Below are 54,999 nucleotides of genomic sequence, written 5' to 3'. Positions count from 1 at the left end.
AAGGCCTGACCGGGGGCGCCTTCGACCTGGTGATCCTGTATGAACACGAGTTGGACGGCACCATCGAAACCGAGCCGCTGATGCCCGCGCAACGCCCCTATGTGCTGCTGCCGGCCGATCATCGCTACGCCCAGCAAGCCCAGGTTTCACTGCGCGATCTGAGCCTGGAGCCGATGATCCTGCTGGATGTGCAACCCAGCCGGACCTACTTTGTCAGCCTGTTCGAAGAGTTGGGGCTGACCCCGCAGATCGCCTTCAGCTCGCCCTCCATCGAGATGGTGCGGGGCATGGTCGGCCAGGGCTTCGGCTTTTCGATCCTGGTGACTCGCCCCCACTCCCAGTGCTCCTACGACGGCAAGCCGGTGGTGTGCGTGGATATCGTCGAGGAGGTGACCGGCTCAGGCCTGGTCGCCGCCTGGCTCAAGCGTGGCCAGTTGACCAAGCCGGCGCGCCTGTTTGCCGACTACTGCAAGGAACACCTGGCCCGTTGAACGCACATTGCCGCCGACTCGCCCCACACCCGGGCGCCTAGCCCAGCAGCCCCAATTCCTGGGCCCGGGCCACTGCCTGGGTACGGCGTTCCACTCCCAGTTTGCTGTTGATATGGCTGGCATGGGTCTTGACCGTATGCAGGGAGATGAACAGCCGCTCACTGATCTCCTGATTGGAACAGCCCTGAGCGATCAGTTGCAGCACCGATAACTCCCTGGAGCTCAAGGTTTCGCTGGGGGCCGCCGCTTCGTGAAGTTCCCGGGGAGTGGCGGGCAAGCGTTCCAGCAGCGCCTGGGTCAAGGCGGTCGGCAAGCCCTGCTGCAACTGCTCGCGCATCCAGCCGGGATGTTGCGCGATCAGTCCCTCGAAAGGCTGCAACGCGCCCCCCACCGCGGCTTCCAGGGCCTGGAGCAAATCCTGGCGGGCCTCGGGGCCTCGCCCGAGCGCCAGCAATAACTGAGCCTTCTGGGTCAGGGCCATCACGCTCAACAGTTGCCGGCCGCTCTGCCGGCCATGCTCGTCCAACCGCCGCAAACGCTGCTCGGCCCTGGCAGCGTCGCCCTTGATGGTGTCCAGCCGGGCCTGCTGCAGCTCGATATGCAACGGCAGTTGCGGATGGAACTCCGGCGGTGCCGCCGCCTGCTCGCCGGTGTAGGTCTGGCCCAGGCGGCCAAGCCAGGCCTCGGCCAGGTCGGTGCGCCCCTGAGCCAGCCACAGCTCGCATTTCACCAGGGTGATCATTGCCAGGTAGTAGATCGGCGGCACGTCCCAGATGTGCATCAGGCGCTCGGCTTCGGCGAGTTCGGCAAAGGCCCGGGCAAACTCGCCTCGCAGGCCCTCCTGCTTGGCGATCACGCAGTGGCCGATCAACACGCTGATATCGCGACAGGCCCGGGCCTCCACCAGCCCGGCCTGCAGACGCAGCAGACCGGTTTCAGACTGGGCCCGCAGCGTCAGCAGATAGCCTTCATACAGAGTCAGCCGGGCCCGCACCGCGTACAGCCGTTGAGCCGACAGCCCCTGCAGCCGTCGCAACCCCTGGTACACCTCCTCCAGCGCTCTGAACACCTCGCCCCGCGCCTGCAGGACCCGGGCCCGATCGTAATGGGCCAGGGCCTCGAACAGCGGATTGCCAACTCGCTGCGCCAGCTCCAGGGATTCGCGATTGAGACTGCGGGCGCGCCACAGGTCGGCATCGGTAATCGCCAGGTTGGACAGGGTCGACAGGCACATCAGGCGCTGGCCGTAGCGCTTGTGCGGCAGGCTTTCCAGGGCTTCGCTGCAATAGGCCAGGGTTCTTTCGCGCTGCCCGCGACCACGGGCGATGATTCCGCTCAGGGCCAGCCATTGCGCCAGCATCGACTTCTGCGCGGTGGCCGAGGGCGCCGGCAAGAAACGACTCAAGTGCTCGGCCAACTCTTGCGCGGCATCCAGCTGGCAGGCCAGGCCCAGGGCCCAGCTGTAAAGCACGATCAGGCGCGGAGTGCTGATCAACAGGCTGTCGGGCAGGTCCATCTTCCAGCGCAGCAGCATGCCGACATTCTGCTCCGCCAGCAGTTGCTCCTCCGACAGGTTCTGCACCAGGTTGGCCGCCACATCCAGGTGCCCGGCACGCAAAGCCTGTTCCACCGCCTCATCCAGCAACCCTTGGGCATTGAACCAGCGACAGGCGCGCAGATGCAGACTGGCGGCCGGCACCAGGGCATTGGCCGTGGGTCGGGTGCGCAACAGATCGGAAAACAGGTGGTGATAGCGATACCAGTGCCCGTGTTCGTCCAGCGGCACCAGGAACACCTGATGGGCCTGCAGAAACCCGAGGATTTCGGCACTGTCATGGGCCTCGCGCAGGGCATCGCAGAGCTCGGCGCAAAAACGCTCCTGGGGCGCCGTGTCATAGAGGAACGCCTGGACTTCGGCGGGCAGACAGTCGAGGACCTCCTCCAGCAGGTAGTCGCGGATCAGCCCTTCGCCCCCATGCAGCCCCTGGGGCAAGCTGCCCGGCGCCCCCGCCTCGGAGGCCGCCAGCATCCAGAAACGCAACCCCGCTACCCAGCCCTCGCTGCGCTGAATCAGGCTTTCCAGAGCCTCGCCACGCAAGGCGCTGCAGTGGCGATCCAGCAGACTCAGGGACTCGTCATGGGTCAGGCGCAGGTCCTGTTCATTGAGTTCCAGCAACTGTCGCGACAACCGCAGCCGCGCCAGATGCCAGTCCGGGCGCTGGCGACTGGTGACCAGCACCACCAGGCCATCGGGCAGGTGATTGAGGAAGAACTGCAGGCAGCGATCCAGCACCGGGCCCTGGGCCAGGTGATAGTCATCCAGCACCAGCAGCAGCGGTGTACTGCCGGACAGGTGCTGCGCCAACTCGTCCAGCAGGCCGTCGAGCCACTCTTCAAAGGCGAAGGGTTGATGGCGCTGGCGCATTTTCAACAGCCCGAGAGACTGCCGGCCCAGTTGGGGAAAGTACTGCTGCAAGCCTGCCAGCAGACGCTCGAGGAAGCGTCCGGGATCGCTGTCCCGACGGCTCAACCCCAGCCACAGGCTCTGCCAGTTTCCCGGCAAGCCCTGGCAGAACTCCACCGCCAGCGAGCTCTTGCCGAATCCGGCCGGCGCGCTGACCAGCAACAGCCTGCCCTTCAACCCGGCGCTCAAGCGTTCGCAAAGACGCGGCCGCTGCACGTATCCGTCGGGCAGAGGGGGCCGATAGAAACGCCCTTCCAACGCGGGAATCACCGCGCTGGCAGACCGTTGAAGGGAGGACAGCTCAGTCATGGCCAACTCTTATTGATGTAGGGTTGTCGGCGTAGCAGATGCCCGCAGACTAGCGGTAAAAAGCGACCTGTTGAAGATTTTTGCGACCATTCGGGTAAAAAAGACTATGTCCAAATGGGTCAGATATATCTGACTGATCAGTCGATATTTCAGATGCTTATTAAGCAACTTGCTCATTCTCTTGAAGAAAACCAGCCTAGCCCACCTGGATTGTTGTGCACTTCCCCGAGCGCATGGTTTTTCAGGCAAAAAAAAGCCCCGAACCAGTCGGGGCAATTTCAGAGGATGCGGCCTCTATTTGCAGCGGCTCAGCGAACCCCGTCCTGACGCAGGGCGGCTGGGGTGAAATCGCTGGTGGTAGCGGTGAAGCCGAAGTCGTATGCCTGCTTCTCTTCGTTCTTCATGCCCAGCGCCAGGTAGCGACCGGACTGCAAGTCGTAGAGGGTTTCCAGGGCGTACCACGGCACTTGCTTGTCGTAGTAGTTCTCGGCATGGGCCTCGGCCACGCGCCACAGTTGGCCACGACCGTCGTAATGGTCGATCACCGCCGCCTGCCAGGTGTCCTCGTCGATATAGAAGTCACGCTTGGCGTAGATGTGGCGCTGGCCTTCCTTCAGGGTCGCGACCACATGCCAGACCCGACGCAGCTCGTAGCGGGCCAGATCCTGGTTGATGTGCCCGGCCTTGATGATGTCGGCGTACTTCAGGCTCGGCGAATCGAGCTTGTAGCTGTCGGAGGCGATGTACATCTCCTTCTTGCCTTCCAGTTTCCAGTCGTAGCGATCCGGAGCGCCGTTGTACATGTCCAGGTTGTCGGAGGTACGCAGGCCGTCGGCCGCGGTACCCGGGCCGTCATAGGAGACTTGCGGAGCACGGCGCACACGCCGCTGGCCGGCGTTGTAGACCCAGGCCGAACGCGGTTCCTTCACCTGGTCGAGGGTTTCGTGAACCAGCAGCACACCACCGGCCAGACGCGCCGGGGCGGTCACTTTCTGCTTGAAGTAGAACAGGATGTTGCCCGGGTTCTTCGGGTCGTAGTCCTTCATCTTGTCGCGGAACACGAACTGGTCCTGGAAGTACACCAGGCTGTAGGAGCCGTTGGCCTGCGGCGTGGCCTGGGTCACCAGGCGGGTCACGCTGCCACCGCGATAGCGGGTGATGTGGTTCCAGATCACTTCCACACCGCTTTTCGGGATCGGGAACGGGATCGCGGTTTCGAAGTTCTCCAGGCCGTTGCCGCCGGACACCAGGTTGGTTTTGGTGGCGTTGCGCTTGATCGCGGCGAACACGTCAGCCGGCACCGTGGCCCCGCGATGGGATGGATAGACCGGCATCTTGAAGGTTTCCGGGTAGCGTTTGAACATCGCGTACTGCCCCGGCGCCAGCTTGTCCTTGTACTGCTCGACGTTCTGCGCGGTGATGGTGAACAGCGGTTGCTCGCTGCCGAAGGGGTTGGACAGGAAACCCTTGCTGTCCACCGCGCCGGCGTTGGTCGCCAGCGGCTTCCAGGCCGGAATGGTGCCGGCGGCGTTGCCGGCCATTTCCGCGCCCATCGGCGTCAGGCTGGTGCCCAGCTTGGCCGCTTCATCGGCCGAAACCGCGGCCATGACCCCGGTGGCCAGCAGTGACAGTCCCAGCACACCGACGTGCAACAGACTCTTGGTGATTTTCATCATGTTGTTCTTCCTGAAAATGCAGTGTGCTTAGAAGTTCACGCCAACGCTCAAGGCGAGGAAGTCCCGGTCATCCACGGTACTGAAGTCGCCACCAAAGAAGTTGGTGTAGGCCAGGCTCGCGGTGTAGGTGTTCTGGTACTCGGCATCCAGCCCCAGGCTGATGGCCTTGCGGCCTTCCTCGAAGTTGCCGCCAGGACCTGGCGAGTAACCCTTGACGTCATGGGACCAGGCCACGTTGGGCTTGAGGTTCACACCGGCGAACACATCCGGGTATTCCCAGATGGCACGACCGCGGTAGCCCCAGGAAGTGGCGGTGGTGAAACCGTCGTTGTTGCAGTTGGTGGTGCGGTTGCTGGCATCAGTGCCCGCCCCGGCTCCGGCGATGGTGCTGCTGTTGAGGGTGGCGCAGAAACCGTTCGGCAAGGTGCCAGGCCCGAAGACCGGATCGCGGCCATAACGCGCTTTAGTCTTGCTTTCCAGGCCTCCGACATAAGTCATGCCGACTTCACCCACCAGCGTGAGCCGGCTGGCGCCCATGACCTGATCGAAGAAGTGCGTGAAGGTGGTCTGCAGCTGGGTAATTTCCTTGCGGTTATAGCCGTGCAGGTCCTGCCCGGGAGTGCCTTTCAAGACGGATGCGTTGCCAAAGCCGGCAATGGGTGTCACGCCGGCAAACAGGATGTCGGTGGAGTTCAGCTGTACCGGTGCATTGGGGCGATAGCTCAATTCGCCGCTCCAGGCCGTGCCGGTAGGCAAGGTGGTGGAGAAACTCAGACCGTATAGACGGATATCTTCCGGATACTCGACGAAGTAGTTGGAGTTGCCTGCCACGATCAGCGGCCTGGCGCTAGCCAACGGCCCCAACGGCATCGTGTAGTAGCGCGACGCAGCGCCCTGGGCACTGAAGATCGGCGCGCGACTGTGGTAATTCATGAAGTAGGCGCCGAACTCGGTATCCAGCGGCTCGTAGTTGTAGCGAAAGGCCACGCCGAACTGGCCACTGTCGCGGGCATCACGGTCTGCGCCACGACGCACCAGAACACCTTCGTTGTTAACGTCCACCCCTAGGGCGTTCAGGGTCGGGAACGCTGCCGGGTTGATGGTCGAGCGCTTGTTCAGCACCCGCAGATTGTTGTCGCAACCATCGGAAATGATGTCCGGCTGCGAAAAGAAGGTGCCGCAGTTATCGGTAACGGTCTGGTCCCACTCCAGCTGGTAGAAGGCTTCGGCCGAGAGGTTCTCGGTAAGGGCCTGGGAGATGTAGAACATGTTGACCGGAATCAGGCCTTCCTTGATCTCGGCACCTGGGCGACGGAACGCCGATACGTCGATGGGGTTGATCGAGTTGATACCGCCACCGATGAAGGTGCTTTCACCCCAGCTCACCACTTGCTTGCCGAAACGCACGGAGCCCGGCTCATCGGCGATGGAATAGTTGTGGTAGATGAAGGCATCGAGGATCTGCCCGCCGGAGGACTTGGCGCCTTCCTTGCGGTTGTTGTCGCTGATGTTCTTGAAGTCCAGGTCTTCGTCTTTGAGCTTGAAGTCATACCAGTACTTGCCACGGACAAACACACCGGTATCGCCGTACTTCAATTCCAGGTCATGGATGCCCTTGAAGATCTTCGAGAAGGTCTGGCCCTTGTTGAAGTTCAAGTGGCCGTCATCGGAGGTCTGGGACAGGCCCTTGCCACCATTGTTGACCCCGATCAGGTCCTTGTTGCGCCCGGCGGTGGACCAACTGGCTCCCAGGGAAAGGGACGAATCGAAGCTGCCTTCGATTTCACCGATGTTGAAACTGACGCCGAATGCCGGCCCGGCGAGCGTGGAGGCGAGACCGACGGCCAGGGGCAGTTTTGCCCGGCGCCAGAACTGGTTTGCTGATGTCATCGACGCTACTCCATGTGCATTATTGTTATGGCAGTACGCTCTTCTGAAGACGCTGCGGATACCGGGTCGATCAACACTGCCCCAGGCCCGAAGTTGCGTGGCGCGAGCACCCCACAATGCTCCGTCCTTCAGAAAAATCCGTGAACGGACTATATCCAGCGGGGATTACTGCTTGATCCCTCTAAAGTGTGATTTGCAACCACCCACCGCGCTGGAACAACCCTTTGCCACAGCCGTTGAATGACGGCGCGGTAAGGATGGCTGAAAATCTCGCGAGCACAAGACAAAGGCTTGCCGGATGGGCATGCCGTGCCCCGGCGGGCACGGCAGAGGACGCTCAAAGCGTGGAGAGGAAGGTGCTGTTACTGGCTTGCCATTCGCTGATGTCAACGCGGATGCGCTTCTTGTCGAGCTTGCCAACGCTGGTCTTGGGAATTTCAGTAACAAGGGCAATCTGACTGGGAATCGCCCACTTGCTCAAGTGACCCAATTCCACGAATGGCTTGAGATGCTCCTTGAGCTCGCGGGCACCAATGGCATGACCCTCGCGGATCACCAGCAGGGCGAACGGGCGCTCGCCCCACTGCGGATCGGCAATGCCCACCACAGCTACTTCGCGTACCGCCGCGTGGCGACTGATGAGGTCTTCCAGGTCCAGGGACGAGATCCACTCACCCCCGGTCTTGATCACGTCCTTGATCCGGTCACGGATGTCGATCACCCCCATGCTGTCCAGGGTCGCCACATCGCCGGTGTGCAACCAGCCGCCTTCCCACAGCTCGGCGCCCTTCTGCGGCTCGTTGAAATAGCCTTCGGTCAGCCAGGGCGACCGCAGCACCAGTTCACCCTGAGCATCACCGTCCGCCGGCAGGAAGTTGCCTTCGGCATCGATGATCGCCGCTTCCACCAGTGGCACCGGCACCCCGGCCTTGATCCGGTAGGTGGTGCGTTCTTCTTCACTGCCGGCCATCAACTCATCATTGAGGTGGGCACAGGACACCAGCGGACCGGTTTCCGACATGCCGTAGGCAGCAGTCAGTTGAATGCCCCGGGCCTTGGCCGCCTCATACAGGGCACGGTTCAGCGAGCTGCCGCCGATGACGATCTTCCAACCGCCGAAATCGGTGCCTTGGGCCGCCTTGGCATTGAGCACCATCTGCAGGATGGTCGGCACGCAGTGGGAGAAGGTGACCTTTTCCCGACGCCACAGCTCCACCAGGTACTCCGGATCGTAGCGCCCCGGGTAGACCTGCTTGAGCCCGAGCATGGTGGCCACATAGGGCAGGCCCCAGGCATGCACGTGGAACATCGGGGTGATGGGCATGTACACATCGTTGGTGCCCAGCAGCCGCACGCTGTCGATGGCGCCCATGACAGTGGACACGCCCAGGGTGTGCAGCACCAGTTGCCGATGGGTGAAATACACCCCCTTGGGATTGCCGGTGGTGCCGGTGGTGTAGAAGGTGGTGGCCACCGAATTCTCGTCGAAATCCTCGAACTGATAGTGCGGGCTGGCAGCAGCCAGCAATGTCTCGTATTCCCCTACCAGGTTCGGCAGCTCGGCGGTTTTCTCCGGCGCATCGGTGAGCAGCAGGGTTTTCTCCACCGTGGTCAGGTGCCCGGCGATGGCCTGGTACAGACCGACGAATTCACTGTTGACCAGCACGAAACGGTCTTCGGCGTGGTTCATGGTGTAGAGGATCTGCTCCGGCGACAGGCGCACGTTGATGGTGTGGATCACCGCGCCAATCATCGGGATGGCGAACATGCACTCCAGGTAGCGATGGCTGTCCCAGTCCATGACGGCCACGGTGTCGCCGGCCTTGACCCCGGCGGCGGTCAATACGTTGGCCAGGCGCGCCACACGTTCGATCAGGGTCGGATAGGTGTAGCGCAACTGATCGCGGTAGATGATCTCGCGGGTTTTCTCGTAACGACTGCCGGACATCAGCAGCCGCTTGATCAGGAGCGGGTATTGATAGGCGCCTTCGGCGGGGGGGATAACACGAGTCTGCAACATAAGAATCCCTTTTCTGACGGCTCGGTCGTAGCTGGAGAATACTCACTCTAGAGTGCCTGTGCGCCTGCTAAATCAGCCAAAGGGATGATTTGCAGAGCCGTACAAATACTAGCTCCAAGCCAGCATTGGTGCGGCTCTGCCTCAGATCAAGCGCTCTGTCCCACCGCCGCTTCGGCCGGAGTCCGGGGAAACGCCAGCGCAGCGGCAAAGGTCAGCGCGGCAAACCCGGCGAGGATCAGATACAGGCCACTCAAACCCTGGCGCGGCTCCACCAGGGCAATCAACGGAATGGCCGTGGCGCTGGCCCCGAACGACAGGCAGTAACGCAGGGCGAAGACCCGCGACTGCCACTGCGGCGCGACGAAGTTGGCGACCATGGCGTCATTCACCGTGACCTGGCCAAACACCACGAACATGAAGGCCGCCCCCAGCAGGATCACGCTCCAGCCCTCGCTGTGGGCCATGGCCAGCAGCAGCGGCGCCTGAAACAGGGTCAAGACGATAAAAGGCCACTTCAGGCTGAAACGATGCAAGACCCGGCCAATGGTCAACTGCGCCACCGCACCGAAGGCATAGGCCAGGCTGACCACCAGGCCCAGGGTCTGCGGCGAGGTGAACAGCTCGTGCAGGCGTTCCTGAAACAGCTTGGGGTAGGTCATGGTAGTGGCGTTGAACACCACCCCGCCGGTGGCCGTGGCCAGGGCCAAGACACCGAACACCAGGAACATGGAGATCTGCTGCCCGCCCTTGCCCTTCAAGCCGACGTGGGGCCGTACCGGCACCGGTTCGTCACGCACCTGCCAGGCAAAGCCGATTCCCAGCAGGATCGCCACCGCTCCCGGCAGGATAAAAGCCGAACGCCAGCCGAACCGGGCCACCAGAAAACCGCTGATCAGCGCCGAAAAAGCCACGCCGAGATTGCCCCACATGCCGTTGATGCCGATCTCCCGTCCACGATTCTGTGCATAGGCCACCAGCATGGCCGTGCCCACCGGGTGGTAGATCGCAGCGAACACCCCCATCAGGGTCAGGCCGATCACCAACAGGGTCGGGCTGTTGCTCAGGCCGGTAAGGATCGACGCCGCGCCGATGCCGAAGAAGAACAGCAACATCATCTGTCGTCGGCTCCAGTGATCCCCCAGCCAGCCAGCGGGTAGCGAACAGGCGCCAAAAGCGATGAAACCGCCCAGGGACAGACCGATCAGCGCGGCATAGTCCAGGGCAAAGGCCTGGGTCATGCCCAGCACGGCGGCGGGAAAGATCAGCATGAACATGTGATCGATGACATGGGCGGCGTTGACGTAGCGGATAACGTTTCGAGCTTGATTCATGGCGGCACACAAGGTTGGTGGTTGTGCCGCCTATGCTAAGTTGGCTGTTTACAGCATTCCTGACAACAAAGTCATTGGATCGGACATGTTAATCAGCCACTTCCACCACGGCCCGGTGAGCGCCTATCCCCGCGACTATCCCGATGCCGCCCACCAGCCCTCCCATCGCCATCGCGAAGCGCAGTTTCTCTACGCCGCCTGCGGCACCATGCGCGTGGTCACCGCCCAAGGCGCCTGGGTGATTCCGCCAACCCGCGCGGTGTGGATCCCCCCTCTGGTGGAACATGAAATCTTCATGGTCGGCGAGGTCCGCATGCGCTCCTTGTTCATTGCCGCGCACCTGTCTCCGCCGTCCTTGCAACAGTGCTGTGTGCTGGCGGTGACACCCCTGCTGCGGGAGCTGATCCTGCGGGCGGTGCAAGGGCCGGAGCAGGCGGAAAACCCGCTGATCCAACAATTGATGCTGGAAGAGATCGCTGGCTTGGAGAACCTGCCCCTGCACATTCCCATGCCCCAGGACCGGCGCCTGCAGAGCATCTGCCGAACCCTGCTGCAGACCCCGGACCATCCCCACACCCTGGAAGACTGGGCACAGCAGGTCGGTGCCAGTTCGCGCACCCTGGCGCGGCTGTTTCAACAGCAGGTGCAGATGAATTTCAATGCCTGGCGCCAGCAACTGCGCCTGATGGAAGCCCTGCCCCGCCTGCTCGCCGGGGAAAGCGTGCACAGCGTGGCGGACTCATTGGGATATGGCAGCGCCCGGGCCTTCAGCGCGATGTTCTGCCGCCTGCTGGGGGACACGCCACGGCATTACGTGGCGACCCTGAACCAGCTCAGCGCACTCAATGCATCTCGGTGAAGGCCAGTTTCACACCGATGGCGATCAGCACCGCGCCCATGGTGCGGTCGAACCAATGGCCCATGCGGGCGAAGCCGGCACGAACCCGCTGCTGGCTGAACAGCATCGCCACCAGGCAGAACCAGAGCGCGGTCGCCGCCGCCAGGTAGACCCCGTAACCGGCCTGGATCGCCAGGGGCGTGTGCGGATTGATCACCACGGTGAACAGCGAGAGGAAGAACAGGGTCGCCTTGGGGTTCAGGCCATTGGTGACAAAACCCGAGGTGAAGGCTCCGCGGGCGGTCCGCGCCCCGGCTTCCTTATGCAGATCGTCCACCGCCGGCTTGGCCGGCTGGGCGCGCAGGGCCTTGAAGCCGATGTACAGCAAGTAGGCGGCCGCCAGCCACTTCAGGGCGTTGAACAGCACGATGGATTGGGAAACGATCAGGCCGATCCCCAGCAGTGAATAACCCACGTGCAGGAAGATTGCGCAGCCCACGCCCAGGGCGGTCCAGGTGCCGGCGCGACGGCCGTGGGTCACGCTTTCGCGCACCACCACGGCGAAATCCGGGCCGGGGCTGGCCACCGCCAGCAAGTGGATCAGGGCAACGGTCAAGAACTCGGTGAGGTACATGCAGGCTCCTGTGTATGTCTAATTATTTCATCTGTTAGGCTCGGCAGATTACGCCTTAGATCTCCCGTGCAAAAGGTACAGTTCATGACCAACAATCGCCGCGCCGTCTTCCTCGATCACAGCTCGCTGGACCTGGGCGACCTGGACCTGAGTGCGCTGCACGACTGCTTCAGCCCCCTGCAAGTGCATGCCCAGACCCCCGCGGAGCAGGTGATCGAGCGCCTGCAAGGCGCTCAGGTGGTCATCAGCAACAAGGTCGTCCTGAGCGCCGAAACCCTGGCGGCCTGCCCCGATCTGCAACTGATCCTGGTGGCCGCCACCGGCACCAACAATGTCGATCTGAACGCGGCCCGCCAGCAAGGCATCTGTGTCAGCAACTGCCAGGGCTATGGCACGCCATCGGTGGCCCAGCACACCCTGATGCTGCTGCTCAATCTCGCCACTCGGGTTGCCGACTACCAAAAGGCGGTGGCCTCCGGTCGCTGGCAGCAGGCCAAGCAGTTCTGCCTACTGGACTTCCCCATCATCGAACTCGCGGGCAAGACCCTCGGCCTGCTGGGCAATGGCGAACTGGGCAGCGCCGTGGCGCGCCTGGCCGAAGCCTTTGGCATGCGCGTGGTATTGGGTCAGATCCCCGGACGCCCGGCGCGAGCGGATCGCCTGCCGCTGGAGGAACTGCTGCCACAAGTGGATGCCCTGACCCTGCACTGCCCACTCAACGAACACACCCGGAACTTCATCGGTGCCCGGGAGCTGGCCCTGCTCAAGCCCGGCGCCCTGGTGATCAACACCGCCCGCGGCGGCCTGATCGACGAACAGGCCCTGGCCGATGCCCTGCGCAGCGGCCATCTGGGCGGCGCGGCCACCGACGTGCTGAGCGTCGAACCGCCGGTGGCCGGCAATCCCCTGCTGGCCGGTGATATCCCGCGTCTGATCGTTACCCCGCACAACGCCTGGGGCAGCCGCGAGGCCCGCCAGCGGATCGTCGGTCAGCTGACGGAAAATGCCCGGGCCTTCTTCAGTGGCGCCCCGCTGCGGGTCGTGAGTTGATAAACTTCGCCACTTTTTTGGGGGCGGATCATGGATACACGCAGCGAAGTACTGTTACGCCAGGCTGAGTTGTTTCAAGGCTCACTGCTGCTGGCCGGCCTGGCCGCGGACGATCTGCTGGGCCGCCTGCCCAACGCCCGGGGCTGGAGCTGGCACGCCGGTGACCACGCGGCCCTGGAGGCACGCTTTCCGGGGCGCTGCCACTTCGGCGTAGCCGCGCCGGCCGAGGCCTTCGACAGCGCCGTGCTGTTTCTGCCCAAATCCAAGGACCTGACCGACTACCTGCTCAATGCCCTGGCCTCGCGCCTGGCCGGGCGCGAGCTGTACCTGGTGGGCGAGAAGCGCAGCGGCGTGGAAAGCGCCGCCAGGCAACTCAACCCCTTCGGCAAACCGCGCAAGCTCGACAGCGCGCGCCACTGCCAACTGTGGCAGGTCACGGTTGCCAACGCTCCCGCAGCGCTGGCGCTGGAGAGCCTGGCCCAGGAATACCAACTGCCCCTGGCCGAAGGTCCGTTGACGGTCGTCAGCCTGCCGGGCGTGTTCAGCCATGGGCGCCTGGATCGCGGCACCGCGTTGCTGCTGGAGCACCTGGATCACCTGCCCGCCGGTCATCTGCTGGACTTTGGCTGCGGCGCCGGGGTCCTGGGCGCCACGGTGAAACGCCGTTACCCGGACAACCGCGTGACCCTGCTGGATGTGGACGCCTTTGCCGCCGCCAGCAGTCGCCTGACCCTGGCCGCCAACGGTCTGCAAGCCGAGGTGCTGACCGGTGATGGCATCGACGCCGCGCCCATGGAATTGAACGGCATCCTGACCAATCCACCCTTCCATACCGGGGTTCACACCGACTACCAGGCAACGGAAAACCTGCTGCGAAAAGCAAGCCAACATCTACAAAAAGGCGGCGAACTACGGGTAGTCGCCAACAGCTTCCTGCGCTACCAACCGCTGATCGAAGAGCACTTGGGGCCGTGCGCGATCAAAGCCGAAGGCCAGGGTTTCCGGATTTACCGGGCCAAGCGCGGCTGAGAAGGTTTTTCGCAGACAAGGCTTGCCGAATGGATTTTGCCTAGGCAGAATCCGCTCCGTCCTAGGGGAGTAGTCTCCCACGAGCGCCACGCTCGTCCGGCATGCGTCAACATACTTGGTCCTCAGACCATGGCGCATGCGACCCAAGAGTCCGCACAGACGGACCGCAGGGTTTGACAAGACCTATGACACGCACACCTTACCCGGGGCGGGAAGGCTGTACGTGTCATAGCCGTGTCGACCCGCCCCTTAGGAAAACCCTGATGATGCTGGATTCTCTCCTCGTTCCCACCGCAATCGTTGCCTTGGCCGAAATCGGCGACAAGACGCAACTGCTCGCCCTGATTCTTGCCGCGCGCTTTCGCAAGCCCTGGCCGATCATCGCCGGTATCGTCGCCGCGACCCTGGCCAACCATGCGGCCGCCGGTGCGGTAGGTGCCTGGTTCGGCAGCTTCTTCTCGGATTCGACCCTGCACTGGATCCTTGCCGCCAGCTTCACCGCCACCGCGCTGTGGACCCTGGTACCGGACAAGATGGATGACGATGAAGCCACGACCGCCCGCAAGTTCGGACCGTTCCTGACCACCCTGATCGCCTTCTTCCTGGCGGAAATCGGTGACAAGACCCAGGTCGCCACCGTCATGCTGGCGGCGCAATACCCGGACCTGTGGCTGGTGATCATCGGCACCACCCTGGGCATGCTGATTGCCAACGTACCGGTGGTACTGGCGGGCAACTTCGCCGCGGACAAACTGCCCCTGACCCTGATTCGTCGCCTGGCGGCGTCGGCCTTCTTCATCCTCGCCGTGGTGGCGGTGTACAAGGCCATGCAGATCAGCGGCTGGCTGTAAACGAAATCGCCGGCAAACCGACTCCCACACAACCTGTAGGAGCCGGCTTGCCGGCGAAAGCGTCAGCGAAAGTGCAGCGTTGGATCAGGACTTCTTGGCCTGCTGATACAACGGCATCACCTTGGGAATCGCCGCCTGCAAAGACGCGATACGGCTGCTGGAAGCCGGGTGAGTGCTCATGAACTCAGGCGGCGCCGAACCACCAGCCGCCTGGCCCATCTTGTTCCACAGGCTGATGGCGGCATTCGGGTTGTAGCCGGCACGCGCGGCCAGCTCCAGGCCGATCAGGTCCGCCTCGTTTTCGTTCTCGCGGCTGTTGGGCAGGGTCATCAGCAGGTTCACGCCGTTATCGCCCAGGGCAACGGTTTCCTGCGACACACCGAACAGGGTAGCGATCTGCTTGCCGGCACCGACCGCGTACTGCTTGGACATCGCCTCGCGACCATGCTCGCGCAGGGCGTGGGCAATCTCGTGGCCCATGACCGCGGCGATTTCATCGTCGGTCAGGTTGAGTTTTTCGATCAGGCCGGAGTAGAAAATGATCTTGCCGCCAGGACCGCAGTTGGCGTTGAGCTCATCGCTCTTGATCAGATTGACTTCCCACTTCCACTGCGCGCAGTCGGGGCGAAAGGTTGGCGCCTGAGCGATCAGACGGTTGGCAATCACCTGCAGGCGCTTGGCGTTGGCACTGGTCTTGTCCAGCACGCCCTGGCTGCTGGCCTCACCCAGGGTCTCCTGGTAGGACTGGGCGTAGGACTGATTGACCTCGGCACTGGACACCATGCTGAACATGGACTGCTTGCGATCCACACCCACCACGCCACCGCTGGTGGTATTGACCGTTTCACAACCGGTCAGGAGAACAGCAGCACTCAGAGCGCACACCAGTAACGACTTCTTCATCATGAAACCTCCCTGAAAACGTGGCGCGTATCCTAAGGGCGGAACTGTATCCGCGCCAGATGTAAAACACCCATTGAGTCGCATTTCAGATACCGCTCGGTCGCTGAAGGAAAAAATTCACAGTTCGCTCCAGGCCGCCAGCGGCCCGCGCGCGCCCCCTCCAATAACGACATGCATCACTCTGAAACAGTCATTTGTGCACTCAAGGCTAATGACCCGCGAGGCTGCGGCCGATACAGCACAGCAGACCTCAATTCCTGCGCCCGGAGCCTCTATGAAGTTCAAGTCGATCCAGTTTTCCGTGGCCGCCCTGGCCGGAGCCATCGTTCTCAGCGTGGTCGCAGCCCTGGTGCTGTATGCCCTGTTCTCCGGAGCCAGGACCCAGCACATGGTGCAAGAACGCACCCAGGCCCAGTTCGAGCAGGTGATCGAGCAGCGCCTGAGCGGCCTGGCCCAGACCCAGGTCAGCCAGATCCAGCGCGAACTCGAAGCGCCGCTGCTGATTGCCGGCGGCCTGGTGCGGGTCAACGCCCTGCTCGGCACCGCGGATGCGCAAGGCCACGCCGGCCTCAGCCTGAGCCGGGAACAGCTGATCGCGCTGGTCAAGGAAAACGTCACCCAGAACCCGAAGATCCTCGGCGCCTACATCGCCTGGGAGCCCAATGCCATCGACCACAACGACGCGGCCTATGTCGGCACCTCGGTGGTGGGCATCGACACCACCAACGGGCGCTTCCTACCTTGGTGGTTCCGCAACGAAGACGGCAGCCTGGGCCTGGACAAACTGGCCGACGTCAACGACAGAACCCTGCTCTCCACCGGCGTGCGCACCAGCGAGTACTACCTGTGCTCACAGGACAGTCTCAAGTCCTGCGTCATCGACCCCGCTCCGTACAAGGTCGGCGACAAGGTGGTGATGCTCGCCTCCTTTATTCAACCCATTCTGCTCAACGGCAAGTTCCAGGGCATCGTCGGCGCCGACCTGTCGGTGAACTTCATCCAGGACATGCTGGTGGGCGCCAATCAGAAGCTCTACGGCGGAGCCGGTGAGATGGCGCTGATTGGCGGCAACGGTCGCCTGGTGGCCTACACCAAGGATTCGAGCAAGTTCGGCGAGAAAGTCAGCGATGTGCTGCCCCCGGACGCGGTGGCCAGGCTGTCCGGCCTCAAGCGCGGCGAAGTGACCTACAACGTCGACCAGGCCAACGGCAAGATTGCCCTGTACCTGCCGTTCGGCATCGGCCAGACCGACGCCAACTGGACCCTGATGCTGCAACTGCCCCTTGGGGCGGTGATGGCTGATCTGAACACCCTGCAGAATGATCTGGCCGAACAGCGCAAGGCCGACACGTTCGGCATGGCCATGGTCGGCCTGCTCATAGCCGGCCTCGGCCTGCTGGTGATCTGGCTGGTGGGCCATGGCATCGCCCGGCCACTGCGGCAGATGGTGGCCATGCTCGACGACATCGCCCAGGGCGAAGGCGACCTGACCCGGCGCCTGACCAGCGACCGCGCCGACGAGCTGGGCTCCATTGCCAAGGGTTTCAATACCTTCCTGGCCAAGCTGCAGGCGATGATCAGCCAGGTGGTGACCTCGGTGCAGAGCGTCAGCGACTCCTCGGAACACACCGCCGACATCGCCATTCGCACCAACCAGGGCGTGCATAAACAGATGGTGGAAATCGATCAGGTGGCCACCGCGGTGCACGAGATGACCGCCACCGCCCAGGATGTGGCGCGCAACGCGACCCAGGCCGCACAAGCCGCCAGCCATGCCGACCAGGCCGCCAGCCAGGGCATGCAGATCGTACGCGACACCTCCAGCGCCATTGGCGCCCTGGCCGAGGAAATCGGCCGCGCGGTAGGCGTGGTGCAAACCCTGGCCAAGGACAGCGAGAACATCAACGCCATCCTGATCGCCATTCGCGGCATCGCCGAACAGACCAACCTGCTGGCCCTCAACGCGGCGATCGAGGCCGCCCGGGCCGGCGAACAGGGTCGCGGCTTCGCCGTGGTCGCCGACGAGGTGCGCAACCTGGCGCAGAAGACCCAGCAGGCCACGGAAGAAATCCAGTCGATGATCCAGCAACTGCAGCAGGGCACCCGGGAAGTGGTACGGGTCATGGAAGACAGCCAGCACAAGACCGACCAGAGCGTGGAGCATGCGGCCAAGGCCGCCCAGGCCCTGGAAACCATCACTCAGGCCGTGTCGGTGATCAACGACATGAACACCCAGATCGCCAGCGCCGCCGAGGAGCAGAGCGCCGTGGCCGAAGACATCAACCGCAACGTGATCAACATCGGCCAGGTGGCCAACGAAGTGGCCGGCGGCGCCGACGAGTCCAGCGCAGCCAGCGCCGGGCTGACCAAGCTGGCGGAGCAACAACGGCGCCTGATCAATCAGTTCAAGGTGTAACCCACGAACCTGTAGGAGCCGGCTTGCCGGCGAAAGCGATCTGGGTTTGGACAGGAACCAGGAGATCTCTTCGCGGGCAAGTCTGCTCCTACGCGGGGGTCAGGCACTCGGGGCCGTTGAGCTTGGGGTCGTTGACCAGATTGGCCAGCACCCGCTCGCGCAAGGCGGCGGGCGGGCTGGCAAGCAAGGCCTGCAGCACATGCAGAGGAGTCTGCGGATCGAGCCAGGCGTCCTGGCCGGCGGCGTCGAGGATCAGCGGGCGGCGCAGATTGGCTGCGGCCTGCGTCACCACCGCCGTACTCAACCAGACCTGCTCCTGCACCGGATAGGCCTCCCAGATCGCGGCAAAGAAGATCGACGAACCCTCCCCCGGCGTCAGCCAATAAGGCCGCTTGCGACTGCCGCCACGCCACTCATAGAAACCGTTGGCCGGCAGCAGGCAACGCCGCTCGCGAAACGCCTGGCGAAACATCGGCTGCTCGGCCAGGGTTTCCGCCCGGGCATGGGCCGGGGTACGCGACAGATCGGTGAGCCACGCCGGCGTCAGCCCCCAACGGGCCCGGGCCAGGGTGCGCTGGCCGTTTTCAGCGCGCTGGATCAGCACCGAATCATTGGGCGAGATATTCCACTGCGCGCGCTGATCCTCGGGAAATCCCGGCAAGGCGGCAAAGGCGGGGTTCCAGCGAAACAGGGCATAACGTCCACACATGGGGCAATACAACTCTCGGCAAATCGGCGCTCAGCCTAACAGACCAGCACCCCGGCGAAGCTGTCCGGTTCGTCAAAGGGCAATGGCAGGGCCGCATTGTACGCAGCGATCAGCGCGCGTGCCTGCTGCGCCTGATGGTCGTGCACCGACAGCCCCAGCAACCCGAACAACGGCAGTTCCCCGGCCCCGCCGAGCAGATCGCGCCCCTGGAGGTGGGACTCGATGCCCTCGCTGGCCAGCATGCCCTGGAGCAACTCGCCTTCCATCAGGTTTTCCGGCTCGTAGATGCGCTGCATGAGAGCCTCTCCCCGTCAGTCGTTTTCACTGTGGACGTCGAGCATCCATTCCCGGCCATCGGTCTGCAGCGTGAAGACTATCGGCCGGCAGCATACCGGGCAGTCTTCAATGTAGGTCTGGTCGCCAGCGGACAGGTCCAGGACCGCTTCCGCCTGTTCGCCACAGTAAGGGCACTGATAATGGTCGGTTTCCAGCATCGCCGTCTCCAGAGTGACTTATGCGTATAATCGCCGGTCTATTTGCAGGGCTTTTTTGTCTGATCCGCATTTTCAGACCGCGCCCGGCTTTTTTTCGATCCGAACCTTTACTTACCCTAGCCGTTTCTAACAAGAGAGCATGATGGGCGAATTCGATGCCATCCGACCTTACCACGACAGCGAAGTACCAGCGGTGCTGGCCCGGCTGCTCAGCGACAAGGCGTTTCTAGATATCCTCACCCACTTTCGCTTCCCGCGTTTTGCCAACACGTTCGGCTGGCTGCTAAAACCCCTGATCGCCCATCGCCTGCGCCGCGAGTTCGCCGGAGTCACTTCGGTGGCGACCTTGCAGGACAAGGTCGAGTTCTATGTCGACCACACCATCGAGCGCGCCACCGACGGCGTGACCTACACCGGCGTCGAGCAGCTCAAATCGGGCACCGCCTATGTGTTCCTGGCCAACCATCGCGACATCGTCATGGACCCGGCCTTCGTCAACTACGCGGTGTATCACGCCGGCCTGCCGACGCCACGCATCGCCATTGGCGACAACCTGCTGCAGAAGCCGTTTGTCAGCGACCTGATGCGCCTGAACAAGAGTTTCATCGTGCACCGCTCCATCAGCGGGCGCCGGGAAAAACTCGCGGCCTACCAGTTGCTTTCGGCCTATATCAACCACTCGATCCGCAACGACGGCCAGTCGATCTGGATCGCCCAGGCTGAAGGCCGGGCCAAGGATGGCGACGACCGCACCGAGTCGGCGATCCTCAAGATGTTCCACATGAGCCGCAAGGACGAGCCGTTTGGCGAGGTGATCCGCTCGCTGAACCTGACCCCGGTGTCCATCAGCTACGAATACGACCCTTGCGACCAGGCCAAGGCTCGCGAGCTGTTTATCCGCGCCACCACCGGCAGCTACACCAAGGCCCCGGGCGAGGACGACGTGAGCATTGCCAAGGGCATCACCGGCTACAAGGGCCGGGTCCACGTGAACTTCGCCGCTCCCGTCAGCGCCCTGTTCGAAGACACCAAGCAACTGGCGATGGAAATGGACCGGCAGATTCTCGGCGGCTACCGCCTGTTCCCGGTGCACTACCTGGCCTACGCCCAGTGGAGCGACGCCGACCCGCAACTGCAGGTTCCGGCCGCCGCCGAGGTGTTCCCGGCGCAGGAACTGGCCAAGGCCAAGGAAGAATGGCAGCGCCGACTGGATGCCTGTCCGCCGGAGCACCGCCCTTATCTGGTGCTGCAGTACGCCAACCCGGTACGCAACCAGTATCGGGTCAAGGCCGGCCTGCCGCTGTAAGCGCGGCCCCGCAACGCACAACGGCGCCCATGGGCGCCGTTGTCGTCTCTGCAGTGCAGGCTGGATCAGAAACGCGTACTGATCCAGGACACCAGCAGCGCCAGCCCCAGGCAGGCGAAACCGAAACGATAGAAGAAACGATTGATGCGCAAAGTGGCGGGATCCAGCATCAGCAGCGGCTGATCCACGGCCCGGTCTTCACTCTGGGTGGCGAGGTTGGCCAGGGCCCGCTGCTCGCGGCGGCGGGTGGCATGCAGCAACCAGCTGCCCGGGCAGGCGAACAACAGGGCCAGCAGGTTGATCAATTTGGCGGGGTGGGCGTTGAACATCGACCAGATCAGTTGCAGCGACATCATGAACCTCGAAGGAAAACCGCATTCGGGTCGTCGAGTGAACCCGCGCGCGGATTCTACTCAATCCCCGTCGAATCGCGGGGGCCTTTCCGACCAGTAACGAGGCACGGGGCAATTAATTTAAAGCGTCATCTTTTCGTCATCCAAACAAGCCAGTCTGGCGCCCCTCGAAACCCACGGAGCTTGTCATGCTGCACGCAGAAAACCAGGATCGCCTCTACCTGATCACCCCCAGCGAAGAACAGCAGGCGCTGGTGGGCGCCCTGGCCTTCAATGTTCAGGACCGGCACTGGCTGGTGTATTGCGCACTGGGTGGGCATCAGCACGCGGATCTCCCGGAAACCGACCTGCTGACGGGCATCAGCATGCTGGACCTATACGTCGAGGCAGCCTGAAACACGACCAGCAAAAAGCCCGGTTCCCTGAAGGGCAACCGGGCTTCTGTCGACTGGGTCGGCAACGGCCCCAGGTCCGTTGCAGCGCCTTATTCGCCGAGGATCTGACCGATGGTCGGGTCCTTGAACAGGCGGGTCAGCGCATCGCTCAACACATCACCCACCAGCTTGGTGTTGGTGTCCTGGTTCGGCGCCATGCCGAAACGCTGGTCCAGGGACGCGCCATAGCGACCGCTGTAGCGGCGGTTGGCGTTTTGCACATCGGAACGGAAGGTCGCGCCGATGGTGGCCTCGGTCACGTACAGGCCTTCTTTAGGCGACTGGTACTTGAGCTCGGCCAGGGTCACGGTCAATTGCGGAGCGTTGCTGCCGCCAGCCGTCGGGGTGAAGCCCAGCAGGCGCACCGCCGCTTCGGCCTGGGCCTGCAGCTTCGGCAGGATCTGCGCGCTCTGCACGGTAATGGCGCTGGTTTCCGGATACAGGCCGCCACGGGTGCCCAGGGTCGGCGAAGGACGTCCATCCACCACCTTCACCACCACCGGCTGACCATGGCCGACGGGCGCCAGCTGAGTGGTGAGCTTCGGCTCCGGGCTCAGTTGTTGCGGGCTGTGGGCGCAACCCACCAGCGACAGGCTGGTCACAGTGATCAAACCGAACAACAGGCGTTGCAACATGCTCATCTCTCCAGGAATCAGGCACAAACAGGCCCGCAGTATAGCGGTGCACAACCGCGACGAACCAGCGTCGGGCACGAGTTAGTCAAGACTCAGACAGGTGCTGTAAAAACGGGTTCCTGTAACCTGCCTTTCACCCGCGATACATCAGGATGCAACGACTCAAGGACATTCTTATCGTCAATGACACAATCAGGTGCCTGGTCATGAACTTCCTTCGCTCACTGTTCGCCCCGCGTCAGTCATTTCGCAGCTTCGCCTTGCTCGACAGCCAGGGACGCTGCCAGGCCTTCAAGCATTGTCTCGCCGTCCCGGTGGGCGACGGCTGGGTGGAAATCCAGGAAGTTCGCCTGAACTGGTTGCACCAGCCATTGCCCGCCAGTGCCCGGATCAGCCCACACAGCACCGGCCCTGTGGTGCAACCGATACTGGCCACCTGACCAACAACCTAATAAAAGTCACGAAACAGGATCATTTCTGCGCATTTCTTCGTTACAATCTCCCCCCGATTATAAGGACGTCTCCTGATCGGGCCTCGCAGTACCGCCAACGCCACTGCATTGGCACCCCGCACCGCCCACAGAGAGCCGCCCACACAGATCGAGTGAAGCTGGCGTGCTTGCTGTACCACCTTGCAAACCTCCACTTTTCGCGAATCTGCAGAGCTGCCATTGCTCGGCCACTGAAATTTGCCCGTTGTGCCCGCGTGCCTTGCATGCCGGCAACACCGCTCGGGCCAGGTGCCAGGCCGAGGCAGCCCTTTTTTGAGGTTCACGTCTTCAAAAGAGCGTGAAAAAACGGGTTTTCACAACTTCACAAGAGTGTGGCGAGCAAATGAATAGTTTTGCGTCTGAACTGGCACCATTGGCCTCTACAACAGCCCGATTACACAGGACCGAGCACTCCTCAAGAACTGGTGCTTGAAGCCTGTCCGCTGACGGATTTGGTTGCACGAGCGGATGTATCGACCATAAGTCGAATTGCCCGAGGCGCCCCGAGATGCGTTCATATGCACCTTGAGGCCCGGTTGGCAGCGTCCGCAGTAGTTGCAAAGAATTGCGAAGATTCGGACATGGCGATCCTGGCCATGGGTAACCTGGGGCATAACGTGAACCGCCCCGTCACTCCTGGCAGCCATGCCGTCAATTTGGTGCTGCAGATTTTGGAGACGCGTTAATGGCGCATAACGAAGCAGTAGACGTCGTATTGGTCGGGGCCGGCATCATGAGTGCCACCCTTGCTGTACTGCTCAAAGAGCTCGACCCCGCAATCAAGCTGGAAGTCGTCGAGCTGATGGATTCGGGTGCCGCGGAGAGTTCCAACCCGTGGAACAACGCCGGTACCGGCCACGCAGGCCTCTGTGAGCTGAACTACACGCCACAGGCCGCCGATGGCAGCATCGACATCAAGAAAGCCGTGCACATCAATACCCAGTTCGAAGTGTCGAAACAGTTCTGGTCCTACCTGACCAAGAAAGGCACCTTCGGCTCGTCCAAGTCCTTCATCAGCCCGGTGCCGCACCTGAGCTTCGTGCAGGGCGACAAAGGTGTGTCCTTCCTCAAGAAGCGCTTTGAAGTGCTGAGCCAGCACCACGCCTTCGCCGACATGGAATACACCGAAGACAAAGCCAAGATGGCCGAGTGGATGCCGCTGATGATGCCGGGCCGCCCGGCGGACGAAACCATCGCCGCCACGCGCGTGATCAATGGCACCGACGTCAACTTCGGCGCCCTGACCAACCAGTTGCTCAAGCACCTGACCAGCGCCCCCGATGCCCAGGTCAAGTACTGCAAGCGCGTGACCGGCCTCAAGCGCAACAAGGACAACGGCTGGACCGTGAGCATCAAGGACGTCAACAGCGGCAACAGCCGCGAAGTCGACGCCAAGTTCGTGTTCCTCGGCGCCGGTGGCGCGGCCCTGCCGCTGCTGCAGGCTTCCGGCATTGAAGAAAGCAAGGGCTTTGGCGGCTTCCCGGTGAGCGGCCAGTGGCTGCGTTGCGACAACCCGGAAGTGGTCAAGCAGCACCAGGCCAAGGTCTACAGCCAGGCCGCCGTGGGTTCGCCACCGATGTCGGTGCCGCACCTGGACACCCGCGTGGTCGACGGCAAGAAGTCCCTGCTGTTCGGACCTTATGCCGGCTTCACCACCAAGTTCCTCAAGCACGGCTCGTTCCTCGACCTGCCGATGTCGGTTCGCGCCGGCAACATCGGCCCGATGCTGGCCGTGGCCCGGGACAACATGGACCTGACCAAGTACCTGGTCAGCGAAGTCATGCAGTCCATGGAACAACGCCTGGAATCCCTGCGCCGCTTCTACCCCGAGGCCAAGGCCGAGGACTGGCGCCTGGAAGTGGCCGGGCAACGGGTACAGATCATCAAGAAAGACCCGAAGAAAGGCGGCATCCTGCAGTTCGGCACCGAACTGGTAGCAGCCAAGGACGGTTCCCTGGCCGCCCTGCTCGGCGCATCTCCGGGCGCTTCGGTGACCGTGTCGATCATGCTGGAACTGATCGAACGCTGCTTCCCGACCAAGGCCAGCGGCGAATGGGCCGCCAAGCTCAAGGAAATTTTCCCGGCGCGGGAGAAGGCCCTGGAAACCGACGCGGCGCTGTATCACAAGATCAACAGCGAAAATAACCTGAGCCTGGAGCTGGTCGAGCCAAGCAAGGAAACCGAAAGCTGCGCCTGATCTGCCGCCCATAAAAAACGCCCCGGCCTGCAAAGGACGGGGCGTTTTTTTTCGCCTGCTGAACGACTCAACCGCGAGCGTTGTTGATCAGCTCGATGTAGTCGGCGGCGTTGCGCTGATCCTTGATCAGGTCAACGAAGGTCTGGCCGTGCTCATCCTTGCCGTCCAGATCCAGGCCGGCGGCGAGGAAGAAGACCAGGAAACGCTCGAAATCGTCGATGCGCAGGCCACGATAGGCCTTGATCAGCTTGTGCAGGGACGGCGAAGTGGCGTCGACCGGCTCGAAATCGAGGAACAACTTGATCTGCTCGTCGCTGATCTCGTCACCAATCACTTGTTTCTTATCTTTACGCATTGCCGACTCCAGCTCGCAGACATTACACGGGGCCGGCAGTTTACCCTCAGCCTGCCTCGGGCCTCAACGCGGACGCACACTGCCGGTATGCAAGTCGGCCCAGATATGGCCATTGGCGTAGCTGAGGAACTGGCAATACACAGTGTCGTTACGCAACAGGTCCATCACCGCCCGATACTGAGCCAGGGGGTAATAGAGGGTCAGGGTCCTGGTCTTGGCGTCGTACTGGGGCTTTTTCAGGCTTTTGCTCTCACCGTCGAAATTCACCAGCACTTGGCTGATGGTGGCGCCCTTGTTCAGCGGCTTGCCCTTGAGCCGCACCCACACCGGCGATGTCACCGGAATCGGCTGCTGATTGGATTGACGCTGGCTGCCGATTACCACCGAATACTCGGTGACCTGCAACAGCTGCTGCTGTTCAGGAACCGAGTCGCGAAGAGTCAGGTCATCAGGCGGCAGAAACTGCCCGTGCAGAGGCGCCGGGGCAGCTGCCAGGGGCAGGCTCAAGCTCAGAAGAAGGGCCGCGCTAGTGCGAATCAACAGGCTCATGACAGGCTCCAATCAAGGGCTGAGCACTCTAGCACGGGTTTTCGCTGCAAATCCTCACGACCTGTGATCGCAACGCAGGCTGCGCAGACACCCTCAGTCGAACTGAGCGCGCATCCAGGCCTGGTATTCGGCGACCCCGGGATCACCTTCCCGGGGCGCCCAAGCGGCCTGTTCGCCTTCACCGACCGGACGATAAGGACCGGCCTTGCATTCGAACATCAGGCTGTCGGCTTCAAGCGCCACCAGGCCATGGAAGACTCCGGCCGGCAGATCGACCCCGACACAGTCACCACCAGCCTGCAAGACGCGCTTGCCCATTACCTGGCCCGCCTCATCGAAAATCAGCACGCCCAGCCGCCCCTTGAGCACCAGCAGTGTCTCGGCCTTGTCGGCACTCAGGTGCCGGTGCGGTGGAACATAGGTCGAGGGTTGCAGCGCCACCGCCATGCGATGGCAAGGCTCTTCCATGGCGTGGAAGTTGTGATGCTGGCGCCCACGGGGATTGGCCGCGGCCTTCTCAGCCAGGTCGCTGAACAACGCTTGATCGAGAAAGCTTGGCCCGGTCATGTCTTACATCCCTTTCACGGCATAGATGCCGGCGGCGTTGCGCCAGTAGCCCTTGTAGTCCATACCGTAGCCGAAGACGTAACGGTCGACGCAAGGCAGGCCCATGTAGTCGGCCTTGAGGTCCGGACGGGCCTTGCGATCGTGTTCCTTGTCGATCAGCACCGCCGTGTGCACGGCGCGGGCACCGGCGTGTTTGCAGAAGTCGATGATCGCGCCCAGGGTGTGACCTTCATCGAGGATGTCATCGATGATCAGCACGTCGCGGTCAATAAAGGAGACTTCCGGCTTGGACTTCCAGAACAGCTCGCCACCGCTGGTTTCGTTGCGATAACGGGTGGCGTGCAGGTAGGAGGCTTCCAGGGGGAACTGCAGGTGAGTCAGCAGTTTGCCTGCGAAGATCAGGCCACCATTCATGACGCAGAACACCACCGGATTGCGCTCAGCCAGTTCTTCAGTGATTTGTGCACCGACACGGGCGATGGCCGCCTCGACTTCAGCTTCGGTGTACAGGCAGTCAGCCTCGCGCATGATTTGACGGATATGCTCGAGATCAGCGGACATGGCGCTCTCCAAGGGGGTGGCAGTTTCGGAAAAGCGGGCAAAGGTACGCATCCGGCCCGATCAGATCAAGCGTTTCTGGACTAACGTACTTTATGTCTATAGGACAACCACCCCGGATAGATTAATCTAGGCCGTTTTTTTTGCCCGCCGCCGGAGCCTTTCCCTATGCCCATCCGTGAGATCCGCCATCCGCTGATCCGACACAAACTTGGCCTTATGCGCCGCGCAGACATTAGCACGAAGAACTTTCGCGAGCTCGCTCAGGAAGTCGGTGCCCTGTTGACGTACGAAGCCACCAAAGACCTGCCCCTGGAAAGCTATGAAATCCCGGGCTGGTGCGGCCCGGTCCAGGTCGAAAAGATCGCCGGCAAGAAGATTACCGTGGTGCCGATCCTGCGCGCCGGTATCGGCATGCTCGAAGGCGTGCTGAGCCTGATCCCGGGCGCCAAGGTCAGCGCCGTGGGCGTGGCCCGCAACGAGGAAACCCTGCAGGCCCATACCTACCTGGAAAAACTGGTACCGGAGATCGACGAGCGCCTGGCGATGATCATCGACCCGATGCTGGCCACCGGCAGCTCCATGGTCGCCACCATCGACCTGCTGAAAAAAGCCGGCTGCCGCGACATCCGCGCCATGGTCCTGGTGGCCGCTCCCGAAGGCATCGCCGCCGTGGAACAGGCGCACCCTGACGTGACCATCTACACCGCGTCCATCGATCAGAAGCTCAACGAACATGGCTACATCATTCCTGGCCTGGGTGATGCCGGTGACAAGATCTTCGGCACCAAGCAGAAGGACTCCTGATCATGCAGGATGAGTTCAACGATCCGCTCTGGCGCCAGGTGCTGTCTGGTGCGCAGATGCTTTTCGTGGCCTTTGGCGCCCTGGTGTTGATGCCGCTGATTACCGGTCTTGACCCGAACGTGGCGCTGTTCACGGCGGGTCTCGGAACTCTGTTGTTCCAACTGGTAACCGGGCGCCAGGTGCCGGTATTCCTGGCGTCGAGCTTTGCCTTCATCACCCCGATCATTCTTGCCAAGGGCCAGTTCGGCCTGGCGGCGACCATGGGCGGCGTGATGGCGGCCGGCTTCGTCTACACCTTTCTCGGCCTGGCAGTGAAGATCAAGGGCACAGGTTTCATCGATCGCCTGCTGCCACCGGTGGTCATTGGTCCGGTGATCATCTCCATCGGCCTGGCCATGGCCCCCATCGCCGCCAACATGGCCATGGGCAAGGCCGGTGACGGTAGCGAGCTGATCCATTACCAGACGGCCATGATGATCTCCATGCCGGCGCTGCTCACCACGCTGATCGTGGCGGTGTTCGGCAAGGGCATCTTCCGTCTGGTGCCGATCATTTCCGGGGTATTGGTGGGCTTTGCCCTGTCCTTCTACTTCGGCGTGGTGGACACCGCGAAGATCGCCGCCGCGCCCTGGCTGGCACTGCCACACTTCACCGCACCGGAGTTCAACTGGCAGGCGATCCTGTTCATTGTTCCTGTGGCCCTGGCTCCGGCCATCGAACACATCGGCGGGGTGATTGCCGTGGGCAGTGTCACCGGTCGCGACTACCTGAAGAAGCCCGGCCTGCATCGCACCCTGTTCGGTGACGGCATCGCCACCACCGCAGCCGGCCTGTTCGGCGGCCCGCCCAACACCACCTACGCCGAAGTCACTGGCGCAGTGATGCTGACCAAGAACTACAACCCGAAAATCATGACCTGGGCGGCGGTCTTCGCCATCTCCCTGGCCTTTATCGGCAAGTTCGGCGCCCTGCTGCAAAGCATTCCAGTGCCCGTGATGGGCGGGATTCTCTGCCTGCTGTTCGGGTCGATTGCCGCGGTGGGCATGAACACCCTGATCCGCCACAAGATCGATCTGGGCGAAGCCCGCAACCTGGTGATCGTCTCGGTGACCCTGGTGTTCGGGATTGGCGGCGTGCTGGTGGGAACCGGCACCGGTCCGGACGACTTCGGCCTCAAGGGCATCGCCCTGTGCGCCATCGTCGCCATCGCGCTGAACCTGGTACTGCCGGGTAATGACAGCTGGAAGAACAAGAAGGCCGACGAGCCTTTGATCTAAAGCACCTTCGCCGGCAAGCCGTCGCCTCGCAGGAGTCGACTTGCCGGCGAAGCCGCTTACAACGCCAACGGCGCCCGCGCGCACAAGGTGTTCAAGGCCTGCGCCCATTGCGGGTCGTCATTCAGGCACGGGATCAACAGCAGATCCTCGCCCCCCGCCTCACGGAACTGCTCGCGCCCGCGATCACCGATCTCCTCCAGAGTCTCGATGCAATCGGCGACAAACGCAGGACACATGACCATGAGCTTCTTCACGCCCTGCTTGGCCAGTTCATCAAGGCGCGTCTCGGTGTAGGGCTCGATCCACTTGGCCCGGCCCAAGCGCGACTGGAACGACACCGACCATGTGCCATCCGCCAGCCCCAGGTGCTCGGCCAGGGCCGATGCCGTTCGCAGGCACTGGGCGCGGTAACAGGTGGCCAGCACCGCGGGAGAAGCGTTGCGACAACAGTCGGCATCCTTGAAGCAATGCTGACCGGTAGGGTCGAGCTTGGTCAGGTGCCGCTCCGGCAGACCGTGGAAGCTCAGCAGCAGATGATCATGCTCCTGGGCCAGGTAAGGTCTGGCACTGGCCGCCAGGGCCTCGATGTACTCGGGCTGATCGTAGAACGGCTGCAGCACGCTGAACTGCACATCCAGCTTGCGCTCGCGCACCACGCGCCGGGCCTCTTCGATCACCGTGGTCACGGTGCTGTCGGCGAACTGTGGATAAAGCGGGGCCAGGGTGATTTTCTTCTGTCCCTGGGCCACCAGCTTGAGCAGCGCCGACTCGATCGAAGGTTCGCCGTAACGCATCGCCAGCTCTACCGGACCCTGCTTCCACTGCTCGCTCATCACCTGCTGCAAGCGGCGACTGAGCACCACCAGCGGCGAACCGTCTTCCCACCAGATCGAGGCGTAGGCATGGGCCGACTGCTCCGGGCGCTTGATCAGGATCAGCGACACCAATAACCGCCGCACCGGCCAGGGCAGGTCGATGACATAGGGGTCCATGAGGAACTGGTTGAGGTAGCGGCGCACATCTGCCACCGAAGTGGAGGCCGGCGAACCGAGATTGACCAGGAGCAACGCGTGATCGGTCATGCAACGTCCTATTTCAAAGGCGGCTGGCAATATCGTCCAGGGCCGCGGACAAATCAGTGAACTGGAAAGTGAATCCCGCCTCCAGCAAACGCGCGGGAACGGCACGCTGGCCGCCCAGCAACAGCAACGACAACTCACCCAGGGCCAGGCGCAAGACAAAGCCCGGCAGCGGCATCAGCGCCGGCCGGTGCAGCACCCGCCCCAGGCTCTTGGCGAATTCGCGGTTGCGCACCGGCTTCGGCGCGCAGGCATTATAAGGACCCCGTGCCTCATCCTGATGCACAAGAAAATCAATCAGGGCAATTTGGTCGTCGATATGAATCCACGGCATCCACTGCCGACCGCTACCGATAGGGCCGCCTAGTCCCAGCTTGAATGGCAGCAGCAAGCGCGACAAAAAGCCGCCCTCGGCAGACAGCACCAAACCGGTGCGCACCAGCACCACACGCACCCCCATGGCTTCGGCACGCTGGGCCGTTTCTTCCCAGGCGATGCACAGCTGGCTGGCAAAGTCTTCATTGACCGGTGGCGAATCCTCACTCAGTTCCCGCTCCCCTGCGTCGCCGTACCAGCCAACCGCCGACCCCGAAACCAGAACCTTGGGCTTGCTCTGGCGACTTTCGAGCCAGGCCAGCAGGGTTTCGGTGAGGGCAATACGGCTGCCCCACAGCAGCGCCTTGCGCTTGTGGGTCCAGGGCCGATCGGCGATCGGGGCTCCGGCCAGGTTGATCACCGCATCCAGCGGCGCCTGGTCCAGCTCTTGCAAAGTTCTGATGGCCCGCACTTGGGGGCCGCACAAAGCGGCCACTTTTTCGGGATGGCGCGTCCATACACTCAATTGGTGACCCTGGGCCTGCCAGTAACGACACAGCGCACGCCCGATCAAACCAGTACCGCCGGTCAGCAATATATGCATGACATCTTCCTCGCGTGGCGTTTTACCCGAATCACTAGTCTATTTTTATAAGCAGGGATCTTTTCAATCGGACAGGCTGTGATTTAACGATAGACAACCTGCACAACCGATGACGCCGAAAGCTATACCAAAAAACAATATTGTACAGGTTTTAGTAGCGGCGTAATCTGTACAGACTGGTAAACGAGGCCCCTATGACAGTACCCATCGCAATCATTGGTACCGGCATCGCCGGACTCTCTGCCGCCCAGGCACTGCGAGATGCCGGGCACAGCATCCAACTCTTCGACAAAAGCCGCGGCAGCGGTGGGCGCATGTCGAGCAAACGCAGCGATGCCGGCAGCCTGGATCTGGGAGCCCAGTACTTTACCGCCCGCGACCGTCGTTTCGTCACCGAAGTCCAGCGCTGGCAAGCCAAGGGCTGGGTCGCCGAATGGGCACCGCAACTCTACAACTCCCACGGCGGCCAGCTCAGCCCCTCCCCCGACGAGCAGACCCGCTGGGTGGGCACACCACGCATGAGCGCCATCACCCGCGCCCTGATCGGCGATGTCGAAGTGCACTTCGCCTGCCGCATCACCGAGGTCTTCCGTGGCGAACAACACTGGCACCTGCAAGACGCCGAAGGCTTTACCCATGGCCCCTTCAGCCATGTGGTGATTGCCACGCCGGCGCCGCAAGCCACCGCTTTGCTGGCTGCCGCGCCGAAGCTCGCCGGGGTGGCCGCCGGGGTGAAAATGGACCCGACCTGGGCCGTGGCCCTGGCTTTCGATACCCCCCTGGAAACCCCGATGGAAGGCTGCTTCGTCCAGGACAGCCCGCTGGACTGGCTGGCCCGCAACCGCAGCAAGCCTGGACGCGATAGCCACCTCGACACCTGGATCCTGCATGCCACCAGCACCTGGAGCCGGCAGCACATCGACCTCTCCAAGGAGGCCGTGACCGAACAATTGCACGGGGCCTTCGCCGAGCTGCTGCACAGCGTCATGCCCGCCCCGACCTTCAGCCTGGCCCATCGCTGGCTCTATGCCCGCCCGGCCACCAGCCATGAATGGGGCGCCCTGGCCGACGCCGACCTGGGGCTGTATGCCTGCGGCGACTGGTGCCTATCCGGTCGGGTCGAAGGCGCCTGGCTCAGTGGCCAGGAGGCCGCGCGCCGGCTGCACGAGAGCCTGCAGTGAATCGACTCAACCCCCGCAAACTGCTGCTGTCGAAGTGGACGGCAGCCCACCCGCAACGCCGCGAGAAGCATTTTCTGGTCACCGAACTTTTCTGCGATGAAGAAGGCACCGTGCTGGACATCGAACTGCAAGCGGTGCTCACCCGACGCTGCCAGCGATTGAGCTGGCAAGTCCTGCAGAACGATAGCGAGTGGCGAATGGGCTGGCGGTAACCGGCCCGACTGCAGGGCAATACCTATACAAACAATTTGACTTGTACAACTTTAATTCTATGATGAAGAAAAGTTGTACAACGTTGCGTTTTTGTACAGGTAAGCCCTGGAGGTTGCAGCATGTCCGCCAAGCCGAAAATTGCCATTAGCGCCTGCCTGATGGGCGTAGAAGTCCGCTACAACGGAGGACACAAAGAGTCCCGCCTGTGCAGTCGAGTCCTCAGCGAACACTTCGATTTCGTGCCCCTGTGCCCGGAAGTCGCCATCGGCATGGGCACCCCCCGCGAACCCATCCGACTGGTCGGCGACCCCGAGCAGCCAAGGGCCGTAGGCACCGTGGACCCCAGCCTGGACGTCACCCAGCCCCTGGTCGAATACGGCCAACGCATGGCCGCCGAGGTCGATGACATCTGCGGCTACATCTTCATGCAGAACTCGCCGTCCTGCGGCCTGGAGCGGGTCAAGGTGTACCAGGCCAACGGCATTCCCCACCGCAACGGCGGTCGCGGTATCTATGCCCAGGCGTTCTGCCAGAAACATCCCGATCTGCCAGTGGAAGAAGCCGGGCGCCTGAACGATCCGGTGCTGCGGGAAAACTTCCTGACTCGGGTCTACGTCTATCGCGACTGGCAGGCGCTGCTCAAGCAAGGCCTGACTCGCCGCGCCCTCACCGACTTCCACTCGCGCTGCAAATACCTGCTGATGGCCCACCATCCGGTGCAGTACAAGACCCTGGGCAATCTGCTGGGCAGCATGGGCAAGAGCGATCCGAATCTGATCGGTCCGCGCTACTTCAGCGAGCTGATGACGGCGCTGAGCAAATGCGCGACCCGCGGCACCCACAGCAATGTGCTGCTGCACCTGAGCGGCTACCTCAAGCAGGCCATCAGCAGCGCGGACAAACAGGAAGTGCAACATGTCATTGGTCAGTATCGTCACGGCATCGTGCCGCTGGTGGTGCCCCTGACCCTGCTCAAGCACCACTTCCGCCAGCACCCCGATCCCTACATTGCCCAGCAGCTGTACCTGCAGCCGCACCCGGAAAACCTCAGCCTGCGCAACGCGATCTGAGCCATGAAAGCACTCGATCAACAGGCCGAAGACAACAGCGCCCACTACCGGCGCGCCCTGGATGAGGGCTGGCTGCCGATTCGCGAAGTGGCGCGCCAGACCGGAGTCAACGCCGTCACCCTGCGCGCCTGGGAGCGCCGTTACGGACTGATCGTGCCCCTGCGCACGCCCAAGGGTCACCGCCTGTACTCCCAGGAACAGGTGCAGGAAATCCTCACCATCCTCACCTGGCTCAATCGCGGGGTGGCGGTCAGCCAGGTCAAGCACCTGCTGGACAGCGCCCCAAGTGCCAGCACACCGGCCGAGAATGACTGGCAGCGCCTGCGCCAGACCCTCGGTCTGGCGATCAGCCAACTGGCCGAGCGCAAGGTCGACGACACCTTCAACCAGGCCATGGCCCTGTACCCGCCGCGCACCCTGTGCGAGCACCTGCTGATGCCCTTGCTGGCAGAGCTGGAGCAGCGCTGGCAGGGACAGTTCGGCAGCCAGATGGAACAGGTGTTCTTCTACTCCTGGCTGCGCAGCAAGCTGGGGGCACGGATCTACCACAACAACAGGCAACTGCAGGCCCCACCGCTGCTGCTGGTCAACCAGTCGGACCTGGCGCTGGAGCCCCACCTGTGGCTGACCGCCTGGCTGGCCAGCAGCGCCGATTGCCCGGTGGAAGTCTTCGACTGGCCGCTACCCGGCGCGGAACTGGCCCTGGCCGTCGAGCGCCTGCAGGCCCGGGGCCTGCTGTTGTATTCAAGCAAGGCCCTCAACCCTGCGCAGCTGCCCAGGCTGCTCAACGGCATTAGCTGCAAAAAATTCATCGCCGGACCCGCGGTGTGCATCCATCCCGCAGAGTGGTCCGTATGTCTCTCTGAAATCGCCGATCTGCACCTGGCTCAGGACCCGATAACGGCCTGCCAGGCGCTGCTTGAGCGAGGACTCTTTTGAATCGGAAATCAGCATGCAATTGATCTGGCTGCGCAGCGACCTGCGCCTACATGACAACACCGCCCTCTGCGCCGCCACCCAGCGTGGCCCCACCGTGGCGGTGTACCTGCTGAGCCCGGAGCAGTGGCAGGCCCACGACGATGCGCCGTGCAAGGTCGACTTCTGGCTGCGCAATCTGCAGCCGTTGAGCAAGGCCTTGGGCCGCCTGAACATCCCCCTGCTGATCCGTAGCGCCGCGACCTGGGACCAGGCGCCCCAGGTCCTGCTGGAACTGTGCCGGCAACTGCAGGTCCGCATGCTGCACTTCAACCAGGAATACGGGATCCACGAGAGCCGTCGCGATGCCGCGGTGACCCGGGTTCTGGAAGAGGCCGACATCAGCGTCCAGGGCCATCTCGATCAACTGCTGTTCCAGCCCGGCAGCGTGCTGACCAAGAGCGGCGGCTACTTCCAGGTTTTCAGCCAGTTCCGCAAGGTCTGCTACAGCCGCCTGCACAGCGCACTGCCGGCGCTGATCGCCAGCCCCAAGGCGCAATTGCCGCTGTCGATCCAGGCCGATCCCGTGCCCCGCCATATCGACGGCTTCCCGCTGCCCAGCCAATCACTGCGCGACCTCTGGCCGGCCGGTGAAGATGAAGCCCTGGGCCGTCTGGAACGGTTCACCGACGAGCAAATCAACTACTACCAGAACGAACGCGACTTCCCGGCCAAGCCCGGCACCAGCCAGCTTTCGCCCTACCTCGCCGCCGGAGTGATCTCGCCGCGGCAATGCCTGCACGCCGCCTTGCGCTGCAATCAGGGAGAGTTCGAGAGCGGCAATCCCGGCGCCGTCACCTGGATCAACGAACTGCTGTGGCGCGAGTTCTACAAACACATCCTGGTGGGTTACCCACGGGTTTCCCGGCACCGCGCCTTCCGCCCGGAAACCGAAGCGGTGGCCTGGCGCGATGCCCCCGAAGACCTGGCGGCCTGGCAAGAAGGCCGCACCGGCCTGCCGCTCATCGACGCCGCCATGCGCCAACTGCTGGAAACCGGCTGGATGCACAACCGCCTGCGAATGGTGGTGGCGATGTTCCTGACCAAGAACCTGCTGATCGACTGGCGTGAGGGCGAGCGTTTCTTCATGCGCCACCTGATCGATGGCGACCTGGCAGCAAACAATGGCGGCTGGCAGTGGAGTTCCTCCACCGGCACCGACGCCGCACCGTACTTCCGCATCTTCAACCCGATCAGCCAATCGGAACGCTTCGACCCCGAGGGGCGCTTCATCAAGCACTGGCTGCCGCAACTGGCGGGGTTGAACAAAAGGGATATCCACAACCCCGGCGCCATGGGCGGCCTGTTCGCGGTCGCCGGCTATCCGGCGACCATGGTCGACCTGTCGATGTCACGAGATCGCGCCTTGGCTGCCTTCAAGGCCCTGCCGGCGCGGCCGGACGTGGGAGATGCCCCATGAGTGATTTCCTTGAGCGCTTTGCCCGGGACTTCGCCAGCCTCGACAAGCACAACCTGCAGCGCCTGGATCAGCTCTACAGCGAGGACATCCAGTTCACCGACCCGCTGCATGAGGTCAATGGCTTGCCGCGCCTGCGGCACTACTTCGCCGAGCTGTACAGCAATGTCAGCGAGCTGCGCTTCGACTTCCACGGCATCGACACCTGCGGCGAAGGCCAGGGCTACCTGCGCTGGACCATGAGCTACCGCCACCCGCGCCTGCGCGGTGGCCAGCTGATCCGGGTCGCCGGCTGCTCGCACCTGCACTGGCGTGACGACAAGGTCTATCGGCATCGCGACTATTTCGACGCCGGCGCACTGCTCTACGAACACCTGCCGCTGATAGGCACGGTGATCTCCTGGTTGAAAAGGAGGCTCGGATGAACCCGGCAATGCCACGGCGGATCTGGCTCACCGGTGCCAGCAGCGGCATCGGCGCGGCACTGGCCGAGGAGCTGCTCAAGGCCGGCGCCCAGGTGGCCGTCAGCGCCCGTTCGCGCGAGCCCCTGGAGACCCTGGCCCAGCGTTATCCGGGGCGGGTGCTGGTGGTGCCCGGCGATCTCACCGACGCCCTGCAGGTGCGTGAGATCGGCAAGCGCATCGCCCAGGCCTGGGGCGCCCTGGACACGGCGGTTCTCAATGCCGGCACTTGTGAATACATCGACGTGCAGCAATTCGACGCGGCGCTGATCCAGCGTGTGCTCAACAGCAACCTGCTGTCCGCCGGCTATTGCATCGAAGCCGCACTGCCCCTGCTGCGCGCCGGCAACCAACCCCACCTGGTGGGCGTGGCCAGTTCCGTGACCTACCTGCCGCTGCCCCGGGCCGGCGCCTATGGTGCCTCCAAGGCCGCCCTGCGTTACCTGCTGCAGTCCTTGCGCATCGACCTGGCCGCCGAGGGCATCGACGTCACCGTGGTCAGCCCGGGGTTCGTCGATACCCCGCTGACCGCGCGCAACGACTTTGCCATGCCCATGAGCTGGCCCGCCGCCAAGGCCGCCCGCCATATCCACAAGCGTCTGTCACACCGGGATCTGGAGATCGCTTTCCCCGCCCCGTTCATCTTCGGCCTCAAGCTGCTGTCCTGGCTGCCCGGTCGCCTGCAACTGGCCATCGCCAAGCGCCTGGCCCGCACGGGGAGTGCATCGTGAAAATCGCCATCATCGGTAGCGGCATCGCCGGCCTGACCTGCGCCTACGTTCTCAACCGTCGCCATGACATCCGGGTCTTCGAGGCCGGCAGCTGGATCGGCGGTCACACCCACACCGTGGAGGTCAGCCACAATGGCGAAACCCAGTCCGTGGACACTGGCTTCATCGTCTTCAACGACTGGACCTACCCCAACTTCATCCGCCTGCTGGGCCAGATCGGGGTCAAGTTCAAACCCACCGAGATGAGCTTCTCGGTGTGCGACCCGGTCTCGGGCCTGGAGTACAACGGCAACAACCTCAACAGCCTGTTCGCCCAGCGGCGCAACCTGCTGTCGCCCGGGTTCTGGGGCATGCTGCGGGACATTCTGCGCTTCAATAAAGCCGCCTTGCTCGATCTCCAGCAACAACGCATCGCCGCCGACACCACCCTCGGCGATTACCTGCAGAAACGAGGCTATGGCGAGCGCTTCATCCAGCATTACATCGTGCCCATGGGGTCGGCGATCTGGTCGATGTCACGGGTGCAGATGCTCGGTTTCCCCTTGCAGTTCTTTGTGCGCTTCTTCAAGAACCACGGCTTGCTGTCGGTGAACAATCGCCCCCAGTGGTGCGTGATCGAAGGTGGCTCAAGCCGCTACATCGAACCGCTGACCGCCTCGTTCCGCCAGCACATCCGCCTCGACTGCCCGGTGCAACGGGTCGAACGCGACGAATCCGGCGTGCTGATCCACAGCGCCGCCGGCAGCGAGCGCTTCGACAAGGTGGTGTTCGCCTGTCACAGCGACCAGGCCCTGCAACTGCTGGCCAGCCCCAGCCGCGCCGAGCGGGAGATTCTCCAGGCCCTGCCCTACGCCGACAACGACGTGGTACTGCACACCGATACCCGGCTGCTGCCGCGCCGGCGCCTGGCCTGGGCCAGCTGGAACTACCGCCTGGACGCCAGCGGCGACAAAGCCGCCGCCGTGACCTACGACATGAACATCCTGCAAGGCCTGAAGAGCGATACCACCTTCTGCGTCAGCCTCAACCAGACCGCGGTCATCGACCCGACGCAAATCCTTGCCCGCTTCACTTACGCCCATCCGCAGTACAGCATCGAAGCGGTGGCGGCCCAGGCCCGCTGGAGCGAACTGCAAGGCGCCCAGCACAGCTTCTACTGCGGCGCCTACTGGGCCAACGGCTTTCACGAAGACGGCGTGGTCAGCGCGTTGCGCGTGGCCCAGGCCTTTGGTGAACAACTGTGAACAGTGCCCTGTACAACGGCTGGATCAGCCATCGGCGCTTCGCCCCCAAGGGCCATGCCTTCCGCTATCGGATCGGCCTCTTGTACCTGGACCTGGACGAGCAGGAGGCGGTGCTGGGGCTCTCGCCCCTGGCGGGGCGCAGCCGTTTCGCCGCCTTCGCCTTCCGCGAAAGCGACTACCTGAAAGACTTCACCGGCCAGGGCATGCGCCTGATCGACGCGGTACGCCAGCAAGTGGCCGCGGCCATCGGCCACGTGCCGGGCGGCGCGGTGCGCCTGTTGACCCAGGTCCGCAGTTGGGGCCTGGCGTTCAATCCGGTGAGCTTCTTCTACTGCTTCGAGGCCGACGGGCAACTGGCGGCGATCCTCTGTGAAGTCACCAACACCCCATGGCGCGAGCGTTATCACTACGTGCTGCCCGCCCGCCCGGACAGTGCCAGCGCGCCCGAGCACCAGCACTTTGCCGTGGCCAAGGCCTTCCACGTCTCGCCATTCTTGCCCCGTGACCTTGAATACCGCATGAGCTTCAGCCCGCCGGCCGAACGCCTGGGCGTGCACATGGCCGACTGGCAGGGTGATCTGAAGGTGTTCGACGCCACCCTCAGCCTGCAGCGCCAGGCCCTGGATCGCCGCAGCCTGCACCAGTACCTGCGCAGTTTCCCATGGATGACCGCCAAGACCTGCCTGGCCATCTACTGGCAGGCCCTGCGCCTGAGCGCCAAGGGCATCACTTTCTTTCCCCATGAGGCCGCCGACGGCGCCTATCGCACAGCTGCTGTACAACCCAAGGATCGCCGCCATGAAATCCTCTAGCGTATCGGCCAGAAATACCCTGTTCAGCACCCACAGCCTGACCGCCAACCTGTTGCGTCGCGGCGTGCTGCGACAACTGGCGCATCTCAAGCACGGCCAACTGCTGGTCATCGAAAACGCCGAGCGCCTGGTCTTCGGCGACCGCTCGGCGGCCTTGGTGGGTGAAATCCATATCCACGACAGCAGCGCCTGGGGGCTGGTGGCCAGCAGCGGCTCGATCGGTGCCGGCGAAGCGTTCATCCACGGCTACTGGAGCACCCCGGACCTGACGGCGGTGATCCGCGTCTTCGTCAGCAACCTGGAGGTACTGGATGCCATGGAAGGTGGCCTGGCGCGGCTCGGCCGGCCGTTGGTACGCGGCCTGCACTGGCTCAATCGCAACACGCGCAAGGGCTCGCAGAAAAACATCGCCGCCCACTACGACCTCGGCAATGAGCTGTTCGAGCAGTTTCTCGACCCGACGATGATGTACTCAGCCGCGCAATTTCGCAGCGAGGACGACAGCCTGGAGCAGGCCCAGTTGAACAAACTGGAACGCATCTGCCAGAAACTCGCCCTCCAGCCCGGGGATCACCTGCTGGAGATCGGCACCGGTTGGGGCAGCATGGCGCTGTATGCGGCGCAAAATTACGGGTGCCGCGTCACCACCACCACCTTGTCCAAGGAACAGTTCGCCTATACCCGGCAACGCATCGATGCCGCCGGCCTGCAGGACCGGGTCACCCTGCTGCTGGAGGACTACCGCGATCTGGACGGGCAGTACGACAAGCTGGTGTCCATCGAAATGATCGAAGCCGTGGGCCACCGCTTCCTGCCCACCTACTTCAAGCAGTGCGCGAAGTTGCTCAAAAGCAACGGCCTGATGCTGCTGCAAGCCATCACCATCCGTGACCAGCGCTATGAACAGGCGAAGAACGGCGTGGACTTCATCCAGCGCTACATCTTCCCCGGCGGCGCCCTGCCCAGCGTGCAGAAGATGCTCGAAGTAGTGAGCCGCGACACCGACATGAACCTGTTGCACATGGAGGATTTCGGCCTGCACTACGCCCGCACCCTGCGCCTGTGGCACGAGAACTTCCGCCGCGCCCACGGCCGCCTCAGCGAGCTGGGCTATGACGCCTACTTCCTGCGCCTGTGGGAGTTCTACCTGTGCTACTGCGAAGGCGGTTTCCTGGAGCGCAGCATTGGCACCGCGCAAATGCTCCTGGCCAAACCCTCGGCGGTGCCGCAACCCCTGCTGGGACGTTTCGATGCGTAAACAACTGGCCAACGCCCTGCTGTTCCAGCTGGGCTGGTTTATCTGCGTGCTGTCCGGCGACAGCGCCTGGCTGCTGCTCGGGGTGGCGATCCTGCTGGCGCATTTTCGCTGGATCGGCAGCTGGGCCGCAGAAGGCCGGATGATTTTCGGGGTCGCCCTGACCGGCATTACCCTGGACAGCTTCCTGCACTGGCTGGGGGTGTTCCAGTTCCAGCAAGTGAGCCTGCTGATTCCCCTGTGGCTGATCGTGCTCTGGGCCTTGCTGGGCACCACGCTGCGTCACTGCCTGGCGTGGACCGCCCGGCCCTGGTGGCTGACCTGCCTGGTTGGCGCACTGTGCGGACCGCTGTCCTATTACGCCGGGGGCCGCCTGGCCGGGGTGACCTTTGCCTATGGCCTGTGGCCAACCCTGCTGGGGCTGGGACTGCTGTGGAGCATGCTGCTGCCGCTGCTGCACGTGCTGGCACGCCCCACTGCGGAAGAACCACAGGCGGCCATCCCGGACTGAGCGTCCGTCCGGGCTTTCCCACAGCACGGGCCGACTGCCTTACACTGCGTGCCTATGATCACCATTCCCGTTGTCCCCGTCCCCGAACCGGCCATCAGTTGCTCGACCTGCGCCGCCTGCTGCTGCCAGCTGGAAGTGATGCTGATCACCGACACCGGGGTGCCCGAACGCTTTATCGACACCGATGACTGGGGCGGGGAAGTCATGCGCCGCCTGGACGACGGCTGGTGCGCGGCCCTGGACCGCGACAGCATGCGCTGCAGCATCTATGAGCTGCGGCCACTGATCTGTCGCGAGTTCGAGCTGGGAGAGGCCGATTGCTTGAGCGAACGCCGGGGAATCGCCACGGCGTATCGCTGATACCGGCCTCAGAGCGGCATCGTGTAATGCAGCGCGTAGCTTTCGATACCGTCGTTGGGGGTTTGAATCCCGGCGTTGGAGTAATGGGTGGCGCGAATACCGACTTCATGCCCGCCAGCGAAACGCAGGCCGAAACCGATACGGTCTTCGAACTGGAAGGATGATCCGAGCTTGTTGTCCTCGACCTCGGTGTGGGCAAAGGCCGCCACCCCGATCCCCGCCTCGATGTAGGGCTTGATGCTGGCCCCGGCGAATTCGTAGACCAGCACCGGCGAGAACGACAGGCTGTGATTGCTCGATTTCTTGTCGCCATCCCAATAGGTGTAGGCGCCGCTCCAATAACCGGTCAGGCGACCGACATCACTTTGCAGCCAGCTCTTGTCCCAGTCCCATTGCATACCCAGCCGGTAGGCCTGGGTCGAATCGCCGGTTTGCCCCACGGAGAACTCGACTCCGGCCGCCTGCGCGGTAAAACTGTGCCCCAACAACCCGGCCGCAAGCGCGGCCAAACACAACAGTCGCTTCATCAGGAACGTCCTTTTTTCAACGGTTACGTATGGTCTTGTACAACCTTCTTGAAAGGTTATAGAAGCCTGCACGTCCTCGGAAGTTCAGCATCGAAAGCGGCTTTTTCAGGCTTTTTTTCACCACTGGAAACGCTGAACGCTACCAGGTTTTTTCCACAACAAAGGCAGCACCTGGGCAAAGTGCGGGACGTCGCCGCTGGTCCAGAAACGTGTCTCGCGGGCCGGGCCCCGGGCCCGTAGCTGGCCCTCATCCAGCAGGCGTTGCAACTGCCGGGCAACGGCGCCGCCCGTGTCGATCAGGCTGATATGGGCCGGCAGCATCTGCAACAGCACCGGCTTGAGAAACGGATAGTGGGTGCACCCCAGGATGATGGTGTCGCACCCGGCCGCCAGCAGCGGTTCGACATACCCCTGCAACAGTTGCCGCAGAGCGCTGCTGTCGAGGTCGCCGTTTTCGATCATTTCCACCAGGCCGGGACAGGGCTGGGTGACCACTTTCACATCCGCGGCGAAACGGTCGAGCAAGGCGGCGAACTTGGCGCTCTGCAAGGTGCCGGTGGTGGCCAGCACCCCGACCACCCCGCTGCGGGTAGCAGCCGCCGCAGGCTTGACCGCAGGCTCCATGCCAACGATGGGCCAATCCGGAAAATCCCGCCGCAGCTCGGCGACCGCGGCCACGGTGGCCGTGTTGCAGGCCAGAACCAGAGCCTTGGCGCCCTGCTCGCGAAAGTAGCGCGCCATCAGGGCGCAGCGCTGACGAATGAACTCCGGGGTCTTTTCGCCATAGGGAATATGCCCGCAATCGCCAAAGTACAGCAGCGATTCGTTGGGCAGCCGTTGCTGTATTTCCGCCAGCACCGACAGACCGCCGACACCGGAATCGAACACCGCAATGGGCGCTTCACTCATGCTGAACTCCGCAGACGCTGCAACCGGGATCACGCTTGACGCGCAGCTCGCGAAAGCGCGTGCCCAGGGCATCGATCAATAACAGTCGGCCCACCAGAGGCTCGCCAAACCCGGCCAGCAGCTTTAGGGCTTCCAGCGCTTGCAGGCTGCCCACGGTGCCCACCAGCGGACCGAGCACTCCAGCCTCGCTGCAGGTCAGTTCGGTTTCGCTGCCATGCCCGTACAGGCAGTGGTAGCAAGGGCTTTCCTGACGCCTTGGGTCGAACACCGACAACTGCCCTTCCAGGCGAATCGCCGCGCCGCTGACCAGGGGCTTGCCGGCCGCCACGCACGCGGCGTTCACCGCCTCGCGGGTGCTGAAGTTGTCGGTGCAATCAAGCACCAGGTCCACCGCGGCCACGACGGCGGCCAGGCTGTCGACATCCAGTGCCTGGCGATGGGGCACCAGGCGGATTTCCGGGTTGAGGGCGGACAACCGGCTGATGGCCGAATCCACCTTGCCGACCCCGACACTCTGGCTGTCGTGGATGATCTGGCGTTGCAGGTTGGTCAGGTCGACGCTGTCGAAGTCGGCCAGGTGCAACTCGCCGACCCCGGCCGCCGCCAGGTACAGCGCCGCCGGGGCACCAAGGCCACCGAGGCCGACAATCAGTACCCGGCTCTGCTTGAGGCGCAACTGGCCGTCGATGTCGACGTGCTGCAACAGAATCTGCCGGCTATAGCGCAACAGCTCCTGATCGGTCAGCACGGCAGGCACCCGAGGCTGATGCGTTCATGACCACCCAGGTCGACCCGGCTGTGGACTTCGACAAAGCCTTGCGCAGTCAGCAACTCGCGAACCGCCGCGGCCTGGTCGTAACCGTGTTCCAGCATCAGCCAGCCACCGGCGTGCAAATGTTGCGGGGCCTGGTTGACGATCAGGCGCAGATCGTCCAGACCGTCCTTGCCCGCCACCAGGGCGCTTTCGGGTTCGAAGCGCACATCGCCGGCCGCCAGATGAGGATCGGCCTCGGCGATGTAGGGAGGATTACTGACGATCAACTGGAAACGCTGGGACTCGACCGCGCTGAACCAGTGGCTGCTGAGCACCGTGACGTTGTCCAGTTGCAGGCGCTGGCGGTTGCGCTCGGCCAGAGCCACGGCTTCCAGCACCCGATCCACGGCAGTGACCTTCCAGGCCGGACGCTCGCTGGCCAGGGCCAGGGCGATCGCGCCGCTACCGGTGCCCAGGTCGAGGACCTTGGCCGGAGTCGCGGGCAGCAACTCCAACGCTGCTTCCACCAGCAGCTCCGTGTCGGGACGCGGAATCAGGGTGTGCGGTGCCACTTCCAGATCCAGCTTCCAGAAGCCCTGTTGCCCGAGGATGTAGGCCACCGGCTCGCCGGAACGACGTCGTTGCAGGTACTCGGCGAACAGCAGCGCGGCTTCGCTGGGCACGATGCGCTCCGGCCAGGTGTGCAGGAAGCTGCGGGGCTTGCCCAGGGCCGCCGCCAGGAGCAGCTCGGCATCCAGGCGCGGCGTCGGCGAATCGGGTAATTGAGCTGCACGCAGCAGGCTGGCGATGATGGTCATTTACTCACCCAATGCCGCAAGTTGATCGGCCTGATACTCGGCCAACAGCGGTTCAATCACGGCCTCGACGCCCCCGGCGAGGATTTCGTCCAGGGAATACAGGGTCAGGTTGATCCGGTGATCGGTGACCCGGCCCTGAGGGAAGTTGTAGGTGCGGATACGCTCGGAGCGATCCCCCGAGCCCACCAGCAACTTGCGCTCGCTGGCGATGGCATTGGCCGCGGCGCTGGTCTGCTGGTCATTGAGCTTGGCCGACAGCCAGGACATGGCCCGGGCCCGGTTCTTGTGCTGGGAACGCTCTTCCTGGCACTCGACCACGATGCCCGAAGGAATGTGGGTGATGCGGATCGCCGAGTCGGTCTTGTTCACGTGCTGGCCGCCGGCGCCCGAAGAGCGATAGGTATCGATGCGCAGGTCCGCCGGGCTGATCTCGATGGCTTCCTGTTCGTCCGGCTCGGGCAACACCGCCACGGTACAGGCCGAGGTGTGGATGCGGCCCTGGGATTCGGTGGCCGGCACCCGCTGCACACGGTGCGCGCCGGACTCGAACTTGAGCTTGCCGTAGACGTTCTCGCCTTCGACCCGGGCAATGACTTCCTTATAGCCGCCATGCTCCCCCTCGTTTTCCGAGAGGATCTCCAGCCGCCAGCCGCGCCGTTCGGCGTAGCGCGAATACATGCGGAACAGGTCGCCGGAAAAGATCGCCGCCTCGTCACCGCCGGTGCCAGCACGGATTTCCAGGAACACGTTGCGCCCGTCGTTGGGGTCCTTGGGCAGCAACATGCGTTGCAAGGCGCTTTCCAGCTCGGCCAATTGCTCCTTGGCCTCGCGCACTTCCTCGGCAGCCATTTCCCGCAGGTCCGGGTCGTTGTCCTTGAGCAGCGCCTGGGCGCCTTCGAGGTCAGCCTGGACCTTGAGTACCTGTTTGTAGGAAGCGACGATCGGCTCGACTTCCGCGTACTCCTTGGAGTAGGTGCGGAACTTGGCCTGATCGGAAATGACCTCAGCATCGCCGAGCAAGGCGGTCAGTTCCTCGAAACGATCCTGGAGAATGTCCAGCTTACTGAGCAGTGACGCTTTCATTACGGGGTTTTATCCGATGAGCCCTCACCGAGGGCAAAGAGTTCTTGAGCCATGGCCAGCGCATCGAGGCGACCTTCGGCGGAAAGCTTTTTCAACTGCACGCTCGGCGCGTGCAGCAACTTGTTGGTCAGGCCGCGGGCCAGTTGGGCCAGTACGTCCTCGGCGCTGGAGCCATTGTTCAGCAGGCGCAGGGCTTTCTGCAGTTCTTCGTCACGCAGCCGCTCGCTCTGTTGACGATAGGCCTTGAGCACGTCAACCGCCGCCAACTCCCGCAGGCGCACCATGAAATCCTCGGCGCCGATGTTCACCAGCTCCTCGGCGGCCTGGGCCGCGCCCTGACGGCTCTTGAGGTTTTCCGCGACCACTTCGTGCAGGTCATCGACGGTGTAGAGGTAAACGTCGTCCAACTCGCCGACTTCAGGCTCGATATCCCGGGGAACGGCGATATCCACCATGAAAATCGGCTTGTGCTTGCGCAGCTTCAGCGCGCTTTCCACTGCGCCCTTGCCAAGGATCGGCAACTGGCTGGCGGTGGAACTGATGACGATATCGCTGTGCACCAGCTCCTGGGGAATGTCCGATAGCAGCACCGCGTGGGCGCCGAACTGCTCCGCCAGGAGACTGGCGCGCTCCAGGGTGCGGTTGGCGACTACGATGCGCTTGACCCCCAGGTCGTGCAGGTGCCGGGCCACCAGGGTAATGGTCTCGCCCGCGCCGATCAGTAACGCCTGGCTGCGCTGCAGGTCGCTGAAAATCTGTTTCGCCAGGCTTACCGCGGCAAAGGCCACGGACACCGGGTTCTCACCAATGGCAGTATCGGTTCGCACCTGCTTGGCGGCGCTGAAGGTGGCTTGGAACAGCCGCCCCAGCAGCGGACCGACAGTGCCGGCCTCGCGGGCCACGGCGTAGGCGGACTTCATCTGACCGAGGATCTGCGGCTCGCCCAACACCAGCGAATCGAGCCCCGAGGCCACCCGCATCATGTGACGAACTGCCGCATCGTCCTCATGTACGTAGGCACTGGCGCGCAGCTCGTCTAGGCTCAGGTGGTGATAGTCCGCCAGCCAGCGCAGCACCACATCCGCAGAAAGATGATCCTGTTCTACATAGAGCTCACTGCGATTGCAGGTGGAGAGGATCGCAGCTTCGCGGCTGTCGGTGAGTCGGCAGAGCTGCTGCAAGGCCTCAACCAACTGCTCAGGGGTAAAGGCCACGCGCTCGCGGACGTCTACAGAAGCAGTCTTGTGGTTAATACCGAGTGCAAGGAAGGCCATTCAAGGTCGCTGATGATGTCGAGAAGCCGGCAATTGTCCTACTTCGACCGACGCAGAACAACTACCGCCGACTATTGTCCTAATAGACTGCCTATGTTCTGGCATCCCGTTGAGTCTCGGTTATGTTTGGCCGAAGGCTTGTGTCATGATGATCCGACCGCAGGTTAGTCGCCCTCTTCCTATATGAATAGATCCTCCGCGTTGCTCCTCGCCTTTGTCTTCCTCAGCGGTTGCCAGTCACTGGCCACCGTTTCATCGGACGCTACGTCGCCGGTGGAAGACAGTACCCCCGCCCCTGAAAAGCCCAAGGTTTATTCCTCGTTCAGTGAAGACACCATCTTCAGCCTGCTGAGCGCTGAGCTGGCGGGTCAGCGCAATCGTTTCGACATTGCCCTGGACAACTACGTGACCCAGGCCATCAACACCCAGGATCCGGGGATTTCCGAGCGAGCCTTTCGCATCGCCGAATACCTGGGCGCCGATCAGGCGGCCTTGGACACGTCGCTGATCTGGGCCAAGAACGCCCCCGACGACCTGGAAGCGCAACGGGCTGCCGCCATCCAGCTGGCCCGCGCCGGTCGTTATGACGACTCCTTGCTTTATATGGAGAAGGTCCTGCAGGGCAAGGGCGATACCCATTTCGACTTCCTGGCGCTGTCGGCTGCCGACACCGACCAGGACACCCGCAACGGCCTGATGAAAAGCTTCGACCGGCTGTTGCAGAAACACCCGCGCAACAGCCAGCTGATCTTCGGCAAGGCCCTGCTGATGCAACAGGACGGCGACGCCAAGGATGCCCTGACTCTGCTGGAGCAGAACCCGCCGGAAGACGGCGAAGTCGCGCCACTGCTGCTGCGTGCCCGCCTGCTGCAAAGCCTGAACCGCGGCAAGGAGGCCCTGCCCCTGCTGGAAAAAAGCATCCGCAAGTACCCGGACGACAAGCGCCTGCGCCTGACTTATGCCCGCATGCTGGTGGAGCAGGACCGCATGGAAGACGCCAAGACTCAGTTCTCCAGCCTGGTCCAGCAGTATCCGGAAGATGACGAACTGCGTTATTCCCTGGCCCTGGTGTGCCTGGAGGCCAAGGCCTGGGAAGAGGCCAAGGGCTACCTGGAAGACCTGATTGCCCGGGAAAGCCACGAGGACTCCGCCCACCTGAACCTGGGACGGATCGCCGAAGAGCTGAACGATCCGCAAGGGGCGCTGATCGAGTACGCCCAGGTCGGCCCGGGCAACGACTACCTGCCGGCACAACTGCGCCAGGCCGATATCCTGATGAGCAACGGTCGTACCGACGAAGCGCAGAAGCGCTTGGTAGCCGCCCGCGATGCCCAGCCCGACTACGCCATCCAGCTGTACCTGGTCGAAGTCGAAACCCTGTCGGCGAACAATCAGGGGGACCGTGCCTGGAAAGCCATCCAGCAAGCCCTGCAGCAATATCCCGATGACGTGAACCTGCTCTACACCCGCGCCATGCAGGCGGAAAAACGCAATGACCTGGCGCAACTGGAAAAAGATCTGCGCCTGATCATCCAGCGCGAGCCGGACAACGCCATGGCCTTGAACGCCCTGGGCTACACCTTGTCGGACCGCACCACTCGCTACGCCGAGGCCAAGGTGCTGATCGAACAGGCTCACCAATTGACCCCGGACGACCCGGCGGTCATGGACAGCCTGGGCTGGGTCAACTTCCGTTTGGGCAACCTCGACGAGGCCGAGCGCCTGCTGCGCCAGGCCTTGGAACGCTTTCCCGACCAGGAAGTCGCCGCGCATCTGGGCGAAGTACTGTGGAACAACGGCAAGCAGCGCGAGGCCAAGCAGATCTGGAGCAAGTTCATCAAGGGCCAGCCCGATAGCCCTGTCCTGCGCGACACCATCAAACGCCTGACCGGATCAGAGACTCTTTAAGACCATGTTTTTGCGCCACTTCATTGTTTTCAGCTTCATCGCCCTGCTGGCAGGCTGCGCCGGCTTTGGCGCCCGTGAGTCGGTCCAGGGCCAAGGCAACCCCGCCCAATGGCGCCTGCACAAGGATCAGTTGACAGGCCTCGATGGCTGGCAGATCAACGGCAAGATCGGCATTCGCGCGCCCAAGGATTCCGGTAGCGGCACGCTGTTCTGGCTGCAACGCCAGGATTACTACGACATCCGCCTGTCCGGCCCGCTGGGTCGCGGCGCGGCTCGCCTGACCGGGCGCCCCGGCCAGGTCAGCCTGGAAGTGGCCAACCAGGGCCGCTATGAAGCCACCAGCCCGGAAACCCTGCTTGAAGAACAGCTAGGCTGGAAACTGCCGGTTTCCCACCTGGCCTGGTGGGTTCGCGGCCTGCCCGCCCCGGACAGCAAGAGCCGCCTGACCCTGGACGGCGACAGCCACCTGGCCAGCCTGGAACAAGATGGCTGGCAAGTGGAATACAGCAGCTATTCCGAGCAGAACGGCTACTGGCTGCCCGAACGCATCAAACTGCATGGCAGCGACCTTGACGTCACACTGGTGATCAAGGAATGGCAGCCGCGTAAGCTGGGGCAGTGACGACCATGGAAAAACTGACCCTGCCGTCCCCGGCCAAGCTCAATCTGATGCTGCACATCCTCGGTCGTCGTGAAGACGGGTATCACGAGTTGCAGACCCTGTTCCAGTTCCTCGACTACGGCGATGAAATCACCTTCGCCCTGCGTGACGACGGTGTCATTCGCCTGCATACCGACTTCCCGGGGGTGCCTCACGACAGCAACCTGATCGTCAAGGCGGCCAAGAAGCTGCAGGAACAATCCGGTTGCGCCCTGGGCATCGATATCTGGATCGACAAGATCCTGCCCATGGGTGGCGGCATCGGCGGCGGCAGTTCCAACGCGGCCACGACCCTGCTGGGACTGAATCATCTCTGGCAACTGGGCTGGGATGAAGACCGCCTGGCGGCACTGGGATTGACCCTGGGAGCCGACGTTCCGGTTTTCGTACGCGGCCGTGCAGCGTTCGCTGAAGGTGTAGGGGAAAAACTCACCCCTGAATATCCCGAAGAACCCTGGTATCTGGTACTGGTCCCGCAAGTGTCTGTAAGTACAGCAGAAATTTTTTCAGATCCGCTGTTGACACGTGACACTCCGCCCATTAAAGTGCGCCCCGTTCCCAAGGGAAACAGCAGAAATGACTGCCTTCCGGTAGTCGCAAGGCGTTATCCAGAAGTACGTAACGCATTGAATTTGTTAGGTAAATTTACCGAAGCAAAACTGACTGGAACTGGAAGTTGTGTGTTTGGGGGCTTCCCAAGCAAAGCTGAAGCTGATAAAGTCTCGGCCCTTCTTACAGAGACCCTTACAGGGTTTGTAGCAAAAGGAAGCAACGTTTCGATGTTGCATCGCAAGCTGCAAGGTCTGCTCTAACGGAATCGAGTATCAGGTACTCGAAGCAACAGATACAGGGGCGTCGCCAAGCGGTAAGGCAGCAGGTTTTGATCCTGCCATGCGTTGGTTCGAATCCAGCCGCCCCTGCCATTTTCCTATACTCATCCAGGTATACCCTCAGCCTTCAGGTACTGCGCGTGTCCAAGATGATGGTCTTTACGGGGAACGCTAACCCCGATCTGGCTCGGCGTGTAGTACGTCAGCTGCATATCCCTCTCGGTGACATCTCTGTTGGAAAATTCTCCGACGGCGAAATTACTGCCGAGATCAATGAAAATGTCCGCGGTAAAGACGTCTTCATTATTCAGCCGACTTGCGCTCCGACCAACGATAACCTGATGGAACTCGTCGTGATGGCTGATGCCTTCCGCCGCTCCTCAGCGACTCGTATCACTGCTGTTATTCCTTACTTTGGTTATGCCCGTCAGGATCGCCGTCCGCGTTCCGCACGTGTGGCTATCAGCGCGAAAGTCGTCGCTGACATGCTTACCGTAGTCGGCATCGACCGTGTTCTCACGGTTGATCTGCATGCTGACCAGATTCAGGGCTTCTTCGATATTCCGGTAGATAACATCTACGGCTCCCCGGTTCTGGTGGATGACATCGAAGACCAGCGTTTCGAAAACCTGATGATCGTGTCCCCGGACATTGGCGGCGTCGTGCGTGCACGTGCCGTGGCCAAGTCCCTGGGCGTTGATCTCGGGATCATCGACAAGCGTCGTGAGAAAGCCAATCACTCCGAAGTGATGCATATCATCGGCGACGTCGAAGGACGCACCTGCATTCTGGTCGATGACATGGTCGATACCGCCGGCACCCTGTGCCACGCGGCCAAGGCCCTGAAAGAGCATGGCGCAGCCAAGGTCTTTGCCTACTGCACACACCCTGTGCTGTCGGGTCGGGCCATCGAGAACATTGAAAATTCCGTGCTGGACGAACTGGTGGTGACCAACACCATCCCGCTGTCCGCTGCAGCACAAGCCTGTGCGCGTATCCGCCAACTGGATATCGCACCGGTAGTTGCCGAAGCGGTTCGCCGTATCAGCAACGAAGAATCGATCAGCGCGATGTTCCGCTAGGGCTCATCCCTGGCAAGACATCACGATGACGAAAAGCGCCCCGTCCCAACCTGTGTTGGGACGGGGCTTTTTTGCCCATATCGCCTTTAGCGCTGGTCGCAAACGCTGGGGCGAATGTGGTTATTTTGGAGATACAACATGAACGATTTTACTCTGAATGCTGAAGTGCGTTCCGACCTGGGGAAAGGTGCGAGCCGCCGCCTGCGTCGTCTCGCAAGCCTGGTTCCAGCTGTAGTTTACGGTGGCGACAAAGCCCCTGAATCCATCAGCATGCTGGCCAAGGAAATCGCCAAGCTGCTGGAAAACGAAGCTGCCTACAGCCACATCATCGAACTGAACGTTGGTGGCACCAAGCAGAACGTCGTGATCAAGGCCCTGCAACGTCACCCAGCCAAAGGCCACGTACTGCACGCTGACTTCGTTCGCGTAGTTGCCGGTCAGAAACTGACCGCCATGGTTCCAGTACACCTGATCAACGAAGCGGCACCGATCAAGAAAGGCGGCGAAATCTTCCGCGCTACCACCGAGATCGAAGTTTCCTGCCTGCCGAAAGACCTGCCTGAGTTCATCGAAGTCGACATGACCGAGACTGACATCGGCACCGTGATCCACCTGTCCAACCTCACCGCTCCTAAAGGCGTTGAGTTTGTAGCTCTGGCACACGGCAACGACCTGGCAGTAGCCAACGTCTACGCACCACGTGTTGCTTCTGAGAAAGAAGAAGGCGCAGCAGAGTAATTCACTCTGACGCCGGAGTTGAGCGGAATACATCGCGGACTGGAACGTAGCGAGAAAGCGGGCGAGAACGCGAAGTTTGCCGCAAGGCAACCAAGCTCTTGTCGTCCCCTTTCGCCGTAGCACCGGTTGCGGCGATGTTATCCACCACTCCAAAGAAGGGCCCCTATCGTGACTGCCATCAAACTGATCGTTGGCCTGGGTAATCCAGGCGCCGAATACGAACAGACCCGGCATAACGCAGGGGCCCTTTTTGTTGAGCGCATCGCCGAAAAACAAGGTGTGAACCTTGTCGCCGATCGCAAATATTTCGGCCTGACCGGGCGCTTCAGTCACCAGGGTCAGGACATTCGTCTGTTGATTCCCACCACCTACATGAACCGCAGCGGCCAGGCCGTGGCGGCTCTTGCTGGCTTCTTCCGCATCAAGCCGGAAGAAATCCTGGTGGCCCACGACGAACTCGACTTGCCACCAGGCACAGCCAAACTCAAGACCGGCGGCGGGCATGGCGGGCACAACGGACTGCGGGACATCATCGCGCAGCTCGGCAATCAGAATACCTTTCACCGCCTGCGGCTCGGCATCGGCCACCCAGGTGTTGCCAGTATGGTTTCAAACTTTGTCCTGGGTCGTGCGCCACGCGCCGAACAGGAAAAACTCGATGCCAGCATCGATTTTGCCCTCGGCGTGCTGCCGGATATCTTCGCCGGTGAATGGAACCGCGCGATGAAAAACCTGCACAGCCAGAAGGCCTGACTCTACTCCTCGGGGAATACACCATGGGATTCAATTGCGGCATCGTCGGCCTGCCTAACGTCGGCAAGTCCACCCTGTTCAACGCCCTGACCAAATCCGGGATCGCGGCCGAGAACTTCCCCTTCTGCACCATCGAGCCCAACAGCGGCATCGTGCCGATGCCCGACCCGCGCCTGGACGCCCTGGCGGCGATCGTCGTGCCGGAGCGCGTGCTGCCGACCACCATGGAATTCGTCGACATCGCCGGCCTGGTGGCCGGTGCCTCGAAAGGTGAAGGCCTGGGCAACAAGTTCCTGGCCAACATCCGCGAAACCGACGCCATCGCCCACGTGGTCCGCTGCTTCGAAGACGACAACGTGATCCACGTGTCCAACAGCGTCGACCCCAAGCGCGACATCGAGATCATCGACCTCGAGCTGATCTTCGCCGACCTCGACAGCTGCGAGAAACAGCTGCAGAAAGTCGCCCGCAACGCCAAGGGCGGTGACAAGGATGCCGTGGCCCAGAAAGCCCTGCTGGAACAGCTGATCGCCCACTTCACCGAAGGCAAGCCGGCCCGCAGCCTGATGAAGGACATGAGCAGCGACGAGAAGCAGATCATCCGCGGCTTCCACCTGCTGACCACCAAGCCGGTGATGTACATCGCCAACGTTGCCGAAGACGGCTTCGAGAACAACCCGCTGCTGGACGTGGTCAAGGCCATCGCCGAAGAAGAAGGCGCCGTGGTGGTGCCGGTGTGCAACAAGATCGAAGCGGAAATCGCCGAGCTTGAAGACGGCGAAGAAAAGGACATGTTCCTCGAAGCCCTGGGCCTGGAAGAGCCTGGCCTGAACCGGGTGATCCGCGCGGGCTACGAAATGCTCAACCTGCAGACCTACTTCACCGCCGGGGTGAAGGAAGTTCGCGCCTGGACCGTGCGCGTCGGCGCCACCGCGCCACAAGCAGCCGCCGTGATCCACACCGACTTCGAAAAGGGCTTCATCCGCGCCGAAGTCATCGCCTACAACGACTTCATCCAGTTCAAGGGTGAAGCCGGTGCCAAGGAAGCCGGTAAATGGCGCCTGGAAGGCAAGGAATACATCGTCAAGGACGGCGACGTGATGCACTTCCGCTTCAACGTGTGAGTCACCAAGCCGTTTTCCTGATGTTTCATGAAACCCCAGGAAAGCATGAAAATCCCAATAAAACCGCGCAGTTGCGCGGTTTTATTGTTTCATAGCGCTGCTTCAAGTTTCCCGAGCAGTCAATGCATGCCTGAGTACGCTAGCGAGTACAGCTCTTGGAGCATGTGCGAATAAGTGAGTATAGTGCCGCTGTCGCCATGACAAGGAGTCAGCCACCATGCTTACCGACGCGCACTGCCGCAACGCCAAGCCCAGGGAAAAGCTCTACCGCTTGAATGACCAGCGCGGGCTCTACCTCGAAGTCAAGCCCAACGGAGTCAAGGCTTGGCGATACCGCTTCACACTGGATGGCAAGGCCAGCATGTTTGCGCTTGGCGAATACCCTGCTGTTACGCTCTCTGAAGCCAGGGAACGCAGCGAGGCCGCACGCAAACTGGTCAAGCAAGGCATCAATCCCGCCCAGCAAAGGCAGCTCGACCGCATCCGGCAAGCCAGCGAAGCAAAGAACACCTTCGAGATCGTCGCCAAGGAGTGGCTGCAGACAAAGGACTGGGAAGATGTCAGCAAGAACCGGCGTCTGGATATGCTGGAGCGCGTGGTGTTCCCCAGTATCGGCAATATGCCGGTTCGCGAAATAACGCCAGCCCATGTCCTGGACATCCTGCAGAAAACAGTAAAGCGTGGCGCGCCCACGGTCGCCGCCGAGGCGCGGCGCACCATGTCCGCCGTGTTCGAGTTCGCCGTCGCCACCCTGCGAGCCGACAGCGACCCGGTTTGGCCGGTACGCAAGGCGCTACCAGCAAACAAGACCCAGCACAAGCCGGCGCTGAGTAAAGAGCAGATCGGCAAACTGCTGAGCGACTTCGCAAACCACCGCTGCAGCTTTCAGGTAAGTCATTGCATGCAACTGATGTGGTGGACCCTGGCGCGACCGACCGAAGTGGCCGAGGCGGCCTGGGATGAGTTTGACCTTGAGAAGGCTGTTTGGCGTATCCCGGCGCAGCGCATGAAAGCACGCAAGGAGCACGTCGTACCTCTGCCACGACAGGCAGTGGAGATGCTCAAAGGACTGCATGGCATTACTGGCAACCGCAAGCACTTGTTTCCAGGCCGAGATGATCGCAACGCCCCAATGTCCGCCGCATCACTTCGCCAGGCGATCAAGGCTTTGGGGTGGAGCGGCACCTATAGCCCACACGCCACGCGGACCAGCGGCAGTACCCGTCTTAATGAGATGGGCTACCGCCCAGATGCCATCGAAGCCCAGCTTGCCCATGCTGACCAGAACAATGTGCGTCGTACCTACAACCACGCCACCTATTTCGATGAGCGTCGCGCCATGATGCAGGAATGGGCGGACAGATTGGACGAATGGAAAGAGCAAGCACAGGCATGACCACAAAGATCATGGCTCCAGATATTCCCAACTCCGATGCCGTCGCCGAGCTGCGCACCAGAGCAGAGGCAACCTGCGACCGATATGGCGTCCAGCGCCGCGAGCAATGTGTAAATGCTTTTCTGCGGCTGGCAGAAAGTTTTCGTTGGCGTACGATGCCGCCCCCTGAAATTGAAGAAGGCACACTTGAGCAACTAAAAAGACTCCGAGATGCGGCGTCCCGGTTAAGCAAGGCGCTTCGAAGCCTGGACGAAGAGTCGGCAGCGCTATTACCCGAATT

General features: G+C 62.4%; 57 protein-coding genes, 1 tRNA gene, 1 pseudogene and 1 riboswitch (2 of these 60 cut by a window edge). Of the genes and pseudogenes, 35 read left to right on the top strand and 24 right to left on the bottom strand.

The window, feature by feature from the left end; all coding sequences use genetic code 11:
• A protein-coding gene (locus BLV47_RS04690; protein ID WP_092310450.1) for a LysR family transcriptional regulator crosses the window boundary here: on the top strand, positions 1-491 show its 3' portion. 412 nt of this gene lie to the left of the window's left edge; 491 of the gene's 903 nt are visible here — the last part of the coding sequence; its start codon lies off the left edge, out of view; it ends in the stop codon at positions 489-491.
• A 37-nt stretch (positions 492-528) separates the two neighbouring features.
• On the opposite strand, the gene BLV47_RS04685 is transcribed toward BLV47_RS04690, so the two are convergent.
• The 5 genes from BLV47_RS04685 to BLV47_RS04665 all read right to left on the bottom strand — a co-directional run bounded on the left by BLV47_RS04685 (position 529) and on the right by BLV47_RS04665 (position 10,181).
• Positions 529-3,264 carry a winged helix-turn-helix domain-containing protein gene (locus tag BLV47_RS04685; protein WP_092310447.1) on the bottom strand — a complete coding sequence of 912 codons (2,736 nt, stop codon included), beginning with the start codon at positions 3,262-3,264 and terminating at the stop codon, positions 529-531.
• Between the two features lie 308 nt (positions 3,265-3,572).
• The gene (locus tag BLV47_RS04680; protein WP_092317040.1) at positions 3,573-4,937 is read right to left on the bottom strand and encodes a DUF1329 domain-containing protein; all 1,365 of its coding nucleotides are present in this window, start codon (positions 4,935-4,937) and stop codon (positions 3,573-3,575) included.
• 30 nt (positions 4,938-4,967) lie between these two features.
• Positions 4,968-6,830, bottom strand: coding sequence for a DUF1302 domain-containing protein (locus BLV47_RS04675; protein ID WP_092310444.1), 1,863 nt, complete (start codon positions 6,828-6,830; stop codon positions 4,968-4,970).
• Positions 6,831-7,167: 337 nt separating this feature from the next.
• Positions 7,168-8,850 (bottom strand): fatty acid--CoA ligase, encoded by a 1,683-nt coding sequence (locus BLV47_RS04670; protein WP_092310441.1) that lies wholly within the window; start codon positions 8,848-8,850, stop codon positions 7,168-7,170.
• A 146-nt stretch (positions 8,851-8,996) separates the two neighbouring features.
• Entirely contained in the window at positions 8,997-10,181 is a 1,185-nt protein-coding gene (locus BLV47_RS04665) for an MFS transporter (protein ID WP_092310438.1), read from the bottom strand.
• 85 nt (positions 10,182-10,266) lie between these two features.
• Here BLV47_RS04665 and BLV47_RS04660 point away from each other — a divergent pair, with 85 nt between their 5' ends.
• Complete coding sequence (locus BLV47_RS04660) at positions 10,267-11,040, top strand: AraC family transcriptional regulator (RefSeq protein WP_092310436.1); 774 nt, start codon at positions 10,267-10,269, stop codon at positions 11,038-11,040.
• Here the strand turns inward: BLV47_RS04660 and BLV47_RS04655 are convergent.
• A complete protein-coding gene (locus BLV47_RS04655) occupies positions 11,024-11,653 on the bottom strand; it encodes a LysE family translocator (RefSeq protein WP_092310433.1) in 630 nt (209 codons plus the stop codon). The genes BLV47_RS04660 and BLV47_RS04655 overlap by 17 nt on opposite strands.
• Positions 11,654-11,737: 84 nt before the next feature.
• Here BLV47_RS04655 and BLV47_RS04650 point away from each other — a divergent pair, with 84 nt between their 5' ends.
• From BLV47_RS04650 to BLV47_RS04640, 3 genes are all read left to right on the top strand, one after another.
• Positions 11,738-12,703 carry a 2-hydroxyacid dehydrogenase gene (locus BLV47_RS04650; RefSeq protein ID WP_092310430.1) on the top strand — a complete coding sequence of 322 codons (966 nt, stop codon included), beginning with the start codon at positions 11,738-11,740 and terminating at the stop codon, positions 12,701-12,703.
• 30 nt (positions 12,704-12,733) lie between these two features.
• Positions 12,734-13,732 carry a class I SAM-dependent methyltransferase gene (locus tag BLV47_RS04645; protein ID WP_092310427.1) on the top strand — a complete coding sequence of 333 codons (999 nt, stop codon included), beginning with the start codon at positions 12,734-12,736 and terminating at the stop codon, positions 13,730-13,732.
• 51 nt (positions 13,733-13,783) lie between these two features.
• A riboswitch (yybP-ykoY riboswitch) is annotated at positions 13,784-13,907 on the top strand.
• A gap of 91 nt (positions 13,908-13,998) precedes the next feature.
• Positions 13,999-14,583: a TMEM165/GDT1 family protein gene (locus BLV47_RS04640; protein ID WP_047285503.1), complete on the top strand. Its 585-nt coding sequence runs from the start codon at positions 13,999-14,001 to the stop codon at positions 14,581-14,583.
• A gap of 84 nt (positions 14,584-14,667) precedes the next feature.
• Here BLV47_RS04640 and BLV47_RS04635 read toward each other — a convergent pair whose 3' ends face one another.
• Positions 14,668-15,486: a M48 family metallopeptidase gene (locus tag BLV47_RS04635; protein WP_092317037.1), complete on the bottom strand. Its 819-nt coding sequence runs from the start codon at positions 15,484-15,486 to the stop codon at positions 14,668-14,670.
• Positions 15,487-15,697: 211 nt separating this feature from the next.
• Between BLV47_RS04635 and BLV47_RS36895 the strand changes: the two are divergent.
• Together BLV47_RS36895 and BLV47_RS36890 are read left to right on the top strand one after the other, a co-directional pair.
• Positions 15,698-17,047: pseudogene (locus BLV47_RS36895) on the top strand (methyl-accepting chemotaxis protein); the annotation flags it as partial.
• Positions 17,048-17,059: 12 nt separating this feature from the next.
• Complete coding sequence (locus BLV47_RS36890; protein ID WP_371261320.1) at positions 17,060-17,902, top strand: methyl-accepting chemotaxis protein; 843 nt, start codon at positions 17,060-17,062, stop codon at positions 17,900-17,902.
• Positions 17,903-17,990: 88 nt separating this feature from the next.
• Here BLV47_RS36890 and BLV47_RS04625 read toward each other — a convergent pair whose 3' ends face one another.
• From BLV47_RS04625 to BLV47_RS04615, 3 genes are read right to left on the bottom strand one after another with little or no spacing between them, the layout of a single operon-like run.
• Positions 17,991-18,611, bottom strand: coding sequence for an SOS response-associated peptidase (locus BLV47_RS04625; protein WP_092310421.1), 621 nt, complete (start codon positions 18,609-18,611; stop codon positions 17,991-17,993).
• Between the two features lie 35 nt (positions 18,612-18,646).
• A complete protein-coding gene (locus BLV47_RS04620; protein WP_092310418.1) occupies positions 18,647-18,907 on the bottom strand; it encodes a putative signal transducing protein in 261 nt (86 codons plus the stop codon).
• Positions 18,908-18,922: 15 nt separating this feature from the next.
• The gene (locus tag BLV47_RS04615; RefSeq protein WP_016967048.1) at positions 18,923-19,105 is read right to left on the bottom strand and encodes a CPXCG motif-containing cysteine-rich protein; all 183 of its coding nucleotides are present in this window, start codon (positions 19,103-19,105) and stop codon (positions 18,923-18,925) included.
• Between the two features lie 139 nt (positions 19,106-19,244).
• Here BLV47_RS04615 and BLV47_RS04610 point away from each other — a divergent pair, with 139 nt between their 5' ends.
• Complete coding sequence (locus BLV47_RS04610; RefSeq protein ID WP_092310415.1) at positions 19,245-20,411, top strand: 1-acyl-sn-glycerol-3-phosphate acyltransferase; 1,167 nt, start codon at positions 19,245-19,247, stop codon at positions 20,409-20,411.
• A 65-nt stretch (positions 20,412-20,476) separates the two neighbouring features.
• On the opposite strand, the gene BLV47_RS04605 is transcribed toward BLV47_RS04610, so the two are convergent.
• Positions 20,477-20,764, bottom strand: a complete 288-nt coding sequence (locus BLV47_RS04605) for a hypothetical protein (RefSeq protein ID WP_177431187.1) — start codon at positions 20,762-20,764, stop codon at positions 20,477-20,479.
• 188 nt (positions 20,765-20,952) lie between these two features.
• On the opposite strand from BLV47_RS04605, the gene BLV47_RS04600 reads away from it, so the two are divergent.
• On the top strand, positions 20,953-21,159 hold the full coding sequence (locus BLV47_RS04600; protein WP_092310412.1) for a hypothetical protein: 207 nt from the start codon (positions 20,953-20,955) through the stop codon (positions 21,157-21,159).
• Positions 21,160-21,248: 89 nt separating this feature from the next.
• On the opposite strand, the gene BLV47_RS04595 is transcribed toward BLV47_RS04600, so the two are convergent.
• Positions 21,249-21,833, bottom strand: a complete 585-nt coding sequence (locus BLV47_RS04595) for a YajG family lipoprotein (RefSeq protein WP_060841003.1) — start codon at positions 21,831-21,833, stop codon at positions 21,249-21,251.
• A 206-nt stretch (positions 21,834-22,039) separates the two neighbouring features.
• Here BLV47_RS04595 and BLV47_RS04590 point away from each other — a divergent pair, with 206 nt between their 5' ends.
• Both BLV47_RS04590 and mqo read left to right on the top strand, forming a co-directional pair.
• Positions 22,040-22,273, top strand: coding sequence for a hypothetical protein (locus BLV47_RS04590; protein ID WP_092310409.1), 234 nt, complete (start codon positions 22,040-22,042; stop codon positions 22,271-22,273).
• 736 nt (positions 22,274-23,009) lie between these two features.
• Entirely contained in the window at positions 23,010-24,521 is a 1,512-nt protein-coding gene (mqo, locus tag BLV47_RS04585; RefSeq protein ID WP_092310406.1) for a malate dehydrogenase (quinone), read from the top strand.
• Positions 24,522-24,588: 67 nt separating this feature from the next.
• On the opposite strand, the gene BLV47_RS04580 is transcribed toward mqo, so the two are convergent.
• The 4 genes from BLV47_RS04580 to BLV47_RS04565 form a co-directional block, all read right to left on the bottom strand.
• The gene (locus BLV47_RS04580) at positions 24,589-24,876 is read right to left on the bottom strand and encodes a PA4642 family protein (protein ID WP_092310403.1); all 288 of its coding nucleotides are present in this window, start codon (positions 24,874-24,876) and stop codon (positions 24,589-24,591) included.
• 63 nt (positions 24,877-24,939) lie between these two features.
• A complete protein-coding gene (locus tag BLV47_RS04575) occupies positions 24,940-25,425 on the bottom strand; it encodes a hypothetical protein (protein ID WP_016965965.1) in 486 nt (161 codons plus the stop codon).
• A gap of 93 nt (positions 25,426-25,518) precedes the next feature.
• Positions 25,519-25,992, bottom strand: a complete 474-nt coding sequence (locus BLV47_RS04570; protein WP_092310400.1) for a WbuC family cupin fold metalloprotein — start codon at positions 25,990-25,992, stop codon at positions 25,519-25,521.
• A gap of 3 nt (positions 25,993-25,995) precedes the next feature.
• Positions 25,996-26,553 carry a hypoxanthine-guanine phosphoribosyltransferase gene (locus BLV47_RS04565; protein WP_042941423.1) on the bottom strand — a complete coding sequence of 186 codons (558 nt, stop codon included), beginning with the start codon at positions 26,551-26,553 and terminating at the stop codon, positions 25,996-25,998.
• 165 nt (positions 26,554-26,718) lie between these two features.
• Between BLV47_RS04565 and upp the strand changes: the two genes are divergently transcribed.
• Positions 26,719-27,357 carry a uracil phosphoribosyltransferase gene (gene upp / locus BLV47_RS04560; RefSeq protein ID WP_011063386.1) on the top strand — a complete coding sequence of 213 codons (639 nt, stop codon included), beginning with the start codon at positions 26,719-26,721 and terminating at the stop codon, positions 27,355-27,357.
• A gap of 2 nt (positions 27,358-27,359) precedes the next feature.
• Positions 27,360-28,634 carry a uracil-xanthine permease family protein gene (locus BLV47_RS04555; RefSeq protein WP_092310397.1) on the top strand — a complete coding sequence of 425 codons (1,275 nt, stop codon included), beginning with the start codon at positions 27,360-27,362 and terminating at the stop codon, positions 28,632-28,634.
• Between the two features lie 56 nt (positions 28,635-28,690).
• Here BLV47_RS04555 and hemH read toward each other — a convergent pair whose 3' ends face one another.
• A complete protein-coding gene (hemH, locus tag BLV47_RS04550; RefSeq protein ID WP_092310394.1) occupies positions 28,691-29,716 on the bottom strand; it encodes a ferrochelatase in 1,026 nt (341 codons plus the stop codon).
• Between the two features lie 13 nt (positions 29,717-29,729).
• Positions 29,730-30,632, bottom strand: coding sequence for a TIGR01777 family oxidoreductase (locus BLV47_RS04545; RefSeq protein WP_092310391.1), 903 nt, complete (start codon positions 30,630-30,632; stop codon positions 29,730-29,732).
• Positions 30,633-30,826: 194 nt separating this feature from the next.
• Here BLV47_RS04545 and BLV47_RS04540 point away from each other — a divergent pair, with 194 nt between their 5' ends.
• From BLV47_RS04540 to BLV47_RS04485, 12 genes are all read left to right on the top strand, one after another.
• On the top strand, positions 30,827-31,813 hold the full coding sequence (locus tag BLV47_RS04540; protein ID WP_092310388.1) for an NAD(P)/FAD-dependent oxidoreductase: 987 nt from the start codon (positions 30,827-30,829) through the stop codon (positions 31,811-31,813).
• Positions 31,810-32,025, top strand: a complete 216-nt coding sequence (locus BLV47_RS04535) for a TIGR02450 family Trp-rich protein (protein WP_092310385.1) — start codon at positions 31,810-31,812, stop codon at positions 32,023-32,025. Before BLV47_RS04540 ends, BLV47_RS04535 begins: the two co-directional genes overlap by 4 nt.
• A 120-nt stretch (positions 32,026-32,145) precedes the next feature.
• Positions 32,146-33,096 (top strand): YbgA family protein, encoded by a 951-nt coding sequence (locus BLV47_RS04530; RefSeq protein WP_092310382.1) that lies wholly within the window; start codon positions 32,146-32,148, stop codon positions 33,094-33,096.
• 3 nt (positions 33,097-33,099) lie between these two features.
• Positions 33,100-34,035, top strand: a complete 936-nt coding sequence (locus BLV47_RS04525; protein WP_092310379.1) for a MerR family transcriptional regulator — start codon at positions 33,100-33,102, stop codon at positions 34,033-34,035.
• Between the two features lie 13 nt (positions 34,036-34,048).
• The gene (gene phrB, locus BLV47_RS04520; RefSeq protein WP_092310376.1) at positions 34,049-35,491 is read left to right on the top strand and encodes a deoxyribodipyrimidine photo-lyase; all 1,443 of its coding nucleotides are present in this window, start codon (positions 34,049-34,051) and stop codon (positions 35,489-35,491) included.
• Positions 35,488-35,913, top strand: a complete 426-nt coding sequence (locus BLV47_RS04515) for a nuclear transport factor 2 family protein (RefSeq protein ID WP_092310373.1) — start codon at positions 35,488-35,490, stop codon at positions 35,911-35,913. The genes phrB and BLV47_RS04515 overlap by 4 nt, the downstream gene beginning before the upstream one ends.
• Complete coding sequence (locus BLV47_RS04510) at positions 35,910-36,680, top strand: SDR family NAD(P)-dependent oxidoreductase (RefSeq protein ID WP_092310370.1); 771 nt, start codon at positions 35,910-35,912, stop codon at positions 36,678-36,680. Before BLV47_RS04515 ends, BLV47_RS04510 begins: the two co-directional genes overlap by 4 nt.
• Positions 36,677-37,924 carry an NAD(P)/FAD-dependent oxidoreductase gene (locus tag BLV47_RS04505; RefSeq protein WP_092310367.1) on the top strand — a complete coding sequence of 416 codons (1,248 nt, stop codon included), beginning with the start codon at positions 36,677-36,679 and terminating at the stop codon, positions 37,922-37,924. Before BLV47_RS04510 ends, BLV47_RS04505 begins: the two co-directional genes overlap by 4 nt.
• Positions 37,921-38,736, top strand: a complete 816-nt coding sequence (locus tag BLV47_RS04500; protein WP_092310365.1) for a DUF1365 domain-containing protein — start codon at positions 37,921-37,923, stop codon at positions 38,734-38,736. Before BLV47_RS04505 ends, BLV47_RS04500 begins: the two co-directional genes overlap by 4 nt.
• Positions 38,723-39,994: an SAM-dependent methyltransferase gene (locus BLV47_RS04495; protein ID WP_092310362.1), complete on the top strand. Its 1,272-nt coding sequence runs from the start codon at positions 38,723-38,725 to the stop codon at positions 39,992-39,994. The genes BLV47_RS04500 and BLV47_RS04495 overlap by 14 nt, the downstream gene beginning before the upstream one ends.
• Complete coding sequence (locus tag BLV47_RS04490; RefSeq protein WP_092310359.1) at positions 39,987-40,502, top strand: DUF2878 domain-containing protein; 516 nt, start codon at positions 39,987-39,989, stop codon at positions 40,500-40,502. Before BLV47_RS04495 ends, BLV47_RS04490 begins: the two co-directional genes overlap by 8 nt.
• A gap of 54 nt (positions 40,503-40,556) precedes the next feature.
• Positions 40,557-40,862, top strand: coding sequence for a YkgJ family cysteine cluster protein (locus BLV47_RS04485; protein ID WP_047306050.1), 306 nt, complete (start codon positions 40,557-40,559; stop codon positions 40,860-40,862).
• 8 nt (positions 40,863-40,870) lie between these two features.
• Here the strand turns inward: BLV47_RS04485 and BLV47_RS04480 are convergent, their stop codons facing one another.
• From BLV47_RS04480 to hemA, 6 genes are all read right to left on the bottom strand, one after another.
• A complete protein-coding gene (locus BLV47_RS04480; protein ID WP_092310356.1) occupies positions 40,871-41,389 on the bottom strand; it encodes an acyloxyacyl hydrolase in 519 nt (172 codons plus the stop codon).
• Between the two features lie 117 nt (positions 41,390-41,506).
• Positions 41,507-42,298 (bottom strand): glutamate racemase, encoded by a 792-nt coding sequence (gene murI / locus BLV47_RS04475; RefSeq protein ID WP_092310353.1) that lies wholly within the window; start codon positions 42,296-42,298, stop codon positions 41,507-41,509.
• Entirely contained in the window at positions 42,291-43,046 is a 756-nt protein-coding gene (locus BLV47_RS04470; protein ID WP_092317034.1) for a molybdopterin-synthase adenylyltransferase MoeB, read from the bottom strand. The genes murI and BLV47_RS04470 overlap by 8 nt, the downstream gene beginning before the upstream one ends.
• Entirely contained in the window at positions 43,040-43,870 is an 831-nt protein-coding gene (prmC, locus tag BLV47_RS04465; protein ID WP_092310350.1) for a peptide chain release factor N(5)-glutamine methyltransferase, read from the bottom strand. Before prmC ends, BLV47_RS04470 begins: the two co-directional genes overlap by 7 nt.
• On the bottom strand, positions 43,871-44,953 hold the full coding sequence (gene prfA, locus BLV47_RS04460; protein WP_092310347.1) for a peptide chain release factor 1: 1,083 nt from the start codon (positions 44,951-44,953) through the stop codon (positions 43,871-43,873).
• Positions 44,953-46,227 carry a glutamyl-tRNA reductase gene (hemA, locus tag BLV47_RS04455; RefSeq protein WP_092310344.1) on the bottom strand — a complete coding sequence of 425 codons (1,275 nt, stop codon included), beginning with the start codon at positions 46,225-46,227 and terminating at the stop codon, positions 44,953-44,955. The genes prfA and hemA overlap by 1 nt, the downstream gene beginning before the upstream one ends.
• A gap of 183 nt (positions 46,228-46,410) precedes the next feature.
• Here hemA and BLV47_RS04450 point away from each other — a divergent pair, with 183 nt between their 5' ends.
• From BLV47_RS04450 to BLV47_RS04405, 10 genes are all read left to right on the top strand, one after another.
• The gene (locus tag BLV47_RS04450; protein ID WP_092310342.1) at positions 46,411-48,135 is read left to right on the top strand and encodes a tetratricopeptide repeat protein; all 1,725 of its coding nucleotides are present in this window, start codon (positions 46,411-46,413) and stop codon (positions 48,133-48,135) included.
• Between the two features lie 4 nt (positions 48,136-48,139).
• On the top strand, positions 48,140-48,757 hold the full coding sequence (gene lolB / locus BLV47_RS04445; protein ID WP_092310339.1) for a lipoprotein insertase outer membrane protein LolB: 618 nt from the start codon (positions 48,140-48,142) through the stop codon (positions 48,755-48,757).
• A 5-nt stretch (positions 48,758-48,762) separates the two neighbouring features.
• Positions 48,763-49,608 (top strand): 4-(cytidine 5'-diphospho)-2-C-methyl-D-erythritol kinase, encoded by an 846-nt coding sequence (gene ispE / locus BLV47_RS04440; RefSeq protein ID WP_092310336.1) that lies wholly within the window; start codon positions 48,763-48,765, stop codon positions 49,606-49,608.
• A gap of 36 nt (positions 49,609-49,644) precedes the next feature.
• Positions 49,645-49,719, top strand: a tRNA-Gln gene (locus BLV47_RS04435).
• Between the two features lie 47 nt (positions 49,720-49,766).
• Positions 49,767-50,708, top strand: coding sequence for a ribose-phosphate pyrophosphokinase (locus BLV47_RS04430; protein ID WP_003171603.1), 942 nt, complete (start codon positions 49,767-49,769; stop codon positions 50,706-50,708).
• Between the two features lie 138 nt (positions 50,709-50,846).
• Positions 50,847-51,446, top strand: coding sequence for a 50S ribosomal protein L25/general stress protein Ctc (locus tag BLV47_RS04425; RefSeq protein ID WP_092310333.1), 600 nt, complete (start codon positions 50,847-50,849; stop codon positions 51,444-51,446).
• Between the two features lie 168 nt (positions 51,447-51,614).
• Positions 51,615-52,199, top strand: coding sequence for an aminoacyl-tRNA hydrolase (gene pth, locus BLV47_RS04420; protein ID WP_092310330.1), 585 nt, complete (start codon positions 51,615-51,617; stop codon positions 52,197-52,199).
• A 23-nt stretch (positions 52,200-52,222) separates the two neighbouring features.
• Positions 52,223-53,323: a redox-regulated ATPase YchF gene (ychF, locus tag BLV47_RS04415; protein ID WP_092310326.1), complete on the top strand. Its 1,101-nt coding sequence runs from the start codon at positions 52,223-52,225 to the stop codon at positions 53,321-53,323.
• Positions 53,324-53,540: 217 nt separating this feature from the next.
• Complete coding sequence (locus BLV47_RS04410) at positions 53,541-54,719, top strand: tyrosine-type recombinase/integrase (RefSeq protein ID WP_092310323.1); 1,179 nt, start codon at positions 53,541-53,543, stop codon at positions 54,717-54,719.
• Positions 54,716-54,999 carry the 5' portion of a hypothetical protein gene (locus BLV47_RS04405; RefSeq protein ID WP_092310320.1) on the top strand. Its footprint extends 526 nt past the window's final position, so the window shows 284 of its 810 coding nt (coding positions 1-284); its start codon is at positions 54,716-54,718; its stop codon lies off the right edge, out of view. Before BLV47_RS04410 ends, BLV47_RS04405 begins: the two co-directional genes overlap by 4 nt.

Source organism: Pseudomonas saponiphila, assembly GCF_900105185.1.
Taxonomy (GTDB): Bacteria; Pseudomonadota; Gammaproteobacteria; order Pseudomonadales; family Pseudomonadaceae; genus Aquipseudomonas; species Aquipseudomonas saponiphila.
The sequence above is the reverse complement of the archived record's forward strand: the minus strand, read 5'-3'. Positions and strand labels throughout refer to the sequence as shown.

Excerpts from the sequence above, each read along its gene's own strand:
- BLV47_RS04615 (WP_016967048.1), bottom strand. The coding sequence starts at position 19,105 with ATGCTGGAAACCGACCATTATCAGTGCCCTTACTGTGGCGAACAGGCG.
- BLV47_RS04625 (WP_092310421.1), bottom strand. The coding sequence starts at position 18,611 with ATGTGTGGACGTTATGCCCTGTTTCGCTGGAACCCCGCCTTTGCCGCC.
- ispE (WP_092310336.1), top strand. The coding sequence starts at position 48,763 with ATGGAAAAACTGACCCTGCCGTCCCCGGCCAAGCTCAATCTGATGCTG.
- BLV47_RS04670 (WP_092310441.1), bottom strand. The coding sequence starts at position 8,850 with ATGTTGCAGACTCGTGTTATCCCCCCCGCCGAAGGCGCCTATCAATAC.
- BLV47_RS04650 (WP_092310430.1), top strand. The coding sequence starts at position 11,738 with ATGACCAACAATCGCCGCGCCGTCTTCCTCGATCACAGCTCGCTGGAC.
- BLV47_RS04570 (WP_092310400.1), bottom strand. The coding sequence starts at position 25,992 with ATGACCGGGCCAAGCTTTCTCGATCAAGCGTTGTTCAGCGACCTGGCT.
- BLV47_RS36890 (WP_371261320.1), top strand. The coding sequence starts at position 17,060 with ATGATCAGCCAGGTGGTGACCTCGGTGCAGAGCGTCAGCGACTCCTCG.
- BLV47_RS04480 (WP_092310356.1), bottom strand. The coding sequence starts at position 41,389 with ATGAAGCGACTGTTGTGTTTGGCCGCGCTTGCGGCCGGGTTGTTGGGG.
- BLV47_RS04490 (WP_092310359.1), top strand. The coding sequence starts at position 39,987 with ATGCGTAAACAACTGGCCAACGCCCTGCTGTTCCAGCTGGGCTGGTTT.
- BLV47_RS04555 (WP_092310397.1), top strand. The coding sequence starts at position 27,360 with ATGCAGGATGAGTTCAACGATCCGCTCTGGCGCCAGGTGCTGTCTGGT.
- upp (WP_011063386.1), top strand. The coding sequence starts at position 26,719 with ATGCCCATCCGTGAGATCCGCCATCCGCTGATCCGACACAAACTTGGC.
- BLV47_RS04410 (WP_092310323.1), top strand. The coding sequence starts at position 53,541 with ATGCTTACCGACGCGCACTGCCGCAACGCCAAGCCCAGGGAAAAGCTC.
- murI (WP_092310353.1), bottom strand. The coding sequence starts at position 42,298 with ATGAGTGAAGCGCCCATTGCGGTGTTCGATTCCGGTGTCGGCGGTCTG.
- BLV47_RS04590 (WP_092310409.1), top strand. The coding sequence starts at position 22,040 with ATGAACTTCCTTCGCTCACTGTTCGCCCCGCGTCAGTCATTTCGCAGC.
- BLV47_RS04565 (WP_042941423.1), bottom strand. The coding sequence starts at position 26,553 with ATGTCCGCTGATCTCGAGCATATCCGTCAAATCATGCGCGAGGCTGAC.
- BLV47_RS04660 (WP_092310436.1), top strand. The coding sequence starts at position 10,267 with ATGTTAATCAGCCACTTCCACCACGGCCCGGTGAGCGCCTATCCCCGC.
- BLV47_RS04665 (WP_092310438.1), bottom strand. The coding sequence starts at position 10,181 with ATGAATCAAGCTCGAAACGTTATCCGCTACGTCAACGCCGCCCATGTC.
- BLV47_RS04680 (WP_092317040.1), bottom strand. The coding sequence starts at position 4,937 with ATGAAAATCACCAAGAGTCTGTTGCACGTCGGTGTGCTGGGACTGTCA.
- BLV47_RS04530 (WP_092310382.1), top strand. The coding sequence starts at position 32,146 with ATGTCCGCCAAGCCGAAAATTGCCATTAGCGCCTGCCTGATGGGCGTA.
- BLV47_RS04485 (WP_047306050.1), top strand. The coding sequence starts at position 40,557 with ATGATCACCATTCCCGTTGTCCCCGTCCCCGAACCGGCCATCAGTTGC.
- hemH (WP_092310394.1), bottom strand. The coding sequence starts at position 29,716 with ATGACCGATCACGCGTTGCTCCTGGTCAATCTCGGTTCGCCGGCCTCC.
- BLV47_RS04605 (WP_177431187.1), bottom strand. The coding sequence starts at position 20,764 with ATGTCGCTGCAACTGATCTGGTCGATGTTCAACGCCCACCCCGCCAAA.
- prfA (WP_092310347.1), bottom strand. The coding sequence starts at position 44,953 with ATGAAAGCGTCACTGCTCAGTAAGCTGGACATTCTCCAGGATCGTTTC.
- BLV47_RS04645 (WP_092310427.1), top strand. The coding sequence starts at position 12,734 with ATGGATACACGCAGCGAAGTACTGTTACGCCAGGCTGAGTTGTTTCAA.
- BLV47_RS04575 (WP_016965965.1), bottom strand. The coding sequence starts at position 25,425 with ATGAGCCTGTTGATTCGCACTAGCGCGGCCCTTCTTCTGAGCTTGAGC.
- BLV47_RS04425 (WP_092310333.1), top strand. The coding sequence starts at position 50,847 with ATGAACGATTTTACTCTGAATGCTGAAGTGCGTTCCGACCTGGGGAAA.
- BLV47_RS04580 (WP_092310403.1), bottom strand. The coding sequence starts at position 24,876 with ATGCGTAAAGATAAGAAACAAGTGATTGGTGACGAGATCAGCGACGAG.
- phrB (WP_092310376.1), top strand. The coding sequence starts at position 34,049 with ATGCAATTGATCTGGCTGCGCAGCGACCTGCGCCTACATGACAACACC.
- BLV47_RS04600 (WP_092310412.1), top strand. The coding sequence starts at position 20,953 with ATGCTGCACGCAGAAAACCAGGATCGCCTCTACCTGATCACCCCCAGC.
- lolB (WP_092310339.1), top strand. The coding sequence starts at position 48,140 with ATGTTTTTGCGCCACTTCATTGTTTTCAGCTTCATCGCCCTGCTGGCA.
- hemA (WP_092310344.1), bottom strand. The coding sequence starts at position 46,227 with ATGGCCTTCCTTGCACTCGGTATTAACCACAAGACTGCTTCTGTAGAC.
- BLV47_RS04635 (WP_092317037.1), bottom strand. The coding sequence starts at position 15,486 with ATGAAGAAGTCGTTACTGGTGTGCGCTCTGAGTGCTGCTGTTCTCCTG.
- BLV47_RS04495 (WP_092310362.1), top strand. The coding sequence starts at position 38,723 with ATGAAATCCTCTAGCGTATCGGCCAGAAATACCCTGTTCAGCACCCAC.
- BLV47_RS04640 (WP_047285503.1), top strand. The coding sequence starts at position 13,999 with ATGCTGGATTCTCTCCTCGTTCCCACCGCAATCGTTGCCTTGGCCGAA.
- BLV47_RS04545 (WP_092310391.1), bottom strand. The coding sequence starts at position 30,632 with ATGCATATATTGCTGACCGGCGGTACTGGTTTGATCGGGCGTGCGCTG.
- BLV47_RS04655 (WP_092310433.1), bottom strand. The coding sequence starts at position 11,653 with ATGTACCTCACCGAGTTCTTGACCGTTGCCCTGATCCACTTGCTGGCG.
- BLV47_RS04620 (WP_092310418.1), bottom strand. The coding sequence starts at position 18,907 with ATGCAGCGCATCTACGAGCCGGAAAACCTGATGGAAGGCGAGTTGCTC.
- mqo (WP_092310406.1), top strand. The coding sequence starts at position 23,010 with ATGGCGCATAACGAAGCAGTAGACGTCGTATTGGTCGGGGCCGGCATC.
- BLV47_RS04540 (WP_092310388.1), top strand. The coding sequence starts at position 30,827 with ATGACAGTACCCATCGCAATCATTGGTACCGGCATCGCCGGACTCTCT.
- BLV47_RS04525 (WP_092310379.1), top strand. The coding sequence starts at position 33,100 with ATGAAAGCACTCGATCAACAGGCCGAAGACAACAGCGCCCACTACCGG.
- BLV47_RS04675 (WP_092310444.1), bottom strand. The coding sequence starts at position 6,830 with ATGACATCAGCAAACCAGTTCTGGCGCCGGGCAAAACTGCCCCTGGCC.
- ychF (WP_092310326.1), top strand. The coding sequence starts at position 52,223 with ATGGGATTCAATTGCGGCATCGTCGGCCTGCCTAACGTCGGCAAGTCC.
- BLV47_RS04450 (WP_092310342.1), top strand. The coding sequence starts at position 46,411 with ATGAATAGATCCTCCGCGTTGCTCCTCGCCTTTGTCTTCCTCAGCGGT.
- BLV47_RS04685 (WP_092310447.1), bottom strand. The coding sequence starts at position 3,264 with ATGACTGAGCTGTCCTCCCTTCAACGGTCTGCCAGCGCGGTGATTCCC.
- BLV47_RS04595 (WP_060841003.1), bottom strand. The coding sequence starts at position 21,833 with ATGTTGCAACGCCTGTTGTTCGGTTTGATCACTGTGACCAGCCTGTCG.
- BLV47_RS04610 (WP_092310415.1), top strand. The coding sequence starts at position 19,245 with ATGATGGGCGAATTCGATGCCATCCGACCTTACCACGACAGCGAAGTA.
- BLV47_RS04515 (WP_092310373.1), top strand. The coding sequence starts at position 35,488 with ATGAGTGATTTCCTTGAGCGCTTTGCCCGGGACTTCGCCAGCCTCGAC.
- prmC (WP_092310350.1), bottom strand. The coding sequence starts at position 43,870 with ATGACCATCATCGCCAGCCTGCTGCGTGCAGCTCAATTACCCGATTCG.
- BLV47_RS04510 (WP_092310370.1), top strand. The coding sequence starts at position 35,910 with ATGAACCCGGCAATGCCACGGCGGATCTGGCTCACCGGTGCCAGCAGC.